General features: G+C 63.3%; 50 protein-coding genes and 4 pseudogenes (1 of these 54 cut by a window edge). 31 read left to right on the forward strand and 23 right to left on the reverse strand.

What is annotated here, in order from left to right; translation table 11 throughout:
* The 9 genes from L867_RS0117895 to ydiJ all read right to left on the reverse strand — a co-directional run.
* On the reverse strand, positions 1-391 hold a 391-nt coding region (locus L867_RS0117895), incomplete at its 3' end, for an electron transfer flavoprotein subunit beta/FixA family protein (RefSeq protein ID WP_028738147.1).
* 9 nt (positions 392-400) lie between these two features.
* Complete coding sequence (locus tag L867_RS0117900) at positions 401-1,831, reverse strand: aldehyde dehydrogenase family protein (RefSeq protein WP_028738148.1); 1,431 nt, start codon at positions 1,829-1,831, stop codon at positions 401-403.
* Between the two features lie 12 nt (positions 1,832-1,843).
* Complete coding sequence (locus L867_RS0117905) at positions 1,844-2,563, reverse strand: ABC transporter ATP-binding protein (protein ID WP_028738149.1); 720 nt, start codon at positions 2,561-2,563, stop codon at positions 1,844-1,846.
* Positions 2,560-3,378: an ABC transporter ATP-binding protein gene (locus L867_RS0117910; RefSeq protein WP_028738150.1), complete on the reverse strand. Its 819-nt coding sequence runs from the start codon at positions 3,376-3,378 to the stop codon at positions 2,560-2,562. The genes L867_RS0117905 and L867_RS0117910 overlap by 4 nt, the downstream gene beginning before the upstream one ends.
* Entirely contained in the window at positions 3,375-4,679 is a 1,305-nt protein-coding gene (livM, locus tag L867_RS25660) for a high-affinity branched-chain amino acid ABC transporter permease LivM (RefSeq protein WP_051439071.1), read from the reverse strand. Before livM ends, L867_RS0117910 begins: the two co-directional genes overlap by 4 nt.
* Before the next feature lie 10 nt (positions 4,680-4,689).
* Positions 4,690-5,607, reverse strand: coding sequence for an ABC transporter permease subunit (locus L867_RS0117920; RefSeq protein ID WP_028738151.1), 918 nt, complete (start codon positions 5,605-5,607; stop codon positions 4,690-4,692).
* 72 nt (positions 5,608-5,679) lie between these two features.
* Positions 5,680-6,795 carry a branched-chain amino acid ABC transporter substrate-binding protein gene (locus L867_RS0117925; protein WP_028738152.1) on the reverse strand — a complete coding sequence of 372 codons (1,116 nt, stop codon included), beginning with the start codon at positions 6,793-6,795 and terminating at the stop codon, positions 5,680-5,682.
* A 401-nt stretch (positions 6,796-7,196) separates the two neighbouring features.
* Positions 7,197-7,928, reverse strand: a complete 732-nt coding sequence (locus L867_RS0117930; protein ID WP_028738153.1) for a FadR/GntR family transcriptional regulator — start codon at positions 7,926-7,928, stop codon at positions 7,197-7,199.
* Between the two features lie 35 nt (positions 7,929-7,963).
* Positions 7,964-11,020, reverse strand: coding sequence for a D-2-hydroxyglutarate dehydrogenase YdiJ (ydiJ, locus tag L867_RS25665; RefSeq protein ID WP_051439085.1), 3,057 nt, complete (start codon positions 11,018-11,020; stop codon positions 7,964-7,966).
* Positions 11,021-11,117: 97 nt separating this feature from the next.
* Here ydiJ and L867_RS0117940 point away from each other — a divergent pair, with 97 nt between their 5' ends.
* The 5 genes from L867_RS0117940 (at position 11,118) to L867_RS0117960 (ending at position 14,432) form a co-directional block, all read left to right on the forward strand.
* Positions 11,118-11,867 (forward strand): SDR family NAD(P)-dependent oxidoreductase, encoded by a 750-nt coding sequence (locus L867_RS0117940; RefSeq protein WP_028738154.1) that lies wholly within the window; start codon positions 11,118-11,120, stop codon positions 11,865-11,867.
* Positions 11,860-12,603 carry an SDR family oxidoreductase gene (locus L867_RS0117945; protein WP_028738155.1) on the forward strand — a complete coding sequence of 248 codons (744 nt, stop codon included), beginning with the start codon at positions 11,860-11,862 and terminating at the stop codon, positions 12,601-12,603. Before L867_RS0117940 ends, L867_RS0117945 begins: the two co-directional genes overlap by 8 nt.
* A 21-nt stretch (positions 12,604-12,624) precedes the next feature.
* Entirely contained in the window at positions 12,625-12,816 is a 192-nt protein-coding gene (locus L867_RS0117950) for a hypothetical protein (protein ID WP_028738156.1), read from the forward strand.
* A 7-nt stretch (positions 12,817-12,823) separates the two neighbouring features.
* On the forward strand, positions 12,824-13,609 hold the full coding sequence (locus L867_RS0117955) for a pyrroline-5-carboxylate reductase (protein WP_028738157.1): 786 nt from the start codon (positions 12,824-12,826) through the stop codon (positions 13,607-13,609).
* A gap of 118 nt (positions 13,610-13,727) precedes the next feature.
* The gene (locus L867_RS0117960; RefSeq protein WP_028738158.1) at positions 13,728-14,432 is read left to right on the forward strand and encodes an IS6 family transposase; all 705 of its coding nucleotides are present in this window, start codon (positions 13,728-13,730) and stop codon (positions 14,430-14,432) included.
* 61 nt (positions 14,433-14,493) lie between these two features.
* Here the strand turns inward: L867_RS0117960 and L867_RS28035 are convergent.
* Positions 14,494-14,769 (reverse strand): annotated as a pseudogene (locus L867_RS28035) (transposase); the annotation flags it as partial.
* Positions 14,770-15,166: 397 nt separating this feature from the next.
* Here L867_RS28035 and L867_RS0117965 point away from each other — a divergent pair.
* On the forward strand, positions 15,167-15,871 hold the full coding sequence (locus L867_RS0117965) for a Crp/Fnr family transcriptional regulator (RefSeq protein WP_028738159.1): 705 nt from the start codon (positions 15,167-15,169) through the stop codon (positions 15,869-15,871).
* A 139-nt stretch (positions 15,872-16,010) separates the two neighbouring features.
* Positions 16,011-16,613: a FecR domain-containing protein gene (locus tag L867_RS0117970; RefSeq protein WP_028738160.1), complete on the forward strand. Its 603-nt coding sequence runs from the start codon at positions 16,011-16,013 to the stop codon at positions 16,611-16,613.
* A 17-nt stretch (positions 16,614-16,630) separates the two neighbouring features.
* On the opposite strand, the gene L867_RS0117975 is transcribed toward L867_RS0117970, so the two are convergent.
* Complete coding sequence (locus L867_RS0117975) at positions 16,631-18,577, reverse strand: CHASE2 domain-containing protein (protein WP_028738161.1); 1,947 nt, start codon at positions 18,575-18,577, stop codon at positions 16,631-16,633.
* Positions 18,578-18,792: 215 nt separating this feature from the next.
* On the opposite strand from L867_RS0117975, the gene L867_RS26530 reads away from it, so the two are divergent.
* From L867_RS26530 to L867_RS27500, 5 genes and pseudogenes are all read left to right on the forward strand, one after another.
* On the forward strand, positions 18,793-20,526 hold the full coding sequence (locus L867_RS26530; RefSeq protein ID WP_051439073.1) for a calcium-binding protein: 1,734 nt from the start codon (positions 18,793-18,795) through the stop codon (positions 20,524-20,526).
* A 348-nt stretch (positions 20,527-20,874) separates the two neighbouring features.
* Positions 20,875-21,063 (forward strand): annotated as a pseudogene (locus L867_RS28220) (DUF1612 domain-containing protein); the annotation flags it as partial.
* 115 nt (positions 21,064-21,178) lie between these two features.
* The gene (locus L867_RS0117985; RefSeq protein WP_051439074.1) at positions 21,179-22,876 is read left to right on the forward strand and encodes a type I secretion system permease/ATPase; all 1,698 of its coding nucleotides are present in this window, start codon (positions 21,179-21,181) and stop codon (positions 22,874-22,876) included.
* Positions 22,877-22,996: 120 nt separating this feature from the next.
* On the forward strand, positions 22,997-24,250 hold the full coding sequence (locus L867_RS0117990) for an HlyD family type I secretion periplasmic adaptor subunit (protein WP_169734096.1): 1,254 nt from the start codon (positions 22,997-22,999) through the stop codon (positions 24,248-24,250).
* Positions 24,251-24,354: 104 nt separating this feature from the next.
* Complete coding sequence (locus L867_RS27500; RefSeq protein WP_051439075.1) at positions 24,355-26,163, forward strand: beta strand repeat-containing protein; 1,809 nt, start codon at positions 24,355-24,357, stop codon at positions 26,161-26,163.
* Between the two features lie 94 nt (positions 26,164-26,257).
* Here the strand turns inward: L867_RS27500 and L867_RS27045 are convergent.
* The 4 genes and pseudogenes from L867_RS27045 to L867_RS0118005 all read right to left on the reverse strand — a co-directional run.
* Positions 26,258-26,602: pseudogene (locus L867_RS27045) on the reverse strand (transposase); the annotation flags it as partial.
* 113 nt (positions 26,603-26,715) lie between these two features.
* Positions 26,716-26,856: pseudogene (locus L867_RS27050) on the reverse strand (transposase domain-containing protein); the annotation flags it as partial.
* 263 nt (positions 26,857-27,119) lie between these two features.
* A complete protein-coding gene (locus tag L867_RS0118000) occupies positions 27,120-28,433 on the reverse strand; it encodes a type II toxin-antitoxin system HipA family toxin (RefSeq protein ID WP_028738165.1) in 1,314 nt (437 codons plus the stop codon).
* A complete protein-coding gene (locus L867_RS0118005) occupies positions 28,423-28,707 on the reverse strand; it encodes a helix-turn-helix transcriptional regulator (RefSeq protein ID WP_028738166.1) in 285 nt (94 codons plus the stop codon). The genes L867_RS0118000 and L867_RS0118005 overlap by 11 nt, the downstream gene beginning before the upstream one ends.
* Before the next feature lie 835 nt (positions 28,708-29,542).
* Between L867_RS0118005 and L867_RS0118010 the strand changes: the two genes are divergently transcribed.
* The 9 genes from L867_RS0118010 to L867_RS0118050 all read left to right on the forward strand — a co-directional run bounded on the left by L867_RS0118010 (position 29,543) and on the right by L867_RS0118050 (position 39,572).
* Positions 29,543-31,183, forward strand: coding sequence for an ABC transporter ATP-binding protein (locus L867_RS0118010; RefSeq protein WP_028738167.1), 1,641 nt, complete (start codon positions 29,543-29,545; stop codon positions 31,181-31,183).
* Positions 31,184-31,480: 297 nt separating this feature from the next.
* Positions 31,481-31,966 carry a MarR family winged helix-turn-helix transcriptional regulator gene (locus L867_RS0118015; RefSeq protein ID WP_028738168.1) on the forward strand — a complete coding sequence of 162 codons (486 nt, stop codon included), beginning with the start codon at positions 31,481-31,483 and terminating at the stop codon, positions 31,964-31,966.
* The gene (locus tag L867_RS0118020; RefSeq protein ID WP_028738169.1) at positions 31,963-32,676 is read left to right on the forward strand and encodes an SDR family NAD(P)-dependent oxidoreductase; all 714 of its coding nucleotides are present in this window, start codon (positions 31,963-31,965) and stop codon (positions 32,674-32,676) included. Before L867_RS0118015 ends, L867_RS0118020 begins: the two co-directional genes overlap by 4 nt.
* Position 32,677: 1 nt before the next feature.
* Positions 32,678-34,009: an NAD(P)/FAD-dependent oxidoreductase gene (locus L867_RS0118025; RefSeq protein WP_028738170.1), complete on the forward strand. Its 1,332-nt coding sequence runs from the start codon at positions 32,678-32,680 to the stop codon at positions 34,007-34,009.
* Positions 34,010-34,147: 138 nt separating this feature from the next.
* Positions 34,148-35,812: a peptide ABC transporter substrate-binding protein gene (locus tag L867_RS0118030; RefSeq protein WP_028738171.1), complete on the forward strand. Its 1,665-nt coding sequence runs from the start codon at positions 34,148-34,150 to the stop codon at positions 35,810-35,812.
* 126 nt (positions 35,813-35,938) lie between these two features.
* The gene (locus tag L867_RS0118035; protein ID WP_028738172.1) at positions 35,939-36,889 is read left to right on the forward strand and encodes an ABC transporter permease; all 951 of its coding nucleotides are present in this window, start codon (positions 35,939-35,941) and stop codon (positions 36,887-36,889) included.
* 41 nt (positions 36,890-36,930) lie between these two features.
* On the forward strand, positions 36,931-37,821 hold the full coding sequence (locus tag L867_RS0118040; RefSeq protein WP_028738173.1) for an ABC transporter permease: 891 nt from the start codon (positions 36,931-36,933) through the stop codon (positions 37,819-37,821).
* Positions 37,822-37,835: 14 nt separating this feature from the next.
* Entirely contained in the window at positions 37,836-39,161 is a 1,326-nt protein-coding gene (locus L867_RS0118045) for an NAD(P)/FAD-dependent oxidoreductase (protein WP_028738174.1), read from the forward strand.
* 63 nt (positions 39,162-39,224) lie between these two features.
* Positions 39,225-39,572, forward strand: coding sequence for a cupin domain-containing protein (locus L867_RS0118050; protein WP_028738175.1), 348 nt, complete (start codon positions 39,225-39,227; stop codon positions 39,570-39,572).
* Between the two features lie 34 nt (positions 39,573-39,606).
* Here L867_RS0118050 and L867_RS0118055 read toward each other — a convergent pair whose 3' ends face one another.
* Positions 39,607-40,677 (reverse strand): LacI family DNA-binding transcriptional regulator, encoded by a 1,071-nt coding sequence (locus tag L867_RS0118055; protein WP_028738176.1) that lies wholly within the window; start codon positions 40,675-40,677, stop codon positions 39,607-39,609.
* Between the two features lie 228 nt (positions 40,678-40,905).
* Between L867_RS0118055 and L867_RS0118060 the strand changes: the two genes are divergently transcribed.
* The 10 genes from L867_RS0118060 (at position 40,906) to L867_RS0118105 (ending at position 50,191) form a co-directional block, all read left to right on the forward strand.
* Positions 40,906-41,742, forward strand: a complete 837-nt coding sequence (locus L867_RS0118060; protein WP_028738177.1) for an ABC transporter substrate-binding protein — start codon at positions 40,906-40,908, stop codon at positions 41,740-41,742.
* Positions 41,743-41,802: 60 nt separating this feature from the next.
* Positions 41,803-43,311: an amino acid ABC transporter permease/ATP-binding protein gene (locus L867_RS28140; RefSeq protein ID WP_028738178.1), complete on the forward strand. Its 1,509-nt coding sequence runs from the start codon at positions 41,803-41,805 to the stop codon at positions 43,309-43,311.
* 19 nt (positions 43,312-43,330) lie between these two features.
* Complete coding sequence (locus L867_RS0118070; protein WP_028738179.1) at positions 43,331-44,338, forward strand: Gfo/Idh/MocA family protein; 1,008 nt, start codon at positions 43,331-43,333, stop codon at positions 44,336-44,338.
* Between the two features lie 44 nt (positions 44,339-44,382).
* Positions 44,383-45,513: an NAD(P)/FAD-dependent oxidoreductase gene (locus L867_RS0118075; protein WP_028738180.1), complete on the forward strand. Its 1,131-nt coding sequence runs from the start codon at positions 44,383-44,385 to the stop codon at positions 45,511-45,513.
* A 570-nt stretch (positions 45,514-46,083) separates the two neighbouring features.
* Positions 46,084-47,565, forward strand: coding sequence for a nitrogenase cofactor biosynthesis protein NifB (gene nifB / locus L867_RS0118080; RefSeq protein WP_028738181.1), 1,482 nt, complete (start codon positions 46,084-46,086; stop codon positions 47,563-47,565).
* A 45-nt stretch (positions 47,566-47,610) separates the two neighbouring features.
* Positions 47,611-47,805, forward strand: coding sequence for a 4Fe-4S dicluster domain-containing protein (locus L867_RS0118085; RefSeq protein WP_028738182.1), 195 nt, complete (start codon positions 47,611-47,613; stop codon positions 47,803-47,805).
* A 141-nt stretch (positions 47,806-47,946) separates the two neighbouring features.
* On the forward strand, positions 47,947-48,735 hold the full coding sequence (locus L867_RS0118090; protein ID WP_232363965.1) for a 4Fe4S-binding leucine-rich repeat protein: 789 nt from the start codon (positions 47,947-47,949) through the stop codon (positions 48,733-48,735).
* Positions 48,736-48,738: 3 nt separating this feature from the next.
* Complete coding sequence (locus tag L867_RS0118095; RefSeq protein ID WP_028738184.1) at positions 48,739-49,056, forward strand: nitrogen fixation protein NifZ; 318 nt, start codon at positions 48,739-48,741, stop codon at positions 49,054-49,056.
* Complete coding sequence (gene nifT, locus L867_RS0118100) at positions 49,053-49,271, forward strand: putative nitrogen fixation protein NifT (protein WP_028738185.1); 219 nt, start codon at positions 49,053-49,055, stop codon at positions 49,269-49,271. Before L867_RS0118095 ends, nifT begins: the two co-directional genes overlap by 4 nt.
* A 38-nt stretch (positions 49,272-49,309) precedes the next feature.
* Positions 49,310-50,191 (forward strand): SIR2 family NAD-dependent protein deacylase, encoded by an 882-nt coding sequence (locus L867_RS0118105; protein WP_028738186.1) that lies wholly within the window; start codon positions 49,310-49,312, stop codon positions 50,189-50,191.
* Between the two features lie 33 nt (positions 50,192-50,224).
* Here L867_RS0118105 and nifA read toward each other — a convergent pair whose 3' ends face one another.
* From nifA to cysE, 7 genes are all read right to left on the reverse strand, one after another.
* Positions 50,225-51,961 (reverse strand): nif-specific transcriptional activator NifA, encoded by a 1,737-nt coding sequence (gene nifA / locus L867_RS0118110; RefSeq protein ID WP_051439076.1) that lies wholly within the window; start codon positions 51,959-51,961, stop codon positions 50,225-50,227.
* 130 nt (positions 51,962-52,091) lie between these two features.
* A complete protein-coding gene (locus tag L867_RS0118115; RefSeq protein WP_028738188.1) occupies positions 52,092-52,391 on the reverse strand; it encodes a ferredoxin family protein in 300 nt (99 codons plus the stop codon).
* Positions 52,392-52,439: 48 nt separating this feature from the next.
* On the reverse strand, positions 52,440-53,747 hold the full coding sequence (locus L867_RS0118120) for an FAD-dependent oxidoreductase (RefSeq protein WP_028738189.1): 1,308 nt from the start codon (positions 53,745-53,747) through the stop codon (positions 52,440-52,442).
* Between the two features lie 13 nt (positions 53,748-53,760).
* The gene (locus L867_RS0118125; protein WP_028738190.1) at positions 53,761-54,870 is read right to left on the reverse strand and encodes an electron transfer flavoprotein subunit alpha/FixB family protein; all 1,110 of its coding nucleotides are present in this window, start codon (positions 54,868-54,870) and stop codon (positions 53,761-53,763) included.
* A gap of 13 nt (positions 54,871-54,883) precedes the next feature.
* Positions 54,884-55,738: an electron transfer flavoprotein subunit beta/FixA family protein gene (locus L867_RS0118130; RefSeq protein ID WP_028738191.1), complete on the reverse strand. Its 855-nt coding sequence runs from the start codon at positions 55,736-55,738 to the stop codon at positions 54,884-54,886.
* A 254-nt stretch (positions 55,739-55,992) separates the two neighbouring features.
* On the reverse strand, positions 55,993-56,376 hold the full coding sequence (nifW, locus tag L867_RS0118135) for a nitrogenase stabilizing/protective protein NifW (protein ID WP_028738192.1): 384 nt from the start codon (positions 56,374-56,376) through the stop codon (positions 55,993-55,995).
* Positions 56,369-57,064: the 3' portion of a serine O-acetyltransferase gene (gene cysE / locus L867_RS25675; RefSeq protein ID WP_104367959.1), read on the reverse strand. Its footprint extends 111 nt past the window's final position; 696 of the gene's 807 nt are visible here — the last part of the coding sequence; the start codon falls outside the window, past its right edge — the gene reads right to left on this strand; its stop codon occupies positions 56,369-56,371. Before cysE ends, nifW begins: the two co-directional genes overlap by 8 nt.

Consider the following 57,064-nt stretch of genomic DNA (forward strand, 5'->3'; position numbering starts at 1 on the left):
GCATCTGGCCGGTCTGGTTCGAATCGTCGTCGATCGCCTGCTTGCCGGTGATCACCAGACCGGGCTGTTCGGCGTCGATGACGCCCTTCAGCAGCTTGGCGACGGCGAGCGGCTCGACGGCGTCATCGGTCTCGACCAAAACGGCACGGTCGGCGCCCATGGCGAGTGCGGTGCGGAGCGTTTCTTCGGCCTTGGCCGGGCCGATCGAGACGACCACGACTTCCGATGCCTTGCCGGCTTCCTTGAGGCGAAGCGCCTCTTCGACGGCGATTTCATCGAACGGGTTCATCGACATCTTGACGTTGGCCAGCTCGACGCCGGAGCCGTCCGGCTTCACGCGGATCTTGACGTTGTAGTCGACGACACGTTTGACAGGCACAAGCAGTTTCATCGGAAATCCTCAGGCAAGCGTATAGGCGGTCTTGACGGTGGTGTAGAACTCGGCGGCATAGCGCCCCTGTTCGCGCGGGCCGTAGGACGAGCCCTTGCGGCCGCCGAAAGGCACGTGGAAGTCAACGCCGGCGGTGGGCAGGTTGACCATGACCATGCCGGCTTCCGAATTGCGCTTGAAATGGGTGGCGTGCTTGAGGCTCGTCGTGGCGATGCCGGAGGAGAGGCCAAAGGCGGTATCGTTTGCGACGGCCAAAGCTTCGTCATAGTCCCTGACGCGGATGACGGCGGCGACAGGGCCAAAAATCTCTTCGCGGGCGATGCGCATGTCGTTCGTCGCCTCGGTGAAGAGGGCGGGCGCGAGATAGAAACCGGGCGCGTCCCGCTCCAGCCGTTCGCCGCCGAAGGCGAGCCTTGCACCTTCCGCGCGGCCGATATCGATATAGTCGGCATCCTGCTTCAGCTGGCTTTCGTCGACCACGGGGCCGATATGGGTGCCGGCCTTCAGCGCGTCATCCACGACGAGGCCCTTCAGACGCTCCGTCAGCGCGGCGACGAAGCGGTCATGGATGCCTTCGGTGACGATCAGCCGCGAGGAGGCGGTGCAGCGCTGGCCGGTTGAGAAGAAGGACGAATTGGCGGCCGCCTCGACGGCCACGGCGAGATCGGCATCGTCCAGCACGACGAAGGGGTTCTTGCCGCCCATTTCTAGTTGGAATTTGCGGTTGTGCTCGATGGAGGCGAGCGCGACGCGCTTGCCGGTGCCGGTGGAGCCAGTGAAGGTCAGGGCCTGCACATCCGGGCTGTCGAGCAGCGCCTGGCCAACGACGCTGCCGCGGCCCATGACAAGGTTGACGACGCCGGCCGGCGCGCCAGCGCGGTGCAGGATATCGACGAGCGCCCAGGCGGAGCCCGGTACGAGATCGGCGGGTTTCAGCACGACCGTGTTGCCGTAGGCGAGCGCGGGTGCGATCTTCCAGGCGGGAATGGCGATGGGGAAATTCCAGGGCGTGATGATGCCGACGACGCCGACGGCCTCGCGGGTGATCTCGACACCGATATTCGGACGCACGGACGGCAGGACCTCGCCGGAAAGACGCAAGGTTTCACCGGCGAAGAAATCGAAGATCTGGCCGGCGCGGGTGACTTCGCCTATCGCCTCGGGCAGCGTCTTGCCCTCTTCGCGGGCAAGCAGACGGCCGAGCTCGTCCTTGCGGTCCATGATTTCGTCGGACGTCTTCTTCAGGATCGCGTGGCGCTCCAGAATGCCCGAGCGCGACCAGGCAGGCAGGGCGGCCTTGGCGGCGGCGATGGCGGCCTTCGTATCCCCAGCGCTGGCGCGGGCATAATCGCCGACGACGTCGCTGGTGTTGGAGGGGTTGATGTTCGCCGAAGCGTCGCCGGAGACCCATTCGCCGGCAATCAGGTTCTTATGCAGCATTGTCTTTTCCGTTCAGTGCAGGCCGAGATAGGCTTTGCGGACATCTTCATTGTCGAGAAGGGCGGCGCTGTCTCCGGAGAGGTGGATACGGCCATTGACCATGACATAGGCGCGCTTGGACAGTTTCAGCGCGTGGTTGGCGTTCTGCTCGACGAGGAAGATCGTCTTGCCCATGGCGGCGATCTCGCGCAGCACCTCGAAGACACGCTTGACGACGAGCGGCGCAAGCCCGAGCGAAGGTTCGTCGAACAGGATCAGCTCCGGCCGGGCCATCATGGCGCGGGCGATGGCCAGCATCTGCTGCTCGCCGCCCGACATGGTGCCAGCGGTCTGGTTGCGCCGTTCCTTCAGGCGGGGAAAGAGGTCGAACATGGTGGCCCGGTCCTCCTCGAAATTCCCCATGCCGATGGGCGTCGTACCCATCATCATGTTTTCCTCGACGCTCATGTCCTGATAGATCTGCCGGCCCTCCGGCACGAGCGCGATGCCGCGCCGCGAAATCCGGTTGGTGGGAAGTTTGGAAATGTCCTCGCCTTTGTGCAGGACCTTCCCGGCCGAGACGCGGGGCGCGCCAAAAATCGAGGAGAGCAGCGTCGTTTTGCCGGCGCCGTTTGCGCCAATCAGGCTGACGATCTCACCCTTTAAAATATGCACGTTCACATTCTTCAGCGCCTCGACAGGCCCGTAGTGGGCGTGCACGCTCGAAAACTCCAGCAAGGGGGCCTCACTCATGCCTCAACCTCTTCTTCGCTGACGCCGAGATAGGCGGCAATAACGGCGGGATCGTTCGCCACATGCTCCGGCGCACCTTCGGAAATCACCTCGCCGTGGTCGAGCACGACGACGTGGTCGGAAATGCGCATCACCAGCCCCATGTCGTGCTCGATGACGAGCACGGTCTGGCCATGCTCCTCGCAGAGCCGCTGGATGACCTCGGAAAGCTCGCGCGTTTCCGACGGATTGAGGCCGGCGGCCGGTTCGTCGAGGCAGATGAGTTTCGGCCCGGTGCACATGGCGCGTGCGATCTCGAGTCGGCGCTGACGGCCGTATGGCAGTTCGCCGGCGAGGCGGTTTGCATCGCCGATCAGGTTCATCTCGCTGAGCCAGTGATAGGCCCGGTCGACGGCCTCGCGCTCGGCCCGACGGAAGGCGGGGGTGCGGAAGACACCGCTGAGGAGATTGTTGGCCGTCACCAGATGTTGCGCCACCAGCAGGTTCTCGACGACAGACATTTCCTTGAACAGGCGGATGTTCTGGAAGGTGCGTGAGATGCCAGATCGGGTGACGAGATGCGAGCCGCCCGTGATCGGCTTTGTGATCAGTGCGCCGATATCCTGTGGCCCATCAGGAGCGTTGAGCAGGATTTGACCTTCGCTGGCGCGGTAGAAGCCTGTAATGCAATTGAACATCGTCGTTTTGCCGGCGCCGTTGGGGCCGATCAGGGCCGTTACTGCGCCGCGCTCAACGGCGAAGCTGACATTGCGATTGGCGACGATGCCGCCGAAACGCATCGTGACGTTGCGGACGTCGAGGAGGGGGGCGGTCATCGGGCGGCCTCCACTTTCGTTGTGTGCAGCGGGCCGCGGGTCTCCTCCACCGTGCTCGGGAAAAACGCCGGGCGCTTGATACGCACGAGGCCACGAGGCTTCCAGATCATCATCACCACCATCATCACGCCGAAGATCAGCACGCGGTACTCGGCAAAGTCTCGCAGCAGTTCGGGCAGGATGGTGAGGACGAGCGCGGCGGCAATGACGCCGACGGTCGAGCCGAGGCCGCCAAGAACCACGATGGCGAGGATGAGGGCGGATTCGAAGAAGGTGAAGGATGTCGGGTTCACAAAACCTTGTTGGACCGCAAAGAATACGCCGGCGAGCCCGCCGGTCGACGCGCCGAGCATGAAGGCGGTGAGTTTGGTGAAGACATGGTTCACGCCGAGCGAGCGACAGGCGATCTCGTCTTCGCGCAGTGCCTCCCACATGCGGCCGAGCGGCATGACGCGCAGGCGCTCCACGGCATAGATGACGAGGCAGACGACGAGGAAGAGCACGAGGTAGATGAACCAGAACTTGTAGTCGGCGCTATAGGGAATGCCGAGATAGTCATGGATCGGGATCCCGGCCTGCTTGGCGGTGCGGGTGAATTCCAGGCCGAACAAGGTCGGCGCGGGAACTGGCGCGCCGTTGGGGCCGCCGGTGAAGTCAAGCCAATTGTTGAGCACCAGGCGGATGATTTCGCCGAAGCCGAGCGTGACGATGGCGAGATAGTCGCCATGCATCTTGAGGACGGGGAAGGCGAGGACCATGCCGAAGAGGCCGGCGAGGAACGGGGCAATGATAAGCGCGCTCCAGAAACCAAGCCCGAGATACTGGTAGCCGAGTGCCAGCAGATAGGCGCCGACCGCATAGAAGGCGACGAAACCGAGATCGAGAAGGCCGGCAAGGCCGACGACGATGTTTAGCCCCAGGCCGAGCAGGCAGTAGATGAGCGCAAGGATCGCGATGCCGAGGAAATATTTGTCGGCGAAAAAGGGGAGGGCAAGGCCTGCGGCAAACAGGAGCGCGAGGATCAGGATGGGGGATTTTTCCTCGCCGGTCATGACGGTCACGCCGCTGCCGTTGCTGGCCGCTTTGCCGGCGATCTTTCGACCGGTGGCCGTCATGCCGACCAGCGACAAGGCAATCCGTCCGGCAGCGACGACCGCGGCGAGCAGCAGGGGGCGCGTCAGTTCGTTGCGGAACGAAAACTCTTCCAGCACGAGGCCGGAGATCGGACCGAAGAGGATCAGAGAAACGGTGAAGGTGAGGAGCGCCTGCCTGGCGAGCGTAAGAACGCGGTTCGTTTCCATGTCTCTTCCCTCACACCTTCTGGATTTCCGGCCGGCCGAGCAGGCCATAGGGGCGGAAGAACAAGAGGGTGATGAGCAGGGCGAAGGCGAAGACGTCCTTGTAGTCGGTGCTGACATAGCCGGCGAACAGCGCCTCCGTCAGGCCGAGCAGCACGCCGCCGAGAACGGCGCCGGGCAGCGAGCCGATGCCGCCGAGAACGGCCGCGGTGAAGGCCTTGATGCCCATGACGAAGCCGATGAAGAAATTGAACGATCCGTAGTTGAAGGTGACGAGCACGCCGCCGACGGCGGCCGTCGCGGCGCCGATGACGAAGACGGTGGAGATGATGCGGTCGGTGTTGACGCCGAGCACGGCCGAGATGCGGATATTCTGCTGCACCGCGCGGCATTCGCGGCCGATGCGCGTGTGATTGATGACATAAGTCAGGAGACCCATGGCGATCAAAGAGGCGAAGAGGATTACGGTCTGCATGTAGGTGATCTGGGCGAAATGAACGCCGTCGCCGAAGCGGAACGCGCCGCTGATGAGGGTGGGTACACCCTGGTCGCGGGCGCCCTGGGCGATCTGCACATAGCTCTGCAGCATCAGCGAAATGCCGATGGCCGAGATCAGGGGAGCGAGTTTGGTGGAGCCGCGCAGGGGCCGATAGGCGACGCGCTCGATGGCCCAGCCGTAGACGGCGGTGATTGCGCAGGTGACAACCAGCACCGAGATCAGTGCGAAGGGTACGGACTGGATGCCGAAGAAGGTGAGCACGGCAAGGGTGATGGAGGCGATGTAGGCCGAGACCATGTAGACGTCGCCATGGGCGAAGTTGATCATGCGGATGACGCCGTAGACCATGGTGTAGCCGACCGCGATCAGGCCGTAGATCGTGCCGAGCGTGATGCCGTTGAACAACTGTTGGATGAGGATGTAGACATCCATACGCGGACCCCCTGAGGTTTGGGTACGGAGAGCCGGCCGGACAGCGGTCCGACCGGCATGGACGGATCGTCGTTACTTGACGAGAACGGGGGTTCCCTTGTCGTCGAAGTTATAGAAGACGAACTTGAAGTCCTTGATGTCGCCCTTCTCGTTCCAGGTGATCTTGCCGATGGCGGAATCGACCGTGTTGCCGCGTAGCCAGGCGGCCTGGGCATCGAGGTCCTCGCCGGCCTTCAGCGCCGCGACGACGGCCTGCGCATTGGCGTAGCCGTAGAGGACGTAGTTGGCCGGGGTGATATTGGCCTTGGTCAGCGCGTCCTGCACGTCCTTGGTCGAGGGATCGGCAAGCGGATCCGGTGTCGCGGAATAGTAGACGTCCTTCAGGTTGGCCGGGCCGCCGGCGGCAGCGACCAGTTCGGCTTGGGCGAAGGCGTCGCCCGTTACGAAGACGACGTCGACGCCCTGTTCCTTTAGCTGGCGCACCAGCGGGCCGCCTTCCGGAATGAGGCCGCCGAAATAGACGGCGTTGGCGCCGGTGCTCTTGATCTTGGTGACGAGGGCGTTGAAGTCGCGTTCGCCGCGCGTCAGGCCCTCATAGAGGACGGGCTGCACGCCGCGCTCTTCCATGGTCTTTTTGACGGCATCGACGAGGCCCTGGCCGTAGGTGTCCTTGTCGTGGATGAGGGCGATCTTGTCCCGCTTCAGCGTGTCGAGGATGAAGCCGGCGGCGACTATGGCCTGCTGGTCGTCACGGCCGCAGCCGCGGAAGAGATTGTCGAAGCCGCGGTCGGTCACGGTTGGGTTGGTGGAGGACGGCGTCATTTCGAGGATGCCGGCGTCGTTGTAGATTTCCGAGGCCGGGATCGTGCTCGACGAGCAGAAATGGCCGATCACGGCCTGCACCTTATCCTGGTCGACGAAACGGTTGGCAACGGCCACGGCCTGCTTGGGTTCGCAGGCGTCGTCGCCCTTCACGAGCTCGACCTGCTTGCCGTTGATGCCGCCGGCAGCATTCACTTCGTTCACATAGGCGGAGACGCCGTTATAGACCTGCTCACCGAAGGTGGCATTGGCGCCGGTATAGGGGCCAGCGACACCGATCTTGATGGTGTCGGCGGCAAAGGCCGGCGCGAGAAGCAGGGTGGAGGCGATGGCAGTCGCCGCCAGGATTTTCGAAATCTGGGTCATGTGCGGGCTTCCCTCTGGTTAAGCCATGAAACTCTTCAGTGGGATGCGGTTCGTTCCACATCTCTTGTCTTTGCAGGGGCGAGTGCCGGCCTTGTGCTTCGCGCTCACCCCCGGAAGGACGGGAAAACAGGAGATCATGATGTATCCATCCTGATCTGCGCCCCACACGCTCGCCGTATGGAGATCGCCTGCAAGTTTCGTCGCCACTGAAAAGAGTATATGGCTGCCCCAGCCTCGGGCCTGCGTAAGAAATTCCGTCGATCGGCAAGCTATCCTTGACGAACGGACGCTATCGAGAGCCTCGAACATTGGGCAAAAACGCGGGAAGTCCCGCGGCGGATGATCGCGCGCGAGTGCGGTTCGTCAAAGGACGCCTTTTCCTTCAACCTTCAGTTAGGGGGTCAGGCCTTCGCCTTGGTGCCCGCAGGCTCGGCCAGCATGGCGCGATAGCGGCTGAGGCTCTCTTCCAGATGGGCGGAAAGCGCCTGTCTCGCGGCCTTTGCGTCGCCCTGCGTGATCGCGGCGAGAATGGTGGCGTGCTCCTTGTTGATCTTCTTCAGGTAGGCGTTGTAGGAGCGGCCGGACTGGCTGTGCTTCAGCACGAGATCGAAATTGATCTCGCCCATAACGGCTTCCAGAAAGCGCGGGAAATGCGGGTTGCGCGTCGCTTTGGCGATGGCGAGGTGGTACTCGAAATCGGCGCGCGCCTCCACCTCGGCATCTCCCGTTTCGAGGTTTTCGATATGGTCGAAGGCGCGGGCGATCTCGGCGAGCGCCTCGGGTGTGCGGCGCTGGGCGGCAAGTGCCACCGACTGCATTTCCACCCCGAGCCGCAGTTCCAAGATCTGCATGGCCGAACGGATATCGTCGATGCGGCTGATTTCGAAATTCAGCGTTTTGGCATCTTTATCCGTCACATAGACGCCGGCTCCCTGCCGGGTGATCACGCGGCCGGCGACCTTGAGCGAGGTCAGTGCCTCGCGGATGACGGTGCGGGAAACGCCGAACTCCTCGCAGAGCTGAGCACTCGACGGGATCTTCTCGCCCGGAACGTAAAGCCCGGAATCGATGCGCTCGCTAAGCTTGGCGACGACGATCTCCCCGAGATTGCCGCGCTGCGTGATAACCGACATTCCGATACAGCCTTTGCGTCAACTCTTCGAATTTGTCACATATCATACGTCGTATCTCGATCCAAGAGAAGTGTGTGGCTCTCCTGGAGGGCAGCTCGGATGGCCTGAAATGGATGGGGAAGTCTTACGTCATCCATGAGCTTGACCTGCGACCGGCATGAGTAACCCGTCGCCATCACCAACTCGCCCCGGTCTGGCATGGCAAGGGCGGGCTGCCAGCTCATCGCATAGAGGGTCTCGGAAAGTGCACGGTTGCGCACGTCATGACCGAAGGTGCCTGCCATGCCGCAGCACCCGGCTTCGCCGACGACGAGCTGCATACCCAGTTTCGCGAATACAGCCTCCCACTGGGCAGTTGCCTCCGGCGCATTGGTGCGCTCAGTGCAATGGGCCATGAGCTTGACGCGCTTGCGCTCTCCGCCGCTCGGCGAGGGAAGGCGTTCGAGGACGGTGGCCAGCCATTCCTGCGGCAGGAGGACACGCGATCTCATGCCCGTGCCGGAATATTCGCTGCGGAAGACAAGAGTCATGGACGGATCGATGCCGACCAGCGGCACGCCGGCTTCCGCCAGGCTGTCGATGGTTGCCGCGGTGCGGCGGGCGGTTTTCTCGAAGGCGGCGAGATAGCCATGCACATGCAGCGCCTTACCGTTGACCAGCGGCGGCGCGATGAAGGGTATAAGCCCGAGCAGTCGCGCCACGCCCACCGCATCGAGGAGGACGTGCGGATCGAAATGCTCGGTAAAAGCATCCGGCACGAAAACGACGGCCCTAGCCCGCTCCGCCGTATCGAGGCGTGCCAGCCGCGCCGGAGTGGCGACGGATACGTTCTGCCTGGCAAGCGTTCGGCGCACCGATATCGATGGGAGCGTGGGCAGCGCCGTGAGGCCGGCGCGCCGCATCGCGGCCTGTCCTGCCGAGGAACCGGCAACTAGATTGTAGAACGGCCGCACCCGCGCCATCAGCGGCAAGGTGGTTTCGATGGCGGCGACCAAGGGATCCTTCAACGGCCGCAGATAGCGCTTGTAATAGAGCGCGAAAAACTTGGCGCGGAAGGCGGGTACGCTCACCTTGACGGGACATTGCCCGGCGCAGGCCTTGCAGGCGAGGCAGGTATCCATTGCCGCGCGCACCTCATGGGAAAAGTCGCCGCGATTGGCGGGATTGAGGCTGTTCCACACACGGTTCACGAAGCCAAGCGGTTGCGGCCGCGCGGCTTCGCGGCGCGGGTCGATGCGCTTCTCGGCAAGCCGCCGTAGCCATTCGCGCATCAGCGAGGCGCGGCCTTTCGGCGAGAAGCGCCGGTCGCGCGTCGCCTTGTAGGACGGACACATCAGCCCGTCCTCATCGAAATCAAAGCAGGCGCCGTTGCCGTTGCAATAGGCGGCGTTGTCGAATGCGGCGCGGATGTCGTTGCCAATGTCACGGTCGAGCGTGCCGCGCAGCGGGATGGCGTCGATCTTCGGCAGGGTGCGGCCGGCCGGCGCGACGATCTTGCCGGGATTGAGCTGGCCGAGCGGATCGAAAGCGGCCTTGATCTCCTGCAGGCGCGGGTAGAGCGGCCCAAAAAAGGCCGGCACATATTCCGAGCGCACGCCCTTGCCGTGCTCGCCCCAGAGAACGCCGCCATGTTTGCGCGTCAATGCCACGACGGCATCGCTAATCCGGCGCACCAGCGCCGCATGTTCGGGACGGGTGAGGTCGAGCGCCGGGCGCACATGCAGCACGCCGGCATCGACATGGCCGAACATGCCGTATGCGAGGCCTTCGCTGTCGAGCAATGCCCGGAACTCCCGGATATAGGCGGCGAGATTTTCTGGTGGAACGGCAGTATCCTCGACGAAAGGCACCGGCCGGACCGGACCCTCTACATTGCCGAGCAGGCCGACCGCGCGCTTGCGCATCGTCCAAACGGCCTCGATCTCGGCCTTGCCATGGGCCGTCGTAAAACCCTTGCGGCCGGGAATTGGCTTGTTTTCCAGCGCCGTCATGACCGCCGACAGCTTCTCCGCCAGCTCCAACGGCGTATCCGCCAGGATTTCGGCGATGTTGATGCCGTTTGACGGGCCAGCGGCATCGTCGGGGAAAAAGGCGGTGATCCGCGGCCAGACGATATCGCCCTTGGCAAGCCGCAGCACCGTTTCATCGATCGTCTCTACCGAGGCGACATCGAGCGCCACGAGATTGCGCGCATCCTCGAGCGCGGCATTGAAGTTGTCGTAGCGGATGTTGACCAGTGCCGCGCAAGCCGGAATCGGCAGCAGGTTCAGCTCCGCCTCGGCAATCATCGCCAGCGTGCCTTCCGACCCGCAGAGCAACGCGTTGAGGTCGAAAAAACCATCGCCGCGTTGCACATGGGCGAGGTCGTAGCCTGTCATGAAGCGGTTGAGCTTCGGAAAGATGCGTTCGATCTCGGCGCGATCGTTGCTGGTGATGCGGGCGACGGTGCGGTGGATATCGCCGATCCGGTCGCGCCGCGCCTGGAGCGCGCGCAATTCCTCCTCGCGCACGGGGCGGGAGAGGAAGTCAGTGCCGTCGGTCAGCACGACGCGCAAGGCCAGCACATGGTTGCTCGTCTTTCCATAAAGGCAGGAGCCCTGACCGCAAGCGTCGGTCGAGATCATGCCGCCGATCGTTGCTCGGTTTGAGGTCGAGAGTTCGGGGGCAAAAAACAGGCCGTGCGGCGCGAGCGCCTTGTTCAACTGGTCCTTGACGACGCCTGCCTCCACCCGGGCGACGCGGCGTACGGGGTCAATCTCGAGAATGCGGTTCATATGGCGCGAACAATCGATGACGACGCCTGATGTCAGCGACTGGCCGTTGGTACCCGTGCCGCCGCCGCGCGGAGCAACGCTGATCTCGGAGAATTCCGGTCGGGCCAAGGCTTTGGCTATGCGTTTGAGGTCGTCAGTGTTTCGGGGGAACAGAATGGCGGCCGGTTCGACCTGATAGATGGAATTGTCCGTGGCAAAGACATTGCGCTCTGCCGCGGATCGACCGATCTCTCCTTCAAGGCCCACGCTGGCGAGATACGACAGGAACGCCTCGACTGGTGAGGGCTTGTGGTGTTCTGCGACAAGGCGAGGGATCATCTCGAAGTCCAAAAAGGTGCTTGTGCTTCATATAAGTTGGCATATAAGTGATAACATGCCAATATGGCGGCGCAACCCGAAATCGCGAGGTCGGAACATGAAGAACCAGTCTGTTGTCATCGTAGGTGGCGCGTCGGGGCTGGGGTTGGTGACCGCCCGGCTGATGGTCGCCAACGGCGCGACGAAGATCGGCCTTATCGATCGCAATGAGACGCTGCTGGCCTCTTCCGCCGCGGAGCTCGAAGCGCTCGGCGCCGAAGTGGCGACGGCCGTTGCCGATATTTCCCGTGCCGAGACGGCCCATGGCGGCTTTGCGGCCGTGGCCGCGAAGCTCGGGCGCATCCACGCGCTGGTTAACAGCGCCGCGATCTATCCGCGCAAGCCCATCCTTGAAATCTCCGACGAGGACTGGGACCTCGAAAACGCCATCAACGTGAAGGGTACCTATCACATGATGGTCGCGGCGGTGCGCCATATGCGCCAGTTCGTCAACGCGCCCGAGGTGACCGGCCGCATTGTCAACGTCACCTCCGTCGATGCGTTCAAGGCGCATCCGCAGAATGCCCACTATGCCGCCACCAAGGCCGCCGTCGTCAGCCTCACCAAGTCCTTTGCGCAGGAATGTGCCGCAGACCAGATTCTGGTGAACTCCGTGGCACCCGCCGGTTTTGCCACCGACCGCGCCAAGGAACTCGGCTTCCTGCCGGAGCTTGCCAAGGCAAGCGCGCTCGGCCGCGCCGCCGAGCCCGTCGAAATGGCCGAGTGGATCGTGATGATGGCGTCCAGCCGCAACACTTATGCAACCGGCGAGAATGTCGTTGTCAGTGGGGGCTACATCTATGTCTGATGCCTATCGCGTTGCCGTCGTCACCGGCGCCACCAGCGGTATCGGCAAGGCCATCGTGCCGGTGCTGCGCGCCCGTGGCCTCGCCGTCTATGCCGTCGGCCGCAACGCGGCGCAGCTTGCCGAACTTGCCGACGCGACCGGTGCAATCCCGGTGCTGGCGGATGTGCGCGATACGGCCCGCCTCGCCGCGGCGCTCGACGGTGTCGAGGTCGACGTCCTCGTCAACAATGCCGGCATCCTTTCGACCCGCGCGGCCTTCCAGGACATCGATCCCGCCGAGATCGACGCGATGATCGACGTCAACCTCAAGGCGCCGCTGCACCTGACGCGTGCCGTGCTGCCGGGCATGGTAGCGCGCAAGCGGGGCCACCTCATCTATATCGGGTCTAGCGGCGGTCAGGCGCCTTACCCGAGCATGGGTGCCTACGGCGCTTCGAAGGCAGGCCTCAGCCTATTCTGCGACAACCTGCGTTGCGATCTTCTCGGCACCTCGGTCCGAGTCAGCGAAATCGTGCCCGGCCGGGTGCAAACAGAGCTTTACCGTACCTCCATCGCCAACAATCAGGCGCAGGCCGTGCTGTATGACGGCTACCGGCCGATCCAGCCGGAGCATATCGCCCGGATCGTGGACGACGTGATCGCGCTGCCGGTCTATGTCGATGTCGCTCGCGTCGAGGTCTTCCCGACCGATCAGGCAACGGGCGGCGGAACTATGGTGAAATTCGAGGCGCAGTGACCTCAAGCGGGAGGAGTGGCCATGAACGACAATACTTCCGAGGATGAGCGCCGACCGGACCTCGTCCGCAACTATCGTCCCGTTGCGATCCGCTCCGTCATCGCGGCGCATGCGATGATCCCGAAGCCGCCGCCGGACGCCAACGCGGAACCGCTGGTACCCCCAGCGGGCTTCACCCTGTCGGCCGGTTTCCACAATCCCGCAGAGGATTGAACGTTTAATGGCGGTCCCGAAGTTTCGGCTCGGCTTCATAGGCACCGGTACGATTACGGAAGCAATCGTGACGGGCCTTGTCTCCCGCGAGATGCCGGTACCAGAAATAGTCGTGTCGCCTCGCTCCGCGAAAACCGCTGAGCGTCTCGCGCTCCTGTCGGAGCAGGTGACTGTTGCTGTCGATAACCAGCATGTAGTCGATGCAGCAGATATGCTGTTCCTCGCGGTCCGACCGAATGTCGCGGAGGAGGTCGTGCGTGCCCTCCAATTCCGACCCGGCCAGAAGGTCGTCAGCCTGATCGCGACGGTTGACCACGCGATCTTGCGCTCCATGATCGGAGCTCCCGTCAACCTCGTACGTGCGGTGCCGCTGCCCTTCGTGGCGACCCTGACCGGCGTCACTACGGTCTTCCCGCCGGACGTGGCGGTTGAAGCGTTGTTCTCCACGCTCGGGACGGCCGTCGCTTGTAAGACGATCAAGGAATTCGAGGTGCTTGCCGCAGCAAGTGCTCTGATGGGCTCCTACTTCGGCATCATGGATCACGTTGTCGGGTGGATGCAGTCCAAGGGCATGCTGCAAGAAACCGCGCGAGCTTATCTTACGCAACATTTTGTGAGTCTCTCAACGGTCGCGTTCCGCAATCCATCGATATCGTTGGAACATCTCCGCCATGAGTACTCCACGAAGGGCGGGCTCAACGAGAGCATGTTTGCAGAGTTCAACAAAGGCGGAGGTCTCGACGCTCTGGCGCTCGCGCTCGAAGTTGTATTGGCCCGAATCCAAGCGAGCTGAGTGAGGGCCACCATTAGCAGGAACGATGAACTAAGAGTTTGGAACCGAAACGCGTCACGTGCACCGGGCGATGTCACAGTAACGCCTTGTAAGGAGCGGTTGCGATAGGCGCACGTGGATGAACACCTCGCCAGTCAGCTACAAGCGCCATCGCTTCCCACCCCAGATCATCGCCCACGCGGTCTGGCTCTACTTTCGGTTTCCGCTGAGCCTGCGCCTTGTCGAGGAATTGCTGCTGGAGCGCGGCATTGCCGTCTCCTATGAAACGATCCGCCGCTGGGCAAAGAAGTTCGGCCCGGTTTATGCGCGTCGCCTTCACCGCAAGAAGCCCAGCGGGAGCGATGTGTGGCATCTAGACGAAGTCGTCATCACCATTGCGGGCAGGAAACACTGGCTCTGGCGGGCCGTCGATCAGGACGGGTATGTGCTTGACGAAATCGTTCAGAACCGCCGCAACACCAAAGCTGCCAAGCGATTGCTGACCCGTCTTTTGAAGAAGCAGGGTATCGCGCCGAAGCGGATGATCACTGATCAGTTGCGCTCCTATGGAGCAGCCCGGCGGCAAGTCATGCCGCACGTCAAACACCGATCCCACAAAGGCTTGAACAACCGAGCCGAGAATTCTCATGTGCCGTTGCGAAAACGGGAGCGGATGATGCAAGGCTTCCGTTCACCGGGAGGCCTTCAGCGCTTCGTCTCCGTCTTCTCCGCTGTCCGCAACCTCTTCGTCTCACCCCGTTCACAACGCTCCGCATTACAAAACCGCGTTCACCGCATCCAGGCGATCGCAGAGTGGAAAGCTGCGGCCGGAGCCATGGCCTGAGATCAATCCCCAAGGCAGAAGTCTCCCACGCATCCGAATTCAAGTTAAGGTGACATCGCCGTTGCCAGTCATCCGTCAGTCCCAGTTCAACGAGCGTTTCAAGCAGAGCGTCCCAAACTCCTTGTTCGGCCCAACGGCGAAAACGCACATAGACGGAATTCCACTTTCCGTAGCGGTCATGCATGTCGCGCCATGGGCATCCGACCCGAAGAACATGCAGCATGCCGTTCAGGTATAGTCGATTATCGTGCGAGGGCCGAGACTTCCTGCCGCGTTCGGTGGGCAACAGCCCCTTAATGATCCGCCATTCCATATCCGTCAGGTCGCCGCGAGCCAAAAATGCCTCCTAAAAGGCAGTCTTGAATCATGCTTCCGCTGATTTGGGAATCCACTTTGTCAACAGGACCTAGAGTTCGGTTGGTTTGGTAGGCAATCTTGTGGTCTGCAAGTTCCTTGCCGAGTCTAGCCTGCCAGATAGTTCCACGGCAGCAGCCTTTCAATATGGCTCTGCCTGTGACCGTTGACGATGGCAGTGAGCGTGGCGCTGAGGTAAGCTATGGACTGCCCCTAGCCTGTTAGACATGCCGGGCCTGACCAGCCCCTCCAGTGACCCCTTCTTTGGCTGGCTTGTCGGCCCTCGGCTTCCGTGGCAAAGTTCGAGCATGCTCGCAGCGATCTGGGGGCATTCTGGATTACCTGTGAAGCGGATCGTCGGAAGGCTGTGGGACACACGCATGAGCAAGGGAACGCCCCTCGACGACCTTCTCTGCCGGACGGAACTGTTCGCCACCCTCGGTAATGATGACCGCGCCGCCTGCGCCGACGCGTTCCGCGCGGTTCATTTCGAAGCTGGCCACGTTCTCTTCCTGGCCGGGGACCGGGGCGACCGGGCCTACCTCGTCGAAAACGGACTGGTGCGGCTGACGCTGGCCACGGCGGGCGGGCGCGAATTGAATGTTCGCGTGGCCGGCCCGGGCGACATGATCGGCGAAATTGCCGTGCTCGACAGTGGACCGCGCTCTGCCGATGCAACCGCGCTGACCGATGTGACCGCCTATGCAATCAAAGCGACGAGCCTTACTGCCCTTTTCCACGAAAGACCAGGGATGGCGCAATCGGTGATCGCGCTCTTGTGCAAGCGCCTTCGCGCGACGACCGCGCAGATGGAAGGCATTGCGCTCCACCGTATCGAAGTTCGCCTTGCGCGCTTTCTGCTGGAGCAACTCGGCACCCGCCCGGCGTCTTCATCCATCGGGCGTGTGCCGCTCGAACTTGGGTATTCGCAAGGGGAACTTGCGCGTCTGGTCGGGGCAAGCCGCCCCAAGCTCAACGTCGCGCTTGGCGTTCTCGAGAAGACCGGCGCGATCAAGCGCACGAGTGATCGCCTGTTTTGCGATCGAGAGGCGCTGACCCTTCTGGTTGAGGGGCACGGAGATTGATCGGCCTGTTTCCGCGGAAACTGCGCTACCCGGCTTTTGCGTGAAAGCATGGGCGCTTCATAACGCAACCACCTGCCGCTGTTTGATGCGGCGGTTCCGGAGGGAAGGGAAGTCCATGTGCAATGATCGGCAAAATGTAATGGATCGGCGCCATTTTTCCATGCTGCTTCTGGCTGGCCTTGGCCTGCCCGGCACGCTGCATGCCACTGGCGCGGCAAGGCAGGTTGGAGATGTGCGCAGCGCCAGCGGCGGCGTCTTCGCCCAGATTGACCAGAGACGGACGCTTTCGGCGGGGGCCGATGTCCTGCTCGGCGATCTCGTTTGGACCGAGGCGGACGCCCGCGCCGCGCTGGCCATGGAGGGCGGCTCCAACGTCTTTCTCGGCTCCAGTGCTCGGCTGAAGATCGACCGCTTTGTCGCCGCCTCCGGTGGGCAACTCGTGCTGGGTGACGGCGCCATGATTTTCGACCGAGATGACGCTTTGCCGAAGACCGCCATCGAGGTTCGCTCGGTGTTCGGCCTCATCGGTGTGCGCGGCACTCGGTTCTTCGCCGGACCGAGTCGGGGCACCTTCGGCATTTTCTGCGAGCGTGGCGAGGTGAAGGTCGAAGCGGGCGGTGAAACTCGTGTTCTTGCGGCGGGCGACGGCGTGGAAATTACCGCCGCCGGGGCCGCGGCAAGTGCGCTCAAGCGCTGGAACCCGGCGCGTATTGACGAGGCCTTCCGCAGCGTTCTTGGCTGAGGGTACGCCTGTCGGGGTCAATTCCCGGCAGGCGTAAACACTTCCAGCGTGCCGCGACCGCACACATCCACCGCGCCGAGCGGCCTAAACGCCACGTCAGCAAGGCAGGCGCGCAGCATGGGGCCGACACAGATGCTCGTACCGAATTGCTTGTTCAGCGCCTCCAGCCGGGCAGCAGTGTTGACCGCACTGCCGTGGGCCGTGTAATCGACCTTGGTGCCCGTGCCAACATCGCCGATCACGGCCTCGCCGGTTTCAAGACCGATGCGGGTACGGCCGAGCCCAGCGCGCCACGCCGGCTCGCTTGCCATGAAGGCATTGGTGAAGGCGAGGATATCGTGGGCGGCGGCGAGCGCCTGGCGTGGATGGTCCTCAAGCTCGACGGGGGCATTGAAGAGGGCATGGACCGCATCGCCGACGATCTTGTCGACCATGCCGCCATTCTTCACCACTGCCTCGACCACGCCTGCGAAATAATCGTCAAGCAGGGCAATCAGCGTCATGGCCTCGAGCCGGTCGGTGAGGGAGGTGAAGCCTTCGATATCGGTAAAGAGTGCGGTGATTTCGCGCCGCTCGCCCTTGAAGCGGACAATATCGGGCCGATCGACGATCCGTGCCACCACGGCCGGCGCAAGATGCTGTTCGAAGCGGCGTCTGATACTGGCCGCCAAACGGCGCTGCATCACCGCAGAGACGAGCCCGGCGGCCATCACCGCCACGATCGATCCTAACGCGGGTGTCACGGGATCGATCACAAGCGAGCGGGTGGCGAGCGCCATCAGGGCGCCGCCGGCCCAAAGACCCGCGGCCGCAAGGCTAATGCCGCCGGCGGTGGCCGCACCAAGCAACGCTCCCGTCAGCGCGCCAATGGCGGCGAGAGCGATGAAGGCGACGATTTCCAGCGGCAGTGCCCAGCCGGGCCGATAGGGGATTTGCCGCGACAGCAGCGTTTCCACCGCGTCCGCCTGAATCTGCACCGAGGGGGCAAGCGGTGTGGCCGCCGTCGCGCGAAGTGCGCCGAGCGAAGGCGCGCTGCCGCCAACCAGCACGATCTTGCCTTCGAAACGGCTTGTCGGCACGGCGCCCGCGAGAACGGCAGCGGCTGATTCCGTGCGGGCGGTCCAGGATTGCGGCAAGGACGGGCGCAGGCGCATTCCAAGATCCGGCGTCAACGGCACGCTGTAATCGCCGATGGAGAGGACGTTGCGCGTGCTGTCGAAGATGAAGGCGCTGGCGGCTTGCGAATGGCGCAGCACTTCTGCGGCAAGGCCGGGTACGATGGCTGCGTCGGCCGCGCCCATCAGCGGGGCTTGCCTGACAAGGCCGTCGTAATCGCCTGCCAGCGATGCGATGCCGATGCCGGCTGTCTTGCCGGCGATGGTTGCCAGCGGCGTGACCGCACCGGCGCTGGCCCAGGGCGCAAGTTTCGGCATGGTACCCGTCATCAACACGGGAACGGAGGTAAGCGTGGCGGCCGGTGCGGCGGGGTCCGGGTTGACCCGCCGATCGGAGAAGAGGGCCGCCAGCACGGTCGGTGCTGCACTGACGGCGGCGGTCAGATCCGCATCGGTATCCGGCAGGGAGGCCAGGAGGCTCTGCAAGGCTGCGTCCGTAGGGGCCAACCTTTCGATCAGGCGGCGCGGCGCGTAGCGATCCTCGCCCGCCAGAACAATGTCGACACCAACCACGCGCGGCACGCCATTGGCAATGCGGCCGAGAAGTTCGGCCAGCCGTGTGCGGGGCCAGGGCCAGGGCCCGACGGCATCAAGGCTTGCCTCGTCAATATCGACGACGACGATCTGCCCGGACGGGGCGGCCGATTGCACGAGCAGGCGGTCGGTGACGGCTTCGCGCCAGCGTTCGACCGAGCGTTCGGGAATAGCCAGCCAGGCGAGGCCGACCGCGCCCACAGCCAGCGCCGCCCCGCCGAGCGCCTGAAGCGCCGAAGTCCAGCGATAGTTCATGCCCATCTCCCGCTCGCCTGAAGGCACGGTCTTACCGATAGCACGCCGGTCAGGCGCCTTCCAATCGGCAAATAGAGTGAGCGATCAGCCGCTTTTCTCCTGTTCCGCCGGGAACAGCGCCCGGCGGGCATTCAGGGCATGTTCGGGTCATCGGATCGAACGGACGGTCCGGAAGGATCACCACACACCAAACCCTATCGGCAGGAGATACGACCATGGCAATCGACGGCAACAACCTCGCAAACACCCTCATCGATACCGCAGCGGACGACCTCATCCGCGCCTTCGACGGAAACGACACGATCACCGTGACGACTGGCGCCGACTCGGTTCTGGCCGGCAACGGCGACGACAGAATGATCGACCTCGGCCAGGCCACCGAAACGACCGCCACGGCGGATACGTTCGAAGGTGGCGCCGGCATCGATACGGTCGACTACAGCCAGTCCACTTTTACTCGCGTCGTGGTCGATCTGACCAGCGGCCTTGGCAGCGGGACCGGCGCTTCGATGGGCGATCATTACGCCGGTATCGAGAATGTCATCGGCACCAGCCGCGACGACATCCTTGCTGGCGACGCCGGCAGCAACGTGCTGACCGGCAATAACGGTGCCGACATGCTGTTTGGCCGCAGCGGCGCGGATACGTTGCTGGGCGGGGCAGGCGATGACCGGCTCGATGGTGAAGACGGCCGCGACAGCCTCTTCGGCGGCGATGGCAACGACCGGCTTTCGGGCGGCGCGGACATTGACCGGCTGGATGGCGAAGCCGGCAATGACACGATTTTCGGCGGCTCCGGCCTCGACATCATCAACGGTGGTACCGGCAATGATGTCATCGAGGGCGGCACCAGCGGCGACCGCATCGATGGCGGCTCCGGCATTGACGAAGTGCGGTTTTCGCCTTCGGCGAACGGCGTGACGATCAACCTGACCACCGGCACCGGTACGGGCGGCGAAGCGCAGGGCGACCGCTACACCAGCATTGAGAACGTCATCGGTACACTTGGCAATGACACGCTGACGGGCTCGCTGGTGGCCAACGTCCTCAACGGCTCGAACGGCAATGACCGCATTGACGGCAAGGGTGGCGCCGATACGCTGCGCGGCGGTGCCGGTAATGATACGATCGAGGGCGGATCCGGCATCGACACCATCGACGGCGGCGACGGCGACGACATTCTCACCGACACCGGCGAAGGCTTCGGCGCCCAGTTGCGCGACATCATCAGCGGTGGTGCCGGCAACGATACGATTGACGCCGGGGCTGGTGATGACACGATCAACGGCGGCATCGGCAACGACACGGCCAATGGCGGGCTCGGCAACGACACGATGGATGGCGGTTTAGGCAACGACACCCTGCGCGGTGGCGATGGCAACGACACGATCACCGACACGGGTGCCGTTCCGTCCTTCATCATCGGCGTGTTGACGAACGACGTGATCGACGGCGGTGCCGGCAATGACACGATCCGCGCCGGACAGGGCCGGGACAATGTGGTTGGCGGTGCTGGTGACGACACGCTGTTCGGTGAAAACGACAGCGACACGCTGAATGGCGGCATCGGCAACGACATTCTCGTCGGCGGTCTGGGCAAGGACACGATGACCGGTGGAGCCGGGGCGGATATCTTCCGTTACCTCGCCACCTCTGAAAGCCGGGTCGGCAGCACGTCGCAACAGGATGTCATCACCGACTTCGTCCACGGCACCGACAAGATCGATCTCTCGGCCATCGACGCCAATGCATCGACCGCCGGGACCAATGACACCTTCCGTCTGGTGCCCCTCTTCGACGCCAACATGACGGGCGAGATCAAGGTGACGTTCGAGCGTGGGCTGAACACGACCTTCGTGCAGGTCCACACCGACGCCGATGGCGTGACCGACCTGACAATCGCCCTGAACGGCAACGTTGCCCTGACGGCTTCCGACTTCCTGCTCTGACCCCTTGCAGCCTCCGCATCCTCTCCCCCGTCCGGCTCTGCCGGGCGGGGGTTTCGGTCGGTGCCTCCCTTGTGCTAGGGGTCCGCAACAACCTCGGGCAGGCCCGAAACTGCCGCCTGGGCGTTGAGCGCGGAGGGTTCGCGCAGTCTGCGCGGCGAGAGGCGCGCCGAAGAAAGCGGGCTTGTTGCCGATCAACGCTGCGGCCGGCCGTTCCGCAAGCTCCCGGAAAACGCACAGGCCGAAGCGGACGAGGAGGGTGCAACCCCCGATCCTCTGGCCGCAGAACTCGCCGCCATCGATGCCGTTCCTGCCCGCAGCGAGGCGGTTCTCGCAGAAGCGAAAAGGCCGGTGCGCGGCGCAACGCCTCATGAAAATCCTCTGGTCTACGATGCAGACTGGGACGAGAACGAGCGTTTCGACGCATGGCGGTCGGTTCTCAGAGACGGCCGAATTGCCGCCGGTGCTGCGGCGGCGCTCGTGCTTGATGCGTGGGACAGGATTCAGGTGCTCCAGCACGCGCCGTGGCTCAGGCGCCTGCTGGCAGCGTCGTCCCGCCCTTTGCCTGCGGGGCTTTTGCCTGTTCCCTGCGAAACTGCGTGCTCGGTATTCCCGCGGCATTCTCCTGCCATCACACCAACGGCAGGAGCTCATCATGATGCGCAAGACCACCAAAAACAGCGATGTTGCAGCCGCTCTTCGCGCCTGCCGCCCGGCTTTTTTCGCAACCGTTGCCTTCTCGCTCGTCATCAACCTTCTGATGTTTACCGGCCCGCTCTACATGATCGAGGTCTATGACCGCGTTCTGCCCAGCCGTCACACCGGCACGCTCCTGGCGCTGTCGGGTCTCGCGCTTGCGGCCTTTGCCCTTTACGGCGCGCTGGAACTGATCCGGTCGCGCATCCTCATCCGCTCCGGCGCGATTTTCGACCGGGCGCTGGCCCGTCCGCTGGTCGAGCGGGTTCTGTCCCGTTCCGCTGCATCGACGGAAGCGCAGGGCGCCCAGAGTCTGCGCGATCTCGACCAGCTTCGTGATTTTCTGGCGGGCTCGGCGCCGGTCGTGTTCTGTGATGCGCCGTGGACGCCGCTTTTTGTCGGGCTGGCCTGGCTCATGCATCCCGGGCTCGGTCTTGCGGCGCTGGCCGGCATTGGCGGCCTGCTGGCCCTGACGCTTGCCACCGAATGGGTCACGCGCCCGGCGCTTCGCGCTGCCTCGGCATCGGCCACGGCGGCAGCGCAGATCGGCGCGACGGCCATGCGCAACCGCGATGTTGTCGCCGCCCTCGGCATGGCCAGCCGTTTCGCGGACCGCTGGTCCGGCAAGCATGAGGAGGTGATTGCGCTGCAGACCTGCGCCAGCGACCGCGCCGCATTGATCGTCTCCATTTCCCGCACCTATCGCCTTATCCTCCAGAGCGGCATGCTCGCCCTCGGTGCCTGGCTCGCCATTCATCAGGAAATCACCGTCGGTGCCATGTTTGCCGCAAACCTTCTGATTGGCCGTGCGCTTCAGCCTGTCGAACAGGTGGTGCAGCACTGGAAGGGCTTTATCATGGCTCGTGAAGCCTTTGCCCGCCTCGCCGCCGTCCTTGCTGCCGGCGAAGGTCCGGTGCAGCGCATGGAACTCCCGGCGCCGGTCGGCCATGTCAGCGTCGAACAGCTTGCTGTCTGCGCGCCTCTGGCCGCGAAGCCCGGCCTTTCCGGCGTCAGCTTCCGCCTTGCCGCCGGTGAGATGATGACGGTGGTCGGGGCCTCCGGCTCGGGCAAGTCCACCCTCATCAAGGCGCTGGTCAATGTCTGGTCGCCCGCTGCCGGTGCCATTCGTCTCGACGGCGCGACGCTTGAGCAATATGCGCCTGAGCGGCTGGGTCCCGCCATCGGCTACCTGCCGCAAGAGGTCGAACTCCTGGCCGGAACGATTGGCGAAAACATTGCCCGCTTCGGCGACATGGATGCCGAAAAGGTGGTCTCAGCAGCACGCATGGCCGGCGTTCACGATCTCATCCTGCGGCTGCCGAACGGTTATGACACTGAGATCGGTCCCGGCGGTTCAGTTCTGTCCGGTGGCCAGCGCCAGCGCATCGGCCTCGCCCGCGCACTCTACGGCAAGCCGGCTCTCATCGTGCTCGACGAACCGAACGCCAATCTCGACCTCACCGGCGAAGCGGCTTTGGCCGAAGCCCTTGAAGCTGCCCGTGCCGGTGGCGCCACCATTATCGTGTCCACCCACAAACCTGCGCTCGTTTCCATGGCCGACAAGCTTCTGGTGATGACCGATGGCACGCAGCAGATGTTTGGCCCGCGCGCCGAGGTGCTGGAACGGATTGCGCCGCGCACGCTGCGGGTCGCCTGAGCCTGTTCCCCCGGGAACTGAGGCACAGGATCAAACCGGGCAGGGTGTCGGCAGATGGAAACCAAGTTCGGGAGACAGACGATGACCACAGCTTCAACCCCACCGTCGATCCGCGGCCATGTGCTGACCGGCGCCGTGCTTCTCGCCGCTGCCTTTTCCGGCTTCGCCATTGGCGCGACCGGCATTCAGATGCCGGCGGCGGTCATGGCGGGCGGTACGGTGAAACCGGATATACATCGCAAGACTGTGCAGCATCTGGAAGGTGGCATTATCGATGACATCCTGGTGCGCGATGGCGATCGGGTGCGTGCCGGCGATCTCTTGCTGCGCCTCGATACGACCAGAACGCGGGCCACGCTGGCCGCGTTTGAGGCGGATATGGCAAGACAGCGAGCCCGGGAGGCGAGGCTTTCGGCAGAACTTGCGCTCGCCAACACGGTTCCCTTTCCCCTGGCATTGGCGGAATCGGCCCAGGCCGCGCAATTCGTGGCGGCGGAGCAGCAGATTTTCGACGCCCGCCGCACGGCCCATGCCGGGCAGGTGGCCGTGTTGCAGGCGCGCGCGACACAGGCTGCGGAAAGTCTCGCCGGCCTGACCGCCCAGCGCGATGCCGCCCGCAACCAGCTTGACAGCCGCCGCACGGAGCGCGGCACGCTGGAAACGCTGATCGCCAAGGGGGCCTTGCCGCGCGTGAAGCTCGATGAGCTGGACCGCGAGATTGATCGTCTGAAGGGGGTTGCCGGCAATGCCGACGCCCAGATCGCTGTTAACCGGGCGGCTCAGTCGGAGGCTGGCCTGCAGGTCATGCAGGCACGCAACACCTATCAACAGACGGCTTCCGACAGCCTGGCTGATGTCGTCGCCCGCATCGGCGAGCTTACAGAAAAGATCCGGATCGCCACCGACATGCTGGCGCGGGCCGAACTGGTTGCGCCCATTGACGGGACGGTGCAGGAACTCCAGGTGTTCACGCGGGGTGGCGTGGTTTTGCCCGCGCAGCCGCTGCTTGATATCGTGCCAGTTTCCGAACGGCTGGTGGTCGAGGCGCGCATTCCGGTGACGGAGATCGACGATCTTGCCCCCGGCCAGCAGGCGGAACTGCGCTTCCCGGCCTTCCATGGCCGCGACCTGCCCGAGATTCGCGGTGTGCTGACAAGGCTTTCTGCGGACGCCGTGGTCGACAAGGATCTTAATATAAGCTTCTATGAGGCCAGCATCGCCGTCGACAGTGCCCTACTGCCGATGCAGGTGGCCGGAAACCTGCAACCGGGCATGCCGGTGGATGTCATCGTCGTTACCCGCGCGCGCAGTCTTGCCGGTTATCTCTTCGAACCGGTTCGCGACATGATGCGCGGTGCCATGAGCGAAGGCTGAAAAGTGAAAAGAAACGACGAGCTTGTTACCTGCGGAACAGAACGGCACCCCGGGGTCGGCTACGAAGAGTTCCGAGAACAACACAAACCCAGGGAGTTGGGACAATGGGCAGAACGATCACGGGCACCAACGGCGCAGAGCGCATTGAACAGGGCAGCGAAACCGAAATCAGCATCCTCGCTCTCGGTGGCAATGACACGATCATCCTCAACCGCTCCGACGATCTGGGCGGCGGCAATTTCGTCGATGCCGGTGCGGGCAACGACAGCGTTGTCAACGCCAAGGAATTCGGCAACGAAATTCTCCTCGGTATCGGCAACGACACCTATGTCGGTACAGGCTTCGCCTCCTTTGCCAGCGAGCCGGGCGATGTGGTGCGTGCCGGCGGTGGCAACGACACCATCGCCGTGACCACCTTCAAGAGCCAATATTTCGGCGAATCCGACAACGACACCTTCATTTCTGAAGGCTGGCAGAATTTTTTTGATGGCGGCGCCGGCACCGACACGCTCAGCTACGAACTACGCGATGAGAGCAACACACTCGGCGGCACTGGCGTCGCGATCGACCTCGCACAGAACTTCACCAATACCGGCGCCGGGCGTATCGAGGAGTTTTCAAGCATCGAGAACGCCACAGGCACCAATGTCGGCGACGACATATTTGGTTCCTCGGTCGCAAACGTTCTAGGAGGTCGCGGCGGAAGCGACCTGCTCGTCGGACGTAGCGGCAACGACACACTGAATGGTGGCACCGGCGCAGACGAGATGGTCGGCGGCTCTGGCAACGACACTTATATCGTCGACAATGCCGGCGATATCGTCGATGAACTCAACGACGGGGGAAGCGGAACAGATACTGTTCAGTCCGCGATCAGCTTTAGTCTTTTGCAAAGTGCCAGAGTTGGAGGTGTTGTCGAAAATCTAACGCTTCTCGGCGCGGGAAACATCAACGCCACCGGCAACGACCTCGCCAACCTGCTGACGGGAAACAGCGGCAACAACGTCCTCAACGGCCGCGCCGGCGCCGACACCATGGCGGGGCTGGCCGGCAATGACACCTACGTCGTCGATTCGCTCTCTGATGTCGTCGTCGAGGCCCTCGGGAATGGCACGGACACCGTGCAGACGGCCGTCAGCTTGACCCTGGGAGACAATTTCGAAAATTTGACATTGCTCGGCGCCGGCAATCTCAACGGCACCGGCAATGGCCTGGCCAACATCATGACCGGCAATTCGGGCAACAACATCCTCAATGGCCGCGGCGGTGCCGACACCATGAGGGGGCTGGCGGGCAATGACACCTACATGGTCGATTCCGTTGCCGACGTCGTCGTCGAAACCGTCGGCAACGGCACAGACACCGTGCAGGCCGCAGTCAACTGGACGCTCGGGGACAATGTCGAAAACCTGACCTTGCTCGGCGCCGGCAACATCAATGGCGTCGGCAATGCACTCAACAACCTGCTGACCGGCAATAGCGGCAACAACATTCTCAATGGCGCAGGCGGCAACGATACCATCAACGGCGGCGCGGGGATCGACAGGCTCTTCGGCAATGTCGGCAATGACACGCTGACCGGCGGGACCGGCGCCGACACCTTCGTCTTCCAATCAACCCCGAATGCCGCAACCAATGTCGATACGATCACCGACTTTTCGGTCGCTGACGACACGATTTCGCTGGAAAACAGCGTCTTCACCACGATCGGCGCGGTCGGCGTGCTCGCGGCCGCGGCCTTCGTGCGCAACACCACCGGTCTTGCCCAGGATGCGAGCGACCGCATCATCTACGAGACCGACACCGGCAATCTCTTCTATGACAGCAATGGCAATGCTGCCGGCGGCAGCGTGCTCGTCGCCGTGCTAGACCCGGGACTGCTGCTTACTTCCGGGGACTTCGGCATCATCTGACTTGCTTGTGGCAATGGCGCGCCAATGCAGGGCTGCGGGTTGGCTTTGGTGCATCGATCGGGGCCAGGACAGATTTCTGTCTTTGATGTTCTTGCTATGCTGTGACTGTTTCACACGGGACGGATTTCGGGCGTGCGCAGGCAAGCATTCGATTGAGGACGGCGCAGCCGATAGTGACTTCAGTTTGCTGTGCCGCGAATGAGCGTGCCCGTAGCCGGTGACCGATGATCGATTTGTAGCGACAGATCGCGGTCTCGACGAGTGATCGCTTTCCGTAGCCTGTAGCGCCTTGCCACTTCATCCGGCCATCGGTGTTGATCGCCGCGATGTGTCGATCGCGTTGGTTGGAGAGATCACTGCCCGGCTGTTCCACTGCGTTGGCGCGTGGCGGAATGACCACCGCAGCGCCAGCACTGTGTCTGGTGACGACGTCATATGTTGATTTGCGCTGAGAACTGACCCGGGACGAACCGCACTGTGTCGGCCGGAGACCATCTGGGACACGTTATGCGGCCATGACTGCGTCGTCCGTAAGCGCCAAGCCGAGGCCGTTCAGGCTGTCTGGTTCCACGGCATGAGTGTATCGATTTCGCTGCTGGGCCAGCCGTGGGCTATACGCTCGAGGGTCTGGGTGAGCCAGGCCTGCGGATCAACATTGTTCATCTTCGCTGTCTGAAGGAGCGTGGCGATTGAACGGCGAGCATGGGAGAGTTGATGGTGTGTGCGCTGATCGCCCAGCGCTACGCGCGATCTGTCTGACCGACTGCGCTTGAGCCGACATGCTTATCGGCGGTTGCACTTTGAACCTTTGAAACGCCCAAAAATTCTCGTGGCGACAAACTTCGCAGAGCCGTGATCGAGGTTCGCGACGCATCCGCAATGGCAAGCTCAAGCGCAGAAACTCTCCCGGCCATGCGCGTCCTGTGAGCCGCCGCGTCGCCTTGGTCTCGGGCGACTCATGTTGAGATCAGCCGATCCCGTGCGGCACGAAACGCATTCTGCAGGGTCTCATGGTCATCGAGCCCCTCAAGGGCGTAGCTGTTGAGGAACTGACGCCCGGCGAACAGCTTGCGGTCGACGTGGCTCAGATCGGCTTCGTCACTGACCTCTTGCCAGTGTTCGGCGATCGCCGTGATCTGGCGCTCGATCAGCGCTGCGGCTTCCACCTCTTTCAGGTGAAAATCAGGCGCGGCCGCAAGACAGGTTTTCAGGGTGCTGGCGCGGCCGTTGCCCTTGATCAACATAGCTTGCGTGGCTTCGTTGCCCGTGCGGTTCTGCGGGCAGATGTCATAGGCTGGCGTCAGGCTCAGCATCTTGCCGTCCCAGAAGGCGGCATGGTTGCGGGCATGGTCGTCGGTGTTGCTGCACAGCACGTTGAAACAGATTCGGCCGTAAAGCTCCTTGAGCGTGTCCTTGGGATCGCTGAAACGATGGCGGATCAGTTCCGCCAGGTCCTCGTAGGAGGCATAGCGTGCCATCATCTCATCAAGGCCAAGCATGGTCAGCGCCGAGACCATCGCGCGCCGTGTCCAGCCAGCCTGCGTGTGCGTGCGGTCGAATCGCTCGATCAGTAGCACGTCCTTGCGAGCTGCATGGGTCATCGAAACCGAAGCTGCGTTGAGTCCGCAGGCGCTTGCCAGCTTCATTGCGATGAATTCGGCCTTCACGACGCTATACGTGTCGTTGCTTGCGGAGAATTTGGCGATGAATTTCTTCGTGCCGTCATCAATGAGCGCCTTGGGGCGCGCGCCGCCGATCGATGTGCCGTGATTGAGGACCTGGTCGAGCGCGGGCGTAAGAGGGGAGCCCTTTTCGATGAGTTCAGCCGCTTCCAGGAGTTCGTCCAGCGACGCTTGCGCGGCAAGGCGGGGGACATACTCTGTTGCCGATGCCTGAAAATCGAGGGCGCCGATCCGGTCTGACCCTGATTGCAGCAGATAAGTAAGCTCGCTGAGCTCCGGCACACCGACTGCGTCGGGCTTCTTGCCCGTCAGCCTGTTGATGATCACCCGGCGGCCCCAGGCATCTGGCGAAGCGTCCCGTATGCAGCTTGGCATCGTCAGGCTGTTGATGGGCCCAATTACGCCTTCTCGAAGCGGTAGTTCCGGCTCATAGAGGGAAATGGCATTCTTGCGGCGCCGGTAGCTTGCGCCATAGGTGAAGAGCAGCCGCTCGCCATCCTGCACAAGCCGGCCCGCCACCACCGGTTCCGCTGCCCCCGGCAGCCAGATCCAGACAAAGGCTTCTGTGGTGCCCGCCTTAGAAGTCATCATCGACCTCCTTTACCGAGTGACGGACGCTCTTGGGCATCAAGGTCAGTTTTTCGTCGAGGCGGGCATTGTGCATCTGCAGGGCACGTTCGTCATATTCGAACAGACGCACGCCGACGAGCGAGGCCACTTCGAAGACGATGCCGATCTCCGGACCCGGCGCACCCTTTTCGATGGTGGACAGCGTCGTGCGGCTGATGCCGGCGCGGTCGGCCAGTTCCTGAGCGGTCAGGCCGCGCTCGGCCCGGCCGATGCGGATCAGTTTGCCGAGCATGCTGAGCGCTTGGCGCGTGACTCTTGAATAGCTTCTTTTGCGGGGCACGTTTGTTGCCTGCCTTGTTCATTTATCTGGACGCGAGAGCTACCTGTGCCGGAAATTTTGCGTATTGTGCTGCAGTGACTGGTGTGAAGTCAAGTCTTGTTCACTAAAGTGGTCGTAAGGCTGTTTTGTGTCCATAATTCCGGACGTTTCGGCAGGTGAACCAGGGCCGCGTGTTGAGGCGCTGCGGTGGCCCGACTGCGGGTTTGTCGAGTTCCGGGTTTTCCTTGGGGCCTCTGCAGTCGGTCTTCGCCGTGCGGTTGACGATCTTCGGCGAAAGGGACAAACCCGTTGATGTCCCAGGGGCTAAGCTGGCCCTGCAACTTCAAGGGCCAATTGCCGAAGGGGTCCGAAAACGGGCTCTCCATGAGGCCAAACAGGCTCATCAGCCGCGGTCAACGAACCTGTAGGAAACAGGTGATGCCGAAACCCTGCACGTGCGATCTCGCGCCCGCAACCATTCCCCACGCCACAGAATCCCGCAATAACCAAAATCTCCGATGCACAGCGCCAAAGCACTGCGATCATGGACGCCAAACTTCCACCTGTGTTGAGCGTAGCGGCGACCATCTGTGGCGTGCATCTTGTCTGGATAAGCAGAGCACAACCTCATTCCCGCTTGCGGGAGAGCCTTGGGTCTCTTTGATCCGAGACCATCTCCTGGATCGCCGGGGCCGGAAAATTATCCAGGGCGGCGATCACTGGACAAGATAGTGGATATAGTCCACTATCTCTCACGCACGGTAAGTGCTGACCACGCGAACATAGTTGACAAAAACAAGGGGAACTTATGTCGCAAACCTCCGCGTCGGCCGACGTGGTGCTGTCCGTTCGTAATCTCACGGTGGATCTACCACCGGGAATGGAACGCACCCATGCGGTCAAAGACATTTCATTCGATCTCCATGCAGGAGAAATTCTGTGCATCATCGGCGAATCCGGATCTGGGAAGTCCGTGACCGCCAATGCGATCATGGGGCTCCTCTCGCCCGTGATCAAAGTCAGCACCGGCGAAATCCATTTCAAGGGAATGGACATTCTCGCCGCCCGCGAGGAGACGCTCAGGCCGCTTCGCGGCCAGGCGGTCTCGATCATCTTTCAGGACCCGCTGTCTGCCCTCAATCCGCTGATGACCGTCGGCGACCAGATCGCGGAGGTGCTGGAGGCGCACCGCTATGGCACGGCGGAGAGCCGGAGGAATAAGGTTCTCGACCTGCTCGAGGAGGTGGGGCTGCCCGATCCGCTGCTGATGCGGCATCAATATCCATTCCGGCTGTCCGGCGGCCAGCGCCAGCGCGTCATGATCGCCATGGCCCTTGCGCTGGATCCCGATGTGCTGATTGCCGACGAGCCAACCACGGCTCTCGACGTCACCACGCAGGCGCAGATTCTTGATCTCATCCGCAAGATCCAGAAGCGCAAGGGAATGAGCGTGATGTTTATCACCCATGACTTCGGCGTCGTCGCTGAAATCGCGGATCGGGTCGTGGTGATGGAAAAAGGCTTCGTCGTGGAGCAGGGCAGGGCGGACCAGGTTCTGGTCCATCCCGCGCATCCCTACACACAACGGCTCGTCGCCGCCGTGCCGCGCATGCGGGCGAGCGCCGGAGCCGTCAGCGGGGACCCACCGGTGGTGCTCACGGTCGAAAACCTCGAAAAGGAGTATCGCAGCACCGGGTCGTTCTTCCGCAAGGCAAGGGTCGTCAAGGCTGTCGATCGTGTCAGCTTCAAGCTGCGCAAGGGCCAGACGCTCGGGGTCGTGGGCGAAAGCGGGTCGGGAAAGTCCTCGCTCGGCCGGGTGCTTCTCAAGCTCCTGGAGCCGGACGGCGGCGCGATCCATTTTGACGGGCGCGACATTGCCGGCATGACGGAAGAGAGTTTCCGGCCGCTTCGGCCCTATATCCAGATGATCTTCCAGGATCCCTTCGCTTCGCTCAATCCGCGCCATACGATCGGCAGGATCCTGACGGTCGGGCCGGTGGCTCACGGCACCTCGGTTCAGGAGGCGCGAGCCAAGGCGCTCAGGCTCCTGGCGGTGGTGGGGCTCGACGAGCAGTCCTATGATCGCTTTCCCCACGAGTTTTCCGGGGGCCAGCGCCAGCGCATTGGGATCGCCCGGGCGCTGATGTTCGATCCGCTGGTTCTGGTGGCGGACGAGGCGGTCTCGGCCCTCGACGTGTCGATCCAAGCGCAGATCCTCGAGCTTCTGGCTCGGGTGCAGAGGGATACGAAGGTCGCGATGATTTTCATCACCCATGATCTGCGGGTTGCGAGCCAGATCTGCGACGAGGTGCTGGTCATGCACAAGGGCGTCGTTGTCGAGCAGGGCCCGCCGACGCGGATCTTCCGCGATCCCCAGCACGACTATACCCGCAAGCTCGTCGCCGCGATCCCCGGCGCCGACTGGGAACCGGCCGCAGTGGCTGTCTGATCACGAACGGCGACCATGGAGGGGGGGGCGCCCCTTCCAGCGGTCCCGCCGGCCTTCACGGCACTCTTTCCGCTGGCTCTTTGCAGGGCCGGCGTTGGCGCTGCTTTTTGTTAAGTCACGGATATTAAAGTGAAAATAATCAAAATTCGGCCAAGAAAATAGTTGATATTATCCACTAATTGTCCTTTCATATGGGCACGAAGTTGCACTACGACATGGCCGGAAGACCCTGACGGCGGCGCGCTGGAGAGCGCGTTGCCGGACGGGAGCCCTTTTGTCCATTCGAACGGAATTCCCATGAGCAAACCGCCTGCCAAACCGCCGACCATACCGCAGGACATCAACATCGATGTCCTGGAAGATACGCTGAGCTTCTACATCCGCACCGTCAACATCGCCGTTTCCCGTGATCTCGACGAAAGGCTCGAGGGGCTGGACGTGGCGAAGGGAACGGGAAAGATCACGACATTGCTGCTGGTCGACGACTATCCGGGCATCCGCCCGTCCGTGATCGCCCATCTGATCCTGAGGGACCGTTCGGCCATGGGCCGGCTCATCGACCAGATGGTCGACCACGGTCTGATCCGGCGCGAAGTCTCGCCCGAAGATAGCCGCGCGCAGGAACTCTACATCACCGAGACGGGGGCGGCCCTTGCGGTCAAGGTTCGCGAGATCGTGCCCAAGCAGTCCCGCGACTTCTTCTCCTTCATTCCGGAAGACGAGCAGAAGCTGCTCATCGACATTCTTCGGCGCGCCTATCGGCGGATTGTGGGGCTTTCATGAACGGTCATCCCAAAGGTTCCGTCGCGCTCATCTCCGGCGCCAGCCGCGGCATCGGCAATCATGTCGCCGCCGAACTGCTGCGGCAGGGCTGGTCGGTCTCGCTCGGCATGCGCAAACCGCTCATGCCGGACTGGGCAGCAGGCCATGAGGACCGGGTTCAGCTTGCGGCCTATGATGCGGGCGACGTGGACGGCGAACAGCGCTGGGTGCACCAGGCACTCGACCGCTTCGGCCGGATCGACGCGCTCGTCGCCAATGCCGGTATCATGATCCCGAAGACGGTCATCGAAGCCGACGACGACGACATCGAGGCCATGATGTCGGTCAATGTCATGGCGCCGCGGCGGCTGGCGAGGGCGGCCTGGGAGGCGTTGTGCGAGACAGGCCGGGGCCGTGTCATCATCCTCGCCTCGCTTTCCGGCAAGCGCGTCAAGTCGGCCGCTGCGGGGAGCTATTCCCTATCGAAATTCGCGGCCGTCGCGCTCGCGCACGCCATTCGCCAGACCGGTTTCGACAAGGGCGTGCGCGCCACCGCTGTCTGCCCCGGCTTCGTCGCCACCGACATGGCCGCGGCACTCACCGACCGCGCGAGCGATCAGCTGACGCAGCCGGACGATCTCGCCCGCATCATCACCATGCTGCTTTCCCTTCCGAATGAAGCGTCCGTCGCGGAATTCGCCGTCAACTGCCAGCTTGAGGAATTTTTCTGACATGCCCGGTCCTTATGTCGTTCCCGTCCATGGCGATGCCAACCTGCCCAAAGAGGTGGATGTCGTCGTCATCGGTGGCGGGATCATCGGAACTTCGACTGCCCTGGAACTTGTCGAAAGCGGCCTGAGGGTCGCATTGTGCGAAAAGGGCGGCATCGGCCACGAGCAATCCAGCCGCAACTGGGGCTGGGTCCGCATCTCCCGGCGGGACCCACGCGAGGTGCCGCTGATGGCGGAATCGCTGCGGATCTGGGCCGACCTCAATCGCCGCACGGGTCGGGAGACAGGTTTCAAGCGATCGGGAATCGTTTTCACCTGCGCGGACGACAAACAGTTCGATGAACATGAACGCTGGAACCGGAACCTCGAAGGGTACCAGATCGAATCCCGCATGTTGAGTGCTGCGGAGTTCAACGCGAAATATCCCGGCAATGAGATGAAGATCGCCGGCGCGCTCTACACGGCGGGCGATTGCCGCGCCGAGCCGCAGAAGGCTGCCCCCGCCATTGCCGAAGCCGCGCGCGATCGCGGTGCTCATATCCTCACCGAATGCGCCGTTCGCGGCCTTCAGCTGTCTGGCGGCCGCGTGTCGGGCGTCGTGACCGAACGGGGAGAGATCGCCTGCAAATCGGTCGTGCTCGCCGGCGGTGCCTGGTCAAGCCTCTTCCTCGGCAATAATGGCCTCGACCTGCCGCAGTTGAAGGTCCTGAACTCGGTGCTTCGCACGAAGCCGCTGGAGGGGGGACCGGAGGAGGCTCTGTGGGCGAGCGGCTTTGCGCTGCGCAAGCGCCAGGACGGCGGTTACACGATCGCCGACGGCTTCCAGAACATCGTCGACATCGTGCCGGATTCCTTCCGCCATGCGCTGAAATTCCTGCCGGCCTTGTCCCATGAATGGCGCTCGCTTCGGCTCCGGCTCGGCGGCCGCTTCTTCGACGAGGCCCGGATTCCGCGGCACTGGGCGCTCGATGAGGCGTCGCCCTTTGAATACAATCGCGTGCTCGATCCCATTCCCTCAAAGGCCATGGCCGACGCGGCCTTGAAGCGCCTGTCGCAGGCGTTCCCGGTGTTCAAGAAGGCCGAGATCGCCCAGCGCTGGGGCGGCATGATCGACGTCACGCCGGATGCGGTTCCGGTCATCGACGCCATCGACGCGATCCCCGGTTTCCACGTCGCCACCGGCTTTTCCGGCCACGGCTTCGGCATCGGTCCGGCGGCGGGCCGGCTGATGGCGGATATCGTCACGGGCCGCACACCGATCGTCGATCGCCGCGATTTCCGTTTCAGCCGCTTTTCCGATGGTTCGAAGATCGAACTGATCAGCGGCTTCTAAAGGTGAGGGGGGCAGGCGGCTTGGGCCGCCTGTCTCCGATGCATGCGGCAGGCAACTGCCGACGGGAGGCCTACCGCCCGAAGAGGCGGACGCAACGACATGAGATCAAAGCAATCCATCGGATAAAGGGGAACTAAAATGTCCGACCAGAAAAAGCCGTTCATGAATACGACACGCCGTCAGGCTCTCGGCCTGCTGGCACTCGGCACCTCCGGGGTGATCCTCTCCGGCCTGCCGGGACTGACCCGCGCCCTGGCGCAGGAGGCAAAGACGCCGAAGGGCCAGCTGACCATCGGCTTCTCGCAGGAGCCCACCGTCTTCAACCCGCACATGCCGCATATCGAGGTCGACGAAGGCATCCACTTCAGCATCTTCGATCCGCTCTTCTACGTCGATGAAGCGGGCAAGTTCGTCGCCGCGCTCGCCGCAGAGGTTCCGACCGTCGACAATGGCGGGATTTCCGCCGATGGTCTGTCCTGGAAAGTGAAACTGCGCGACGACGTGAAATGGCATGACGGAACGCCGTTCACCGCCGAAGACGTGAAGTTCACCCTCGAACTCCTGGTCGATCCCAATTTCCGCTCCTGGCGCAAGACCGGCCATGAACTGGTCCGCGAGCTGACGGTCGTTTCGCCGACCGAGCTCACCTGGAAGATGGAAAAGCCCTTCGCGCCCTATCCGTCGATCCTCGCTTCCACCTTCATCACGCCGAAGCACATCCTCGGCGCAGAAGCCGACAAGAACACTGCCGCCTACAACAATGCGCCGATCGGCACCGGGCCGTTCAAGTGGAAGGAACGCGTCGCGGGCGATTACATCCTGCTTGAGGCCAATGCCGACTATTTTGCCGACGGCCCGCATGTCGAGCGGGTGATCTACAAATACATTCCGGATCTCAATGTCATGTACACGCAGTTCAAGACAGGCGACATCGACGTCGTCGGCCTGCAGTGGATCACGCCCGACCACTATGACGAAGCCAAGGCGCTCGAAGGCAAGGTCGTGACCGTCGATCCCGCCTCGACTGTCGAGTCCTTCACCTTCAATATGGAACGTCCGCAGTTCAAGGATCCGGCGGTGCGCGAGGCGCTCTACCATGCAATCGACAAGCAATCGATCATCGGTGCGCTCTACTACGGCCTGCCGACGCCGACCGAAAGCTACATGCCGCAGCAGTCCTTCTACTACAATCCGGACCTGCCGAAGCACGAATACTCAATGGACAAGGCCAAGCAACTGCTCGACGACGCCGGCTGGGCGCCGGGCGCCGACGGCATTCGCGCCAAGGACGGCGTGAAGCTCGCCTTCACCTGCTCGACCACGGCGGGCAACCACATCCGCGAGCAGGTGCAGCAGTACATGCAGCAGTCGTTCAAGGAGCTCGGCGTGGAGATGACCATCTCCAACCTGCCTCCGGCCGTCATGTGGGGCGACTACTGGATGCTCTCGCAGTTCGATACGGTCATCGTCGGCCTCGACTTCCTGACCGGCCCCGATCCGGACACCTCCGACTTCTTCCGCTCCACCTCCAGCCCCGCCAAGGGCGGCTCCGGCCAGAACACCTGGCAGTACGCCAACCAGGAGGTGGACGACCTGCTGGCCAAGGGCGGTAGCCTCTTCGTGCCGGAGGATCGCAAGGTCGCCTATCTCAAGATCCAGGAGATCATGCGCAAGGAACTGCCGTTCCTGCCGCTCTTCCAGTACGCCAAGGTGCGCGGACACAGACAGGGTGTCGAGAACGTCACGTTCAACATCAACACCCGCATCGACACCTGGAATGTCGGAAGCTGGAGCCTGAGCTGATCGCTGCAATGCCGGGCTCTTAGGAGCCCGGCCATCCACCGGAGCCGGCCTCATCGCGCCGGTTCGCCGTAAATTGCCGCTGACGATCCTCTGTCGTGTCCGTTGGACTGACCCGGAGTTACGCCCATGCTGACCTATCTACTGAACCGGCTCTCGCAGAGCCTCGTGCTGCTCGTGCTCGTGTCGATCATCGGCTTTGCCGTCCTGAATCTCGCACCCGGCGGGCCACTGTCGCAGTTTGCGTTGACGCCCGGGATGACGCGTGAGGCACTCGACCGCATCGCCCAGCAGATGGGCCTCGATCGGCCGCTGCCGATCCAGTATTTCGACTGGGCCTGGCGCCTCCTGCAGGGAGACTGGGGCAAGTCCTATCGCGATCAAAGGCCCGTCCTGGATATCATCTCCGGCCATCTGTTCGCGACGCTGCTGCTGATGGTCTCGTCCACGCTGGTCTCGATCCTGATCGGCACGTGGATCGGCATCAAGGGAGCCACGAAGCGCTATTCGCTCTTCGACTACACGGCCACCGTCGGCGCCATGGTCGCACTCTCGATCCCGACCTTCTGGTTCGGCCTCGTCGCCATCTACGTCTTCGCGCTGAAGCTCAAGTGGCTGCCGGCCGGCAACATGTACACGATCGGCGACCAGTCCCTCTACGACTACGCCATCCATCTGGTCATGCCGAGCCTTGTACTCGCCCTCGTCAACATCGCGGTGTGGAGCCGCTACATGCGGACGGCGACGCTCGATGTCATCAACCAGGATTTCGTGCGCACCGCACGGGCGAAGGGGCTGACGCCGCGCCGGGTGCTGATGAAACATGTGGTTGGCAATGCGCTGCTGCCGATGATCACGCTTGCCGGCCTGCAGCTTCCGACCATTCTCGGCGGAGCGCTCGTCACGGAAACGGTCTTCACCTGGCCGGGCATGGGGCGGCTCTTCCTCGATAGCCTCGGCTACCACGACTATCCGGTGGTGATGGGGCTGCTGATGTTTTCCGCCATCCTCGTGCTGTTCGGCAGCCTGCTCGCCGATCTGCTGGTCGCCCTTGTCGATCCTCGAATCCGGCTCGGATAAAGCCTGTCTCAAGACAGCCGCCGTCACACATAGGAGAGATCATGTCCGCCGCAACGCTCCCTTCCTCCGCTGCCGCAGCCAGTTCCCGCTGGTGGCAGGGCCGCACGGTCCGCCGGTTTGCCCGTCACAAGCTCGCCGTGGTGGGGCTCGTCATGATCAGCATCATGATCCTCGCCTGCGTGTTCGGGCCGCACATCCTGCCCTATGACGAACTCTATATCGACCTGCGCGCCCGTTTCGCCCCGCCGCTGACCGGCTATCACATCTTCGGCACGGACCCGCTGGGGCGCGATATCGCCGCCCGCCTGTTCAACGCCGGCCGCATCTCGCTGCTGGTCGGCTTCTTCGCCATGATCCTGTCGACGCTGATCGGCACGGTGATAGGCGTCGTCGCCGGCTATTACGGCGGCCGGGTCGGTGCTGTGCTCATGCGTTTTGTCGACGCCTTCCTGTCCTTTCCCAGCATCTTCCTGCTCCTGGCGCTGGCGGCCTTCGTCAAGCCCAGCCCCTTCATGATCACCGTGATCATCGCCGTCACCAGCTGGATGGAAATCGCCCGGCTGGTCGAGGCGGAAGTGCGCTCACTGCGGGAACGCGATTTCGTCCTGGCGGCGCGCATGGTGGGCCTGCCCAACGGATGGATCATGTTCCGCGAGCTTTTGCCGAATGCGGTGGGGCCGATCATCGTCGCGGCCACGCTGACTGTCGCCCGCGCCATTCTGCTCGAAGCCTATATCAGCTTCCTCGGCTACGGCATCCAGCCGCCCCTGCCGAGCTGGGGCAACATGCTCAACGGTGCCCAGCAATATCTCGACAAGGCGCCCTGGCTTGCCATCGTGCCCGGTGTGGCGATCACGCTTGCGGTCACGAGCTTCAACTTCATCGGCGACGGCCTGCGCGACGCGCTCGACGCCCGCAGCGATCTGAACTGAGGTATCGGACCATGATGGCGGCATTCTCGCCCTTCGACGTCACTCTCTGGTATGCGACGGCAAATCCCGCACCCCGGACCGAGCCTCTGGCCGGCGCTGCCAAGGCCGATGTCTGCATTGTCGGTGCCGGCTATGCGGGACTGACGACGGCCCTCGAACTTGCCAAGGCCGGCGTCAGCGTTGTCGTGCTCGAGCGTGAGCAGGCAGGGTTCGGCGGTTCAGGTCGCAATGCCGGCCATTGTACGCCGACCTTCACCCACTACAGCCTGCCCGAACTGCGGGGCATGCTGGGCGAGCCCTGGGCGGAGCGGCTGATCGAGCGGCAGACCAGGGCCAATGACCGGGTCTCGGCGATGATCCGCGACTACCAGATCAACTGCGAATGGGTGCAGAACGGCTATGTCATGGGCGCGCCGCACAAGGGCGCGCTGGACGAGATCAGGCACAAGGTCGAGACCTATAATGCGGTGGGGGCAAGGACCCGCCTGATCGGCCAGGACGAGGCTGCGGCGATCACCGGTAGCCCGCGCTTTCATGGCGGATGGCTGCACGAGGAGGCGGGCCATCTCAATCCGCTGAGCTATGCCCGGGGCCTTGCCGGCGCCGTCCTGCAGGAGGGCGGCAGGATATTCACCGGGTCGGCGGCGCTTTCCTGCGACCGCCATGCCGGCGGCGGCTGGGAGGTGAGGACGGAGCAGGGCCATGTGATCGCCGACAAGGTGATCTTCACCACCGGTGCCTACACGGTCGGAGGCTGGCCCACACTCGACCGGACGTTCAAGATCCAGCGCGTCTTCGTCGCGGCGACCCAGATGCTCTCTGAGGAGACGCGTCGGACCGTCTTGCCGCGCAACACGACGATCCACGACGGGCGCGGCGATATCTACGTCTACAAATACAATGCCGAAGGGCGGATCGTCGCCTCGATGTTCCCTATGGGAAGGCGCGGCCGCGATATGGCCTATACGCGCCAGGTGATGAGCGACCGGCTGAAGTGGCTTCATCCGCAGATCCGCGAGGAGATCCGTTGGGAGTATTTCTGGTTCGGCGAACTCGACATGCAGTATCGTACGGTGCCGCGCTTCTACGACCTGGCGCCCGGCGTCGTGGCGCTCACGGGGCTTTCAGGCCGCGGCGTGCCGACCGGATCGATGCTCGGCTCGATCCTGTCGGAATGGGCGTTGGGCAAGCCGCAGAACGAACTCGCCCTGAAGCTCGAGCCGCTGACGGCTGCGCCCTTCTACATGAGTTTTGGCCCTGCGCTGACGCTTCGCTACTACCGCCTGCGCGACAACCTCCAGACCAGGCTTTCCGGAGTGGACCTGCCGCCGCACGCCTGACCCTTCACCTCGAGAAGCCCGCCGTCGCGCGGGCCGACACCACGGACAACCAAGGAGATAGCCATGAGCATGCCGATCTACAATATTGCCGACGACATCGACCTGACCCCCGCAATGGCGGCCGAGGGGCGCCAGAGCGGCTCCTATCGCCGCGCGATCTGGCAGGATCCGATCGAGAACGGCACGATCGTCGCGGTGTGGAAGGCCGAGCCGGGCATTTACAACTATCCGGGCCGCGATCTCGAAGAGACATTCGTCGTCGTCGAAGGCGAGGCGATGTATGCGCAGGCGGAGGAGGAGCCGGTCAAGATCGGCCCCGGTTCGATCGTCAGCATCGCCAAGGGCGTGCCGAGCCGTCTGGAGATCCTGTCGCCCTTCCGCAAGCTCGCAACCGTCGTTCCGAAGCCCTAGACGCTCCGCTCCCCGGCGCCTGTATTTGTCGAGCCTATGCGGGTGCGTCGGCAACGGAGGCCCGTTCCACCAGGTCCGTTTGTAGCACGACCCGCGTCGCCGGCGTGCTGTCTCCGTTCATGCGTTCGACCAGCAGCTTGGCCGCCGTCTCGCCCAGCTTATAAACCGGCTGGCGCACGACGGTGACCGGGGGCGTCGTGACGGAGGTCCAGTCGGCGTCGTGGAACGACACCAGCGACAGGTCCTCCGGAATGCGGATGCCAAGTTCGCGGCAGAGCTTGAAGACTTCGAGGCCGATCACGCTGTCCGAGGCGATGATCGCCGTCGGACGCTGTGCCGAGGTGAGCATGGTCTCGATGATACGATGGGTATGCTCCGGCGTCGTCGCGCCGACATGCACCCAGTCTTCGATCCCTTCCAGGCCGGCTTCCCGGCACACACCGAGAAAGCCCTCGATGCGCCGTCGCACCGAGCCCGTGTTGATGTCGGCCGGCGTATGAAAGCGGTGGTCCGGGGTGTCGCAGGCGGTGAGATAGGCGATGTGCCGGTGCCCGTGCGCGATCAGCCGGCGCGTGATGCCTTCCGCCGCATGCCGATCGTCGGCGACCACCGTGTCGACGCCGAGCGACTCGCTGCCGCGGTCGAGGAGGACCATCGGCCGGCCGGAGCGGGTCGCTTCCCTGAGATGGTCGATGTCGCTCTCCCTGGCCGGCGAGACGATCAGACCGTCCACGCGCTTGGCCAGCAGCGTGCGGATCGCGGCCTTTTCGGTTTCCGAGTCCTCGCCGGAATTGATCAGGATCACGGTGAAACCCGCCTGCCGGGCAATGTCGGAAATGCCCCTGACCGCGAGGCTGAAAAACGGGTTCTCGATGTCGCCCACCACCACGCCGATCGTGCCCGAGCGTCCCGTGGTCATGCTGCGGGCCAGTTCGTTCGGCCGGTAGTTGAGGGTGCGTGCGGCAGCGGTCACGGCTTCGCGCACTCCTTCGCTGACGGTTCCGTATCCGCCCAGCACACGGGCGGCCGTCGCCTTCGAGACGCCCGCCATGCGTGCGACATCGGCTACTGTGACGGACATGTTTCGGGGCGCGCTCTGCTCCATGAGCGGTAGCCTTACAAGAGATATTGACGATTGGCAAATGCCTCTATAACAATTGGCAAAAGTCAAAGAGACCGGTCTCTTTTCTGTTGATACCGGTCTCTGAGACAAGAAGAACAAGTGCCGACATGCGAACTGTACGGGCCGGACGGGCGGGTTTTGCCGCCTTTCGGATGGGAACCGTGCGCCCTGAACACCTCGCAGACAAGATCACCAGAGGAGACGAAACCAATGCAATTCATCGAAGCCTTCAATTTCCCCTTTGCCCGGATGCGTGCGACCGCCATCGCACTGGCCTTCAGTGTGCTGGCCGGTGCCGCGACGCCGGCGCTCGCCCAGGACAATCCGCTCGGCCTCATCGATTCCGCCGTCATCAGTGTCGGCACGATGGGCGACGCCAAGCCCTATGCCTTCACCACCGCCGACGGCAATTTCTCCGGTTTTGACATCGAGCTTTTCCTCAACATCGCCGAACGCCTCGGCTTCAAGAAGGAACAGGTAATCTTCACCGGGCAGGAATTCTCCGCCCTGATGCCCTCGGTTGCCAACGGCCGCTTCGATGTCGCGGCGGCCGCCATCGGCACGACGGACAAGCGCAAGCAGACCGTCGACTTTTCGGATGGTTATCTTGCTGGCTTCCTCACCGTGCTGACGCCGGATGCCGGCATCACCGATGCGGCCGGCCTCAAGGGCAAGCGGCTCGGGGTCGTGCAGGGCACGCTGCAGGAAATCTACGCCGAGAAGAATCTCACCGGCGCCGATCTGGTGAAGTTCCCGGACAACAACTCCGCCATCTCGGGCTTGAACAACGGCACGGTCGACGCCCACTTCCTCGACTACGAGGCGGCCAAGGACTACTCCGCCCGCTATGCCGATCTGAAGGTGGCGGTCAATATTCCGAGCTTCGACGCGCCGGCCGGCTTCGTCATCCGCAAGGGCAATGATGCGCTGCGCGAAGCCCTGAACAAGGCCCTGCACGAAGCCATGCAGGACGGCACCTGGAAAACCCTCCACGAAAAATGGTTCCCCGGCACGCCAATGCCGGAATCGTATCTTCCCAAGCAGTGATGCCGCCTTGCCGGTCCGACCCTGCCGGTCGGACCGGTCTTTCCTCCAAGGGATTTCCTGATGAACTGGCTCGAAAACCTGCGCCGCAGTTTCCTTGACTGGAACGCGATGGCCGAAGTGCTGCCGACCATGATCACCGTCGGCCTGAAGAACACGCTGATCCTTGCCGCCGCCTCGACGGTGCTGGGCGTCGTCATCGGCATGGTGCTCGCCATCATGGGCATTTCCCGCTCGGCCTGGCTGCGCATTCCGGCGCGCCTCTATACCGATATCTTCCGCGGCCTGCCGGCCATCGTCACCATTCTCCTGATCGGGCAGGGCTTTGCCCGCATCGGCCGCGAACTGTTCGGCCCGTCGCCCTATCCGCTCGGCATCCTGGCGCTCAGCCTGATCGCCGGCGCCTATATCGGCGAGATCTTCCGTTCGGGCATCCAGAGCGTCGACCGCGGCCAGATGGAGGCGTGCCGGGCGCTGTCGATGAGTTATGGCCACGGCATGCGGCTGATCGTCGTGCCGCAGGGCGTGCGCCGAGTGCTGCCGGCGCTGGTCAACCAGTTCATCGGCAACGTCAAGGATTCCAGCCTCGTCTACTTCCTCGGCCTGCTTGCCTCCGAACGCGAGATCTTTCGTGTCGGACAGGACCAGGCCGTCGTGACGGGCAATCTTTCGCCGCTGCTTCTGGCCGGCGTGTTCTATCTCTTCGTTACCGTGCCGCTCACCCATGTCGTCAACGCCATCGACAATCGCCTGAGACTGGGAAAACAGCGTCCTTCGGCCGTGATGAGCGGGTTGGAGGAGGTCAGCGAACTCGACGCCGCCGCCCGCGCTTCCGGGACTGCCTTTAAGGGCGGCAGCCTCGACGTGCGCAATCTCGGCATGGCCTATGGCGACCTGGATGTGCTCAAGGGCGTTGATCTTTCGGTGAAGCCGGGCAGCGTCACCTGCATCATCGGGCCGTCCGGCTCCGGCAAGTCGACGCTGCTGCGCGGGCTCAACCGTCTCGTCGAGCCGAAGAGTGGCGACATCCTGATCGACTGCGAGAGCATCTTGTCGATGAAGCCCGAAACGCTGCGCCGGCGGGTCGGCATGGTGTTCCAGCACTTCAACCTCTTTCCCGACCATACGGCGCTCGAAAACGTCATGCTGTCGCTGACGAAGATCAAGGGCTTGCCGAAGGCCGAAGCCGAGCGCATCGCCAAGGCGCGGCTGGCTGATGTCGGGCTGGAGAGCCGACAGCATCACCGCCCCGGCGGCCTTTCGGGTGGCCAGCAGCAGCGGGTGGCGATCGCCCGGGCGCTTGCCATGGAGCCTGAGGTCATTCTGTTCGACGAGGTGACGAGCGCGCTCGACCCGGAACTGGTCAAGGGTGTCCTCAACCTCATGGCCGACCTTGGCGGGCGCGGCATGACCATGGTCGTCGTCACCCATGAAATGGGCTTTGCTCGCCGGGTCGCCGATCAGGTCGTCTTCATGGACGAGGGGCGCGTGGTGGAAGCCGGCACGCCCGAGGCGATCTTCGACAATCCGCAGAGCCCGCGTCTCCAGCGCTTCCTTGCGGAAGTGCTTTGATGGCGCACAGGAGAGACAAATGACACCGATGATACGATGGGGCGTGCTGGGCTGTGCCGGTATCGCCGCAAAGGCGGCCATTCCCGCCATCCAGTCCAGCCGACTGGGCCGCGTCGCGGCCATCGCCTCGCGCGATGCGGGCAAGGCCAGCGACATGGCGGCCCGGTTCGGCATAGCCAAAGCCTATGGCCGGTACGAGGAGCTGCTGGCGGATCCCGAGATCGATGCGATCTACAATCCGCTGCCCAATCATCTGCATGTGCCCTGGACGATCAGGGCACTGGAGTACGGCAAGCCGGTGCTCTGCGAGAAACCGATCGCGCTCGACGCCGCAGAGGCCATTACGCTGGCCGCTGCGCAAAAAACTGCCGGCCTGCCGGTCGCCGAGGCCTTCATGGTGCGTCATCACCCGCAATGGAAAAAGGCGCGGGCGCTGGTGGCTGAAGGGCGGATCGGCGAGGCGAGGGCGGTCCAGACGATCTTCTCCTATTATCTCGACGATCCCAAGAACGTGCGCAACCGCGCGGATATCGGTGGCGGCGGCCTGTTCGACGTCGGGTGCTACGCCATCAACACCGCCCGTTTCCTGTTCGGCGCCGAACCGCTGCAGGCGATCGCCCTGGTGGAGCGGGATCCGGTCTTCGGAACGGACCGGCTGGCCAGCGGACTGCTGGCGTTTCCGCAAGGCAGGCAGCTTGCCTTCACCTGTTCCACGCAGCTTGCGCTGACGCAGAAGGTCACGGTGCTCGGCACGCGCGGGCGCCTGGAAATCCCCATTCCCTTCAACGCGCCGGCCGACGAGCCGATGCGGCTGATCCTCGACGACGCCCGCGATCTTGCCGGAGGCGGGCGCGAGGAGATCGCCATCGAGGCGGTAGACCAGTACCGCGAACAGGCCGATGCCTTCTGCGAAGCCATTCTCTCGGGCAAGCCTCTCGACACGGGACTGGAAGATGCGATCGCCAACATGAAGGTGATCGATGCACTCTTCCGCTCTGCCGTCTCCGGCCGCTGGGAACAGCCCTGAGACGTCTCGACCATTCCCATGACACACCGATCGAAAGACATCCCATGACAGACAACACCATCTCTTCGGCCGTCATCATCGGCGCCGGCATTTTCGGCGTTTCCACCGGCGTTCAGCTCGCCCGCCGCGGCATCAAGGTCACCATCCTCAATGACGGACCGCCGGCCAACGGCGCCTCGGGCCGCTCGCTCTCCTGGCTGAATTCGGCACGCATGCGCTCTGAGCCCTATCATCGCCTGCGTATGGCTGGCATTGATCGCTACCGCACCCTTTTCGCGGAGCACTCCGATACGGACTGGCTTCGTTTCGACGGCGGCCTGACCTGGGATGCCGATGACGAGCGCAACGAAATCGAAGCCGCCTATCGCCACGAGGTTTCGCTGGCCTATGACGCGCGGCGCGTCTTCGCAGCGGATGTCGCGGACGTAACGCCCGGTCTCGACGCCAGGGCGATCACGCGCCAGGGCGCTATCTTCAATCCCGGCGAAGGCTGGGTCGACCTGCCGGTCTTGATCGGCATGCTTCTCGAAGAGTTTTCCGCTCTCGGGGGTGTCGTGGTGACGGATCAGGGCGCGGCGCGGGTCGTCGTCGAGGGAGACCGGGCTATCGGTGCGGAAACCGTCACGGGCGGGCGCTTCCTGGGCGACGCCGTCGTGCTCGCAACGGGACCCGCGGTGCCGCGCATGGCGGCGGACAGCGGCCAGCTTATCGGCGATGACACTCCGATCGCCCTGCTTGTGCAGACCAAACCGCTCGCTCACCCGCTGCGCGCGGTCCTCAACACCCCGCGCGTTGCGGTTCGGCCTGCGCCCAGCGGCACCTTCTCGCTGGATGCCGACTGGGCCGCGGACGAAGGCGTGAAAGCGCGTCCCGACGGCGGCTATGACATCGACGAAGCCGTAGTGGAGGCGCTGCTCGCGGAGGCTGCAAGGGTATTGGAGGGTAATCCGAGGCTCGAGGTCGCCTTCGTCGGCATTGGCGGCAAGCCGATCCCCGGCGACGGCGAACCCGTGGTCGGTGCGCTCAAGGCCATTCCCGGCTACTACGTCGCCTTCAGCCACAGCGGCGCGACGCTCGGCCTGATCGTCGGCGAGCTGCTCGCCTACGAGGTTGCGACCGGCCAGGAACATCCCATGCTTACAACCTTCAGGCCGGAGCGTTTCTCGTCACTATAGGCTGTCCCGGCAGGCCTGCCCCCGAGATGGGGTCTGCGATGCGATCGTTCTGCCGCTATTCATTGCGGCAGGACGCATTCCTAGCCTCGGCGCCGACGGGTTTGCGGATCCGGTCGGGTCTGCCCCGGCGTTCATCGATGCCAAGGGCGATGCCGTAGAAATACGGGCCGGACTTGCCGAAATTCAGTCAGTGGACCGAAACTCCGTTGTCCCCCCGGCCTTGACCTATGCAACTCCCCGGGGACCTATGAACCGGATTTTAGTTTCCAGCTTTTCACCGCCGGCCAACGGATGATGTCAGACAAGAAAGTGCGGATGGTCCCCGGCAGGGACGACTTGCCGCCAGGCTCGATCCTGCCGCCGCGGCTGGACCGCTTGGACCGCTTGGCGCGATTGAGGGTTTCTCCGCAATATTCGCCAAGTCAGTGTCGAGCATCCGACAAAACCGTCGTCAATCCGACATGCGCAGGCTTTGGCTGCCGTTAACATATTGTATTTCAGCGGTTAATTATCCTGGCACGGACATTGCTTTCTCCATTGCATCGTCAACCGGACGCAATGGAGCAACCGATGTCCGCACCGCTCATCTCGCTGGAGAGCCTCGCCCCTGCATCCTCCATGGACGCCTTGCTCGCGAAGGCCACGTCCGGCGGCTGTTCGTCGAGCTCCTGCGGCTCGTCGGCCAAGCCCGACGACATGGACCCGGCCGTATGGGAAAAGATCAAGGACCATCCGTGCTATTCGGAGGAAGCGCACCACTATTTCGCCCGCATGCACGTGGCCGTCGCGCCCGCCTGCAACATCCAGTGCAATTACTGCAATCGCAAGTATGACTGCGCCAATGAGAGCCGACCGGGCGTCGTCTCGGAAAAGCTGACGCCGGACCAGGCCAAGCGCAAGGTGATCGCGGTCGCCAACGAGGTGCCCCAGCTTTCCGTGCTCGGCATCGCCGGGCCGGGGGATGCCTGCTACGACTGGAGGAAGACCAGGGCGACCTTCGAGGAGGTGTCGCGCGACATTCCCGACATCAAGCTCTGCATCTCGACCAACGGCCTGGCCTTGCCCGATCATGTCGAAGAACTCGCCGCGATGAATGTCGACCATGTGACGATCACCATCAACATGGTCGATCCCGAGATCGGCACGAAGATCTATCCGTGGATCTTCTACAGGAACCGCCGCTATACCGGGCTCGAGGCCTCGCAGATCCTGCATGAGCGGCAGATGCTCGGGCTCGAAATGCTGACCGCCCGCGGCATTCTGACCAAGATCAATTCGGTGATGATCCCCGGGGTCAACGACGAGCACCTGATCGAGGTCAACAAGTGGGTCAAGGAACGCGGCGCCTTCCTGCACAATGTCATGCCGCTGATTTCTGATCCGGCGCACGGCACCCATTACGGACTGACCGGCCAGCGCGGGCCGAAGGCGATGGAACTGAAGGCGCTTCAGGACAAGCTCGAGGGCGGCGCCAAGCTGATGCGCCACTGCCGCCAGTGTCGGGCGGACGCCGTTGGCCTGCTCGGCGAGGACCGGGGCCAGGAATTCACCCTCGACCAGCTCCCGGAGGACGTCACCTATGATCCTGCCAAGCGCGAAACCTATCGCGAGGTCGTCGCCCGCGAACGGGGAGACCATGTGGCGGCCAAGCAGGCGGCGGTCAGCGCCGTTCGGGAGACCGAGGCTGCCGGCTCGCTGCTTGTCGCGATCGCGACCAAGGGTGGTGGGCGTGTCAACGAACATTTCGGCCATGCCAGGGAATTCCAGGTCTACGAAGCCTCGCCCAAGGGCATCAGCTTCGTCGGCCATCGCAAGGTCGAGCAATATTGTCTGGGCGGCTTTGGCGAGGACGCGACCCTCGACGGCGTCATCGAAGCGCTGGAGGGCATCGACGTCGTGCTCTGCGCCAAGATCGGCGACTGCCCGAAGGACAGCCTGAGGGCCGCCGGCATCCGCGCCAGCGATGCCTATGGCTTCGACTATATCGAGACCGCGATCGGCGCGCTCTATGCCGCCGAGTTCGGCCTTGAGCTTCTCGCCGAAAGCGCCTGACATTGTTGAAACCCGCAACCGAAGCAGCCGACAGGAGATGGAATAATGGCCTTCAAGATCATCGCTTCGCAATGCACGCAATGCTCCGCCTGCGAATTCGAATGCCCGACCGCGGCGATTAAGTTCAAAGGGGAAACCTATGTGATCGATCCGAATAAATGCACCGAGTGCGAAGGGTATTTCGATATCCAGCAATGCGCAGCCGTCTGTCCGGTGCCCAAGACCTGCGTTCCAGCCTGATTCCATCCAGGCAGGAAAACCCGGCCGCCACCCTTGGCCCTTGAACCCTTGTGGCGGTGGTCGGGCTCCATTCTCTACCGGCCTCGGTCGAGAGCGTGCGAACTCGTGACCGGCCTTGTGCGGGCGGCGTGGAGAGGTGGCATGAACACGAAGAACGGTCCCAGGCAGATGGACGACGACCAGGCGCCACCGGCGATCGACTGGCTGGGCAATCCGGTTTCTTGCGCGGACTGCCCGCACGAGGAGAACCGGATCTCTGGCCTGTGCGATCTCGGCCGGGCCTGCGTCAGGGACCTGCGAGCCCGCCGCATCGACCGTTTCTTCTCGCTCAATCCGGCGCTTGCCGACTCCTATCTCGATCATCCCTTCTTCGAGGTGCGCAGCATTGCCGCCCGCTATGCCACGCCGTTCAAGCTCTTGCCGCTCCTGTCCGATACCGAGCCGGATGTCCGGGCTATGGCGGCGATCCGGTTGCCGGCGGCCCGCGTGCTGACCTTGCGCTTCGATCCGGATCGCCGGGTGCGGATCGCACTCGCCCGGCGCCTTTCGGGCGAGGCCCTGCTGCCGCTGCTGCGCGATCCAGATTACCAAGTGCGGCTGAGCGCGGCCCGTTCGGCGACCGATGCGCTGCTCGTCGGGCTTCTGGACGACCCGGAACCGGATATTCGCCGGGAGGCGGCCCGGCGCCTGCATCTCGTTCACCTGCAGGCGCTCGTCGCTGATCCGGAACCGCTGGTGCGGATCGAGATCGCCAGACGCCTGGAGCCCGCCCGGCTGCACCTGATGGCGCGGGATCCGGATTTTCGCGTGCGGCACGCGGTAGTCGAAAGGCTCGCCATCGACGAACTTGGCCCGTTCCTGCTCGATGAGGACGAGGCTGTCCGGGAACTGGCGCAAGAGCGAACGACCAATCAGGGCAAGGAGGGATAGGTCATGGGGCTTGGACGCGAACAGGATGTCGAAATCCGCAAGCCTCCGGCCTTCCGTCCGGGCGAGCGTGTCCGGGCGACACGACACGTCAGGAACGACGGCACCTATCCCGGCAAGGAGATCGGCGAAAACCTCGTGCGCAAGGGAGATGTCGGATATGTCCGCGACATCGGCACTTTCCTGCAGCAATTCTACATCTACTCGGTCGAATGGGTCGATCAGGGAACGCTGGTCGGCATGCGGGCGCGTGAGCTTGCAAGTCTCGACCGGCCCGACGCGACGCAGGCAGCAGACGTCGACAGCCAGGGAAGTCAACGATGAAGGTCATGATCCGCAAGTCCGAACGCGGCTTTTACGCCTATGTGCCGAAGAAGGATCTGGAAGAGCCGATTGTCGGATCCGAGACGCAAGACCTCTGGGGCGGCGTGGTGACGCTCAAGAACGGATGGCGCCTCGATCTTCCGCCCATGCCGGCCGATACCCGCCTGCCGATCACCGTGGAGGCCCGCAGGCTGGCCGACGACGAACAGGCCTGATCGTGGAATCAGGCGAGGAACCGAAGGAGTGCGATGCCATGAATGCCATACTGCACAAGGACTTCCTGTTCAGCGTCAATGACGAGGAAGCGGCGAGCACGGTCCTGGAACTGAGAAGCCGGTTGCAGGAGGGATCGCTCGCCCCCTATCTCGGCCCCGGCCTTCTGGAGGTTGCGGGGGCTGAGGCCGCCATCCCCGCCTCACCCGAGGCGGTGGCGGCGGCGCTCAACACACGGGCCCCGGCACCGTCGCGCATTCGTACCAATATGTGGGCCGTTGCCCAGCACATCGAACAGCGCCGGCACCGGAATACGCTGAAGGCCTGGATGGCGGAGATATTTGCAGTCGAGCCGCAGCCGACGGTGCTCCACCGCTGGCTTGCGGGGCTGTCCCTGCCGATGATCGTCGACAGCTGGTATGACGGGGCCATGCGGGCAGCTCTGAAAAAGAGCGGGCGAAAGGACTTCGTCAGCATTCAGGGCGTGACGCGATCGGGCGAAATTCGCGACATCTGGACGAGGGTCTACGGTGTCGATGACTGCCAACTCGAGGATGCTACCGCCTCGCAAGCGGCGACGGTTCTCTACGAGCCACATGGTGGCGCCCGTCCGGCCGGCAATTTTCTGGTGGCCGATTCCGACTATGTGGAAGTCCTGACCGAGATCGATATCCAGACTCCGATTCCTGAGATCGTCAAGGACCGGCGCGGCGCGCTCGGTCTTCTGTTCCTGGGATGTCGGTTCCACGACCAGATGTTGCGCACCTATGCCCGACAGATCGCAAAGAGGTCGAAGGGGCCGCACTATGCGGTCATGAACGCCGAGGCGCTCACGCGGAACGAGCGGCGGTTCCTCGCAGAAAACGGCATCACGTTGATCGACATGTCCCTGCAGCAGGCGGTCGACCTTCTCGTTGGGTAAAAAGCCTGGACGACCCTGGCCTGCGGGCCGGGGTCAGAACTTCTTCACCGGAATATCGTGGCGGCGCAGTGCATAGCCGACCTGCCGAGGGGTGAGACCGAGGATACGGGCGGCCTTTGCCTGGACCCAGCCCGAACGCTCCATGGCATCGACCAGGCGATCACGTTCGGTCAGCCTGCCACCATTGGCGGGACAGGCCGGATCATCCGGATTGCACGCCTTGCCGGCCGAAATCGAATCGGCGTCGTGCCCATGGGAGAGCGGCGCCGGCATGCCGCCGGGCAGGGTCTGTCCGCTTGCCAGCACATCGATCGCATTGGTCGGAACCTTGCCGTTCCCCTTCCACAGAAGGGCGGAAAGACACTGCCCCGTGCTGCAGGCGAAATCGTTCGGCGCGATCGTTTCGGAGCGGGTCAGCGTTGCTGTCCGCTGCACGCAGTTTTCGAGTTCGCGCACGTTTCCCGGAAAGTAGCAGCGGGAAATCAGGTCCAGCGACGTTCTGCTGAAGCTGAGATGGCGGCTGTTCTGGCGGTTGAAACGCTCGAGGAATTCTTCCGCCAGACGGGGAATGTCGCCTGGCCGCTCGCGCAGAGGCGGCAGGGTTACCGGCACGACGCTGATCCGATAGTAGAGATCCGCGCGGAAGTCGCCCTTGCGCACAGCCTCTTCGAGATCGCGATTGGTGGCGCAAATCAGCCGTACGTCCACTTTGAGCGTCTTGTTGCCGCCGACGCGCTCGAATTCCCCTTCCTGCAGCACGCGCAGCAGCTTGGCCTGGAAGGCGGCGGAGATCTCGCCGATCTCATCGAGCAGCAGCGTGCCCCCATGGGCAAGTTCGAAGCGACCGGCACGCTGGCTGATCGCGCCGGTGAAGGCGCCTTTCTCGTGGCCGAACAGCTCGGACTCAAGAACCGTTTCGGGCAGGGCCGCACAGTTCAGCTTGATGAATGGCTTGTCGTGACGGGGCGAAAGCTCGTGAATCGTCTGGGCGAAGAGTTCCTTGCCGGTGCCGCTTTCGCCCCGCAGGAGCACCGTGGAATTTGTCCTGGCGACGATATTGATGACGTCGAGGACGTTTTTCACGGCGAGGCTTTCTCCGACGATGCGACCGGTCTTCACGGCTGTGCGGCGCGGGCGTATTTTCGCACTGCCTTCGAAGGACTTTTCCAGCCGGCGCTGTTCGTCGATCAGCCGTTGCCGGTCCTCGCTCAGGATCCGGTGAAGACGGATGGTCTGGCCGGCGAGATTGGCGACCATGGTGAGGAAGCGCATGTCGTCGTCGAGCGTGAAATCCGCGCCCTCCTTGCGGGTGCGGTCGATAGACAGCGTCCCGAGCACGGTGTGGTTGGCCTTCACGGGAACGCCGATGAAGCAGACTCCCGGCTCACTTCCGGGAAACAGATGGGAGCGGCTCGTATCCGGGACAACGAGCGGCGTTCCCGTCGCCACGATCTGGTCGATGACCGTCTGCGGGATCGGCATGAAGTGATCTTCACCCGGCTTGTGAAAATAGCCGGCAGTGGCGACGATCTCGGGTAGCCCGCCGTCGTCGAGCACGATCAGGGCGCCGTGGCGCATCTGAAGGAAGGACGAGAGGATGTTCACGACATTGGCGAGCGTGATCTCAAGGCGTGCCGGCTCGGCAAGCACCTTCGAGATTTCATAGATGCCGCTCAGGGAAACGGTGGCGCGGCGGCTTGATTTGGCGGCAGCCTCGGACAGGGTGTGGTCCCTGCCCGGTGGGCTGACATGCTCAACATAGCGGTTCATCCGAAGACCTCTTGGACTATCCCAAACTGGATTGTTCCAAGGGCAACCTCCCCAAACCGAATTCTTTTATATGACATTTGAGACTACGCCGATGTTGCCTGTTGTCAATTCGAATTGGGCCAGGCCCGTATCAGCCGAATTTGAAGAGCACGCCGTAGCCGCCGCGCGGGTAGTTCCATTCGATTTCGCCGGACGCCTCGCAGAGCACGCGGCAGGTGCCGCATTCCATGCAGCCGTCTGCGGTGATCTCCACCTGGCCCTTGTCGTTCTGCTCATAGCATTTGGCCGGGCAGACCTTTGTCAGCGCCAGCAGCGCCGGGCTCGGCGTCTCGTGCGGTCGCACGGTGATATGCGGCCGGCCGACATCGACCAGGTAACGGTTCTGGAACAGCTTGTCCTCGACCCGGACGTCCTTGATGGCAATGGTCATTTCGGTACTCCTCGTTGTCGATTGTTTCAGCCCGGACATTTGCGTCCGTCAGCGCCAGGCGAATGCAAGCTTCACCGCGTCGGAAACCATGCCCCAACGGCTGCGGTTCTTGACGAACTGGGCGATGGTCGCGCGCTCCTTGTCGATCTTCGGCGTGCCATCGACCCTCACGAAGCTCTGTGCCGCCGCCGAGATGAGCTGCGGATAGGTCATGAAGAAATTCTGCGAATTGGTGTGCAGCAGGGCGGGCATGTCCTTGTGCTTCTTGAGGTCCTTCACGACGAAGGATTCGTCCAGCATCTTCTTGTAGAGGCTCAGGTTTTCTGCCGTCATCGGATCGCGTCTGCTCTTCACCTGGAAGATCGCCTCCGCCGCGATCCGGCCGGAGGTCATGGCGAGGTTGGAGCCTTCGCGATGGACCGCATTGTTGAGCTGGGCGGCATCGCCGACCACGACCCAACCGTCGCCGAAGAGCTGCGGGATCGCCTTGTATCCTCCCTCCGGGATCAGGTGCGCGGCATATTCTTTGACCTCGGAGCCGGCCAGCAAAGGCCTGACCGAGGGGTGGTTCTTGAATTCTTCGAGCAGCGCATAGGGGCTTTCCATGGTCTTGGCATAGTCGGACACCAGGCAGCCGACGCCGAGCGAGATCGATTCCTTGTTGGTGTAGAGGAAGGCGAGCCCCGTCATGCCCTGCGAAAACGTGCCGGCGGCTTCGATCACGCAACCTTCGTTGCCGGTCAGCCCGAAACGCTCGCAGATCACTTCCTCCGGCAGGAAATGCATTTCCTTGACCGCCAGCGCCACCGTTTCCGGCTTCGGCATGTCGCGCAGGCCGGCGCGGGTTCCAAGCAGCCCGTTGACGCCTTCGGCGAGCACCACCACGTCGGCGAAGATCGCGCCGCCCCGGCGGTCGGTGTGGACGCCGATCACCTTGCCGCTGGTATCGCGGGCAAGTTCGGTCACAGTCGTTTCGCACAGGACCGTCGCGCCGGCTTCCTTGACCTTGGAGGAAAACCACTTGTCGAACTGGGCGCGGATGATCGTGTAGCGGTTCGGCTTCTCCTCGTTGAAGTCGTTGGAACGGTAGTGCATGCCGGTGTGCGAGCTGTCGTCCATCATCCAGAACCGCTGTTCGACCAGATGCCGCTCGAGCGGCGCATCCTCGCGGAAGTCCGGAATGATCTTCTCCAGCATCGAGGCATACATGATCGCCCCCTGGACATTCTTCGAACCGGCATATTCGCCGCGTTCGAGTTGCAGCACCTTCAGCCCGCGGCTTGCCAGCGTATAGGCGGCGGCGTTGCCGGACATGCCGGCTCCGATGACGATGGCGTCGAATCTTTCTTCGATCATGGTCGCGTCTCCGTTAGCTGGCGAGCTTGTCGCGGTTGTGGGGCGAGAGGCGGCGGATGAACGCCTCGGTGAGGGCTGGCAGCAGACGCACCGCGTCGGTGACGATGCCGACATGGGCGAAGTCGAAGATCGGCGCATTGGGATCGATATTGATGGCGACGATCAGGTCCGCACCCTCGACACCAACGCGGTGCTGGATCGCGCCGGAAATGCCGGCGGCAATGTAGAGCTTCGGCCGGATCGTCTTGCCGGTCTGGCCGATCTGGCGTTCGGACGGCATCCAGCCCTTCTGTACGACCGGGCGCGAGCAGCCGTACTCCGCGCCCAGCGTAGAGGCCAGATTGCGGATCAGCTGGAAGTTCTCGGCCGCCCCCAGGCCGAGCCCGCCGGCCACGACGATGTCGGCATAGGCGAGGTTGACCTTGGAGGACTGGCCGTCGGGAATGAAGCTCAGCACCTTGGTGACGATGTCTTCCTCCATCATCGACAGCTTGTGCTGGATGACGCGACCGACGGGACGCTCCTTGCGCTCCGGCATCGGCATGACGCGGGGACGCACGGTCGCCATCTGGGGGCGGAAATTCAGCGTGTAGATCGTGCAGAGCAGCGAGCCGCCGAAGGTCGGGCGGGTGGCAGCGAGCGACTTGTCGTCGTCGACGTCGAGTTCGGTACAGTCGGCGGTAAGCCCGGTCTTCAGCGTGGTGGCGACCGAGCCGGCCAGATCGCGGCCGAGCGTGGTCGCCCCGAGCAGCAGGATCTCCGGCTGATAGGTGTTGACGAGATCCGTCAGCGCCTTCGAATAGGGCTCGTTGCGATAGTCCTTCAGGATCGGATCTTCGACCAGGTAGACCATGTCGGCCCCGTAGGCGAAGGCCTCTGCGACGGCATGCCAGGTCGCTTCTCCCGGCGGTCCAATCACCGCGCCGGCCAGTTGCACGCCGAGCTTGTCGGCCAGCGTGCGGCCACAGCCGAGCAGCTCGTAGGACACGGGGTGGACCTGGCCGCGTTCCATTTCGATCGCCACCCAGACATGCCTGTAGGATTTGAAGTGCTCGGGCAGTTCCTTTTTCATGCCCGCCCGTCCGGCGGCCGGTGCTGCTGGTTTCCTTGCCTCTTCGGTCATGTTTTCATCCTTCCTAGGCGGCGCAGTGGTCGGCGACGAGAGTCGGCTCAAGGGCGGGTTTGCGGGTGAAGATCTCGGCGATCAGGCTGTCGGCCAGGTCTCGCGGGGCCTTGCCCGGCTCGCCGATCATCACGGCCTTCTCCTGGCGGGCCGTCGGGGCAAAGACGCGCTTGACCACGGTCGGCGATCCCCGCAGGCCGCATTTGGTCATGTCCTCGATGCCGGCATCGGCGGCGCTCCAGGTGACGACCTCGGCGCGTGCCGCGCGAAGCGCATCGTTCAACGTGCCGCGGCGGATCTCGTTGGTGCCCTCGAGCATGGTGATGAGGCAGGGCAACCGGGTCTTGAGAATCTGCGTGCCGCCCTCGGCGCGCCGCTCGACGGTGATCTCGCGCGCCTCTGGCTCGACGGAGGCGATCTTCGCGACATAGGTCAATTGCAGCAGGTCCAGCCGCTTGGCGATGCCAGGCCCGACCTGGGCCGTGTCGCCGTCGATCGTCTGCTTGCCAGCGAAGATCACGTCCGGCCTGCCATAGACCTGGCCGATCCTTTCGATCGCGGCGGAAAGCGCGAAGGATGTGGCGAGCGTGTCGGAGCCGGCAAAGAAACGGTCCGTCAGCAACACGGCGCGATCGGCACCGAAGGTCAGCGCCTTGCGTAGCGAATCCGACGCCATGGGCGGCCCCATGGTCAACACCGTGACCTCGCCGCCATGGGCGTCGCGCATCCTCATCGCTTCTTCGAGGGAAAACAGGTCGAAGGGATTGATGATGGTCGGAACGCCCTGGCGCATGATGGTATTCGTCACGGGATGAACGCGGATCTGCGCCGAGTCCGGCACTTGCTTGATACAGACGACGATATGCATGCCGTGCACCTCCATCATGGTCGCTTCAAAGGCTGTACAGGAACTTCAGCATAATCCGTGCCAAGTCCTGGATGAGCTCGTAAGTTATTGATAAGATTTCATTCAATCTCCCGGCCCCCGCCGTGTCCGGCGATTTTGTCGGGTTTTCGACAATGTCGCGTCGGGTGCCGGCAAGAAGGCGATCCGGATTTTCGCTCCGTGCCGAAGGCGGACGAAAAAAGGCGGCCGGCCGAGGGGGAGCGAAGGGCCGTCGGCTATTGATCGGCAAAGGGCTTCAGGGCCGTTTCCAACGAGACGAAGGCTCCGCGCCTCTCGGCGGGTTTGTCCGGGTCGTGATCCTTCAGGACCTTGAAGATGCGCTGGGAGAGGGGCGACGCGGACTCGAAATCGGAATAGGCACGTTCCAGCGTCGAGCGGGCGCGGGCGGCAATCACCCGGTCGGGAAGGCCCTCGAAATCCTCCTCGGCAACATATTGCCCCATGCGCTTGAGGATGTGCAGGCGCGCGACGTTCAGCACCTTGGCGTCGTAGAGAATGCCGAGCGTGTGGAAGAAGTCTTCCGCCGACGACAGGCCGCGCAGGCGTTCGAGAATGTTGTCGACCTCGATCGGGCGCGAATTGGACGAGCAGTCACTCATGTTGAGCTCCCTGTGGCTGGTGAGAATTACGGGTGGCCGGGACGCTGGGACTGGCTTCCGGCCGGCGATTGAGCTGCGCCTGCAGGTGGGCGAGGCGCACTTCGAGGAAGTCGAGACGGTCGATCAGGGCCGATACCGCATCCCCCACCGGGTCCGGCATCAGGTGGTGATCGAGATCGATGCGGCCGTGGCCGAGCCGGCGGCGCTCTTCGGCGGGCCGCACGATCTTTCCGGGAATGCCGATTACCGTCATGCCGGGCGGGACATCGTCGACGACGACGGAATTCGCGCCCACGCGACAGCCGGCACCGACGACGATGGGACCGAGGATCTTGGCGCCCGCCCCGACCAGAACGCCGCCCATCAAAGTCGGGTGGCGTTTGCCTGGGGACCATGACGTGCCACCAAGGGTCACGCCGTGATAGAGCGTGACATCGTCGCCGATCTCAGTCGTCTCGCCGATCACCACGCCGGCGCCGTGGTCGATGAAGAAGCGCTCCCCGATCGCGGCTCCGGGGTGAATGTCGATATTGGTGAGCAGTCTCGACAGCCAGGAGAGAAAGCGGGCAGGGAAGCGCAACCCCTTTTGCCACAGGCGGTGGGAAATCCGATGCCAGATGATGGCGTGCACGCCGGGATAGGTGAGTAGTATCTCGAAAGTGAAACGTGCGGCGGGGTCGCGAGCCTT

This window comes from Paenirhizobium selenitireducens ATCC BAA-1503 (assembly GCF_000518785.1).
Classification (GTDB): Bacteria; Pseudomonadota; Alphaproteobacteria; order Rhizobiales; family Rhizobiaceae; genus Allorhizobium; species Allorhizobium selenitireducens.

Bases quoted from the DNA above. Each gene is read 5' to 3' on its own strand.
- L867_RS0117900 (WP_028738148.1), bottom strand. From the start codon at position 1,831: ATGCTGCATAAGAACCTGATTGCCGGCGAATGGGTCTCCGGCGACGCT.
- L867_RS0117905 (WP_028738149.1), bottom strand. From the start codon at position 2,563: ATGAGTGAGGCCCCCTTGCTGGAGTTTTCGAGCGTGCACGCCCACTAC.
- L867_RS0117910 (WP_028738150.1), bottom strand. From the start codon at position 3,378: ATGACCGCCCCCCTCCTCGACGTCCGCAACGTCACGATGCGTTTCGGC.
- livM (WP_051439071.1), bottom strand. From the start codon at position 4,679: ATGGAAACGAACCGCGTTCTTACGCTCGCCAGGCAGGCGCTCCTCACC.
- L867_RS0117920 (WP_028738151.1), bottom strand. From the start codon at position 5,607: ATGGATGTCTACATCCTCATCCAACAGTTGTTCAACGGCATCACGCTC.
- L867_RS0117925 (WP_028738152.1), bottom strand. From the start codon at position 6,795: ATGACCCAGATTTCGAAAATCCTGGCGGCGACTGCCATCGCCTCCACC.
- L867_RS0117930 (WP_028738153.1), bottom strand. From the start codon at position 7,928: ATGTCGGTTATCACGCAGCGCGGCAATCTCGGGGAGATCGTCGTCGCC.
- ydiJ (WP_051439085.1), bottom strand. From the start codon at position 11,020: ATGATCCCTCGCCTTGTCGCAGAACACCACAAGCCCTCACCAGTCGAG.
- L867_RS0117940 (WP_028738154.1), top strand. From the start codon at position 11,118: ATGAAGAACCAGTCTGTTGTCATCGTAGGTGGCGCGTCGGGGCTGGGG.
- L867_RS0117945 (WP_028738155.1), top strand. From the start codon at position 11,860: ATGTCTGATGCCTATCGCGTTGCCGTCGTCACCGGCGCCACCAGCGGT.
- L867_RS0117950 (WP_028738156.1), top strand. From the start codon at position 12,625: ATGAACGACAATACTTCCGAGGATGAGCGCCGACCGGACCTCGTCCGC.
- L867_RS0117955 (WP_028738157.1), top strand. From the start codon at position 12,824: ATGGCGGTCCCGAAGTTTCGGCTCGGCTTCATAGGCACCGGTACGATT.
- L867_RS0117960 (WP_028738158.1), top strand. From the start codon at position 13,728: ATGAACACCTCGCCAGTCAGCTACAAGCGCCATCGCTTCCCACCCCAG.
- L867_RS0117965 (WP_028738159.1), top strand. From the start codon at position 15,167: ATGAGCAAGGGAACGCCCCTCGACGACCTTCTCTGCCGGACGGAACTG.
- L867_RS0117970 (WP_028738160.1), top strand. From the start codon at position 16,011: ATGGATCGGCGCCATTTTTCCATGCTGCTTCTGGCTGGCCTTGGCCTG.
- L867_RS0117975 (WP_028738161.1), bottom strand. From the start codon at position 18,577: ATGAACTATCGCTGGACTTCGGCGCTTCAGGCGCTCGGCGGGGCGGCG.
- L867_RS26530 (WP_051439073.1), top strand. From the start codon at position 18,793: ATGGCAATCGACGGCAACAACCTCGCAAACACCCTCATCGATACCGCA.
- L867_RS0117985 (WP_051439074.1), top strand. From the start codon at position 21,179: ATGATGCGCAAGACCACCAAAAACAGCGATGTTGCAGCCGCTCTTCGC.
- L867_RS27500 (WP_051439075.1), top strand. From the start codon at position 24,355: ATGGGCAGAACGATCACGGGCACCAACGGCGCAGAGCGCATTGAACAG.
- L867_RS0118000 (WP_028738165.1), bottom strand. From the start codon at position 28,433: ATGACTTCTAAGGCGGGCACCACAGAAGCCTTTGTCTGGATCTGGCTG.
- L867_RS0118005 (WP_028738166.1), bottom strand. From the start codon at position 28,707: ATGCTCGGCAAACTGATCCGCATCGGCCGGGCCGAGCGCGGCCTGACC.
- L867_RS0118010 (WP_028738167.1), top strand. From the start codon at position 29,543: ATGTCGCAAACCTCCGCGTCGGCCGACGTGGTGCTGTCCGTTCGTAAT.
- L867_RS0118015 (WP_028738168.1), top strand. From the start codon at position 31,481: ATGAGCAAACCGCCTGCCAAACCGCCGACCATACCGCAGGACATCAAC.
- L867_RS0118020 (WP_028738169.1), top strand. From the start codon at position 31,963: ATGAACGGTCATCCCAAAGGTTCCGTCGCGCTCATCTCCGGCGCCAGC.
- L867_RS0118025 (WP_028738170.1), top strand. From the start codon at position 32,678: ATGCCCGGTCCTTATGTCGTTCCCGTCCATGGCGATGCCAACCTGCCC.
- L867_RS0118030 (WP_028738171.1), top strand. From the start codon at position 34,148: ATGTCCGACCAGAAAAAGCCGTTCATGAATACGACACGCCGTCAGGCT.
- L867_RS0118035 (WP_028738172.1), top strand. From the start codon at position 35,939: ATGCTGACCTATCTACTGAACCGGCTCTCGCAGAGCCTCGTGCTGCTC.
- L867_RS0118040 (WP_028738173.1), top strand. From the start codon at position 36,931: ATGTCCGCCGCAACGCTCCCTTCCTCCGCTGCCGCAGCCAGTTCCCGC.
- L867_RS0118045 (WP_028738174.1), top strand. From the start codon at position 37,836: ATGGCGGCATTCTCGCCCTTCGACGTCACTCTCTGGTATGCGACGGCA.
- L867_RS0118050 (WP_028738175.1), top strand. From the start codon at position 39,225: ATGAGCATGCCGATCTACAATATTGCCGACGACATCGACCTGACCCCC.
- L867_RS0118055 (WP_028738176.1), bottom strand. From the start codon at position 40,677: ATGGAGCAGAGCGCGCCCCGAAACATGTCCGTCACAGTAGCCGATGTC.
- L867_RS0118060 (WP_028738177.1), top strand. From the start codon at position 40,906: ATGCAATTCATCGAAGCCTTCAATTTCCCCTTTGCCCGGATGCGTGCG.
- L867_RS28140 (WP_028738178.1), top strand. From the start codon at position 41,803: ATGAACTGGCTCGAAAACCTGCGCCGCAGTTTCCTTGACTGGAACGCG.
- L867_RS0118070 (WP_028738179.1), top strand. From the start codon at position 43,331: ATGACACCGATGATACGATGGGGCGTGCTGGGCTGTGCCGGTATCGCC.
- L867_RS0118075 (WP_028738180.1), top strand. From the start codon at position 44,383: ATGACAGACAACACCATCTCTTCGGCCGTCATCATCGGCGCCGGCATT.
- nifB (WP_028738181.1), top strand. From the start codon at position 46,084: ATGTCCGCACCGCTCATCTCGCTGGAGAGCCTCGCCCCTGCATCCTCC.
- L867_RS0118085 (WP_028738182.1), top strand. From the start codon at position 47,611: ATGGCCTTCAAGATCATCGCTTCGCAATGCACGCAATGCTCCGCCTGC.
- L867_RS0118090 (WP_232363965.1), top strand. From the start codon at position 47,947: ATGAACACGAAGAACGGTCCCAGGCAGATGGACGACGACCAGGCGCCA.
- L867_RS0118095 (WP_028738184.1), top strand. From the start codon at position 48,739: ATGGGGCTTGGACGCGAACAGGATGTCGAAATCCGCAAGCCTCCGGCC.
- nifT (WP_028738185.1), top strand. From the start codon at position 49,053: ATGAAGGTCATGATCCGCAAGTCCGAACGCGGCTTTTACGCCTATGTG.
- L867_RS0118105 (WP_028738186.1), top strand. From the start codon at position 49,310: ATGAATGCCATACTGCACAAGGACTTCCTGTTCAGCGTCAATGACGAG.
- nifA (WP_051439076.1), bottom strand. From the start codon at position 51,961: ATGAACCGCTATGTTGAGCATGTCAGCCCACCGGGCAGGGACCACACC.
- L867_RS0118115 (WP_028738188.1), bottom strand. From the start codon at position 52,391: ATGACCATTGCCATCAAGGACGTCCGGGTCGAGGACAAGCTGTTCCAG.
- L867_RS0118120 (WP_028738189.1), bottom strand. From the start codon at position 53,747: ATGATCGAAGAAAGATTCGACGCCATCGTCATCGGAGCCGGCATGTCC.
- L867_RS0118125 (WP_028738190.1), bottom strand. From the start codon at position 54,870: ATGACCGAAGAGGCAAGGAAACCAGCAGCACCGGCCGCCGGACGGGCG.
- L867_RS0118130 (WP_028738191.1), bottom strand. From the start codon at position 55,738: ATGCATATCGTCGTCTGTATCAAGCAAGTGCCGGACTCGGCGCAGATC.
- nifW (WP_028738192.1), bottom strand. From the start codon at position 56,376: ATGAGTGACTGCTCGTCCAATTCGCGCCCGATCGAGGTCGACAACATT.